This is a genomic window from Streptomyces sp. NPDC001406 (genome assembly GCF_042895285.1).
GTDB lineage: Bacteria > Actinomycetota > Actinomycetes > Streptomycetales > Streptomycetaceae > Streptomyces.
Genome location: NZ_JBIAWG010000015.1, coordinates 155,681 through 210,673, shown reverse-complemented (window position 1 = coordinate 210,673; position 54,993 = coordinate 155,681). Strand labels below are relative to the sequence as shown.

Below are 54,993 nucleotides of genomic sequence, written 5' to 3'. Positions count from 1 at the left end.
AGGTGCACCAGCAGGAAGTCAACGAGCCCTTCAAGGTGCTCGAGCTCGAGGGTCGTTACGACGTCATCGCCCGCATCGCGGGTGGCGGTGTCTCCGGCCAGGCCGGTGCGCTCCGTCTCGGTGTCGCCCGTGCGCTGAACGAGGCCGACGTCGACAACAACCGCGGCCCGCTCAAGAAGGCCGGCTTCCTCAAGCGCGACGACCGTGCGGTCGAGCGCAAGAAGGCCGGTCTGAAGAAGGCCCGCAAGGCCCCGCAGTACAGCAAGCGCTAATCTTCGCTGCCTGCTCGTACTCCGAACGCCCCGGCGGCACGCCACAGTGCCGCCGGGGCGTTCGTTTATCACACAAACTTGGGTCTAATGGCACAAGACGCTCAATGGATTGTGTGATCGGATGTTCAGGCATGGAATGCCTGGGATGCGGAGCCGCACCGACCCGGCATCGAACCATCGAATGCCTACGGCTTCGGAAACTGATGCTTCCTCAGGAGGACAAGTGGGACGACTCTTCGGCACGGACGGCGTGCGCGGCGTCGCCAACGCGGACCTGACGGCCGAGATGGCGCTCGGTCTGTCCGTCGCGGCGGCGCACGTGCTGGCCGAGGCGGGCACGTTCGAGGGCCACAGGCCGAAGGCGGTGGTCGGACGGGACCCGCGCGCGTCCGGGGAGTTCCTGGAAGCCGCCATGGTCGCGGGTCTGGCGAGCGCGGGCGTGGACGTGCTGCGCGTCGGCGTCCTCCCGACGCCCGCGGTGGCGTACCTCACGGGCGCGCTCGGCGCCGACCTCGGTGTCATGCTCTCCGCCAGCCACAACGCCATGCCCGACAACGGGATCAAGTTCTTCGCCCGCGGCGGCCACAAGCTCGCCGACGAGCTGGAGGACAAGATCGAGTCCGTCTACGAGTCCCACCGGCACGGTGAGCCCTGGGAGCGGCCGACCGGCGCGGGCGTCGGGCGGGTGCGCTCGTACGACGAGGGCTTCGAGCAGTACGTCGCCCACCTCCTCGGCGTACTCCCCAACCGTCTCGACGGGCTGAAGATCGTCCTCGACGAGGCGCACGGCGCGGCCTCCGGTGTCTCGCCCGAGGCCTTCGCGCGGGCCGGTGCCGAGGTCGTCACCATCGGTGCCGTGCCGGACGGCCTCAACATCAACGCCGGCTGCGGCTCCACCCACCTGGGCAAGCTCAAGGCCGCCGTCGTCGAGCACGGCGCCGACCTCGGCATCGCGCACGACGGCGACGCCGACCGGTGCCTCGCCGTGGACCACACCGGCGAAGAGGTGGACGGCGACCAGATCCTGGCCGTGCTCGCGCTGGCGATGCGGGAGCGTTCCGCACTGCGCTCCGACACCGTCGTCGCGACCGTGATGTCGAATCTGGGCTTCAAGCTGGCCATGGAGCGCGAGGGCATCCACCTCGTGCAGACCGCCGTCGGCGACCGCTACGTCCTGGAGGAGATGAAGGAGCACGACTTCGCCCTCGGCGGCGAGCAGTCGGGCCACGTCATCATCCTCGACCACGCCACCACCGGCGACGGCACGCTGACCGGCCTGCTGCTGGCGGCGCGGGTCGCGCAGACCGGTCGTACGCTGCGGGACCTCGCGTCGGTCATGCAACGGCTGCCGCAGGTGCTCATCAACGTCCCGGACGTCGACAGGGCGCGCGTCGGTACCTCCGCCGACCTGGCGGCGGCGATCGCCGAGGCCGAGCGCGAACTCGGCGCCACCGGGCGGGTGCTGCTGCGTCCGTCGGGCACGGAGCCGCTGGTACGCGTGATGGTGGAGGCCGCCGACATCGAACAGGCCCAGTCGGTCGCCGGGCGGCTGGCGGACGCGGTGAAGTCGGCGCTGGGATAGCAGTAGGCCGTCCATGGCCGGTCCGGGGGTGCGGGGGTTCCCCGCACCCCCGGACCGGCCAAACCTATGTCCTGTGTCGGCTACTCGCCTACAGCTTGCGCAGGCGCAGCCGCTGGACCTTGTGGTCCGGGCCCTTGCGTACGACGAGGGTGGCGCGGCCCCGGGTGGGGGCGATGTTCTCGACCAGGTTGGGCTTGTTGATCGTGCGCCACTGGGTGCGCGCGTAGTCGAGGGCCTCCTCCTCGGAGACCTGGGTCCACTTGCGGAAGTACGAGGACGGGTCCTGGAAGGCCGTCTGGCGCAGCTTCTTGAAGCGGTTGAGGTACCAGCTCTCGACGTCGTCGGCGTTCGCGTCGACGTACACGCTGAAGTCGAAGTAGTCGGCGAGGCCGACGCGGGTGCGGCCGTCCTTGCCGGGGAGGGCGGGCTGCAGGACGTTCAGGCCCTCGACGATCAGGATGTCGGGCCGGCGCACGACGAGCTTCTCGCCCGGGACGATGTCGTAGATGAGGTGGGAGTAGACGGGGGCGGTGACCTCGTCCTTGCCCGCCTTGATGTCGGCGACGAACCGGGTCAGCGCCCGGCGGTCGTAGGACTCGGGGAATCCCTTCCGCGACATCAGCCCGCGGGCCTTGAGCTCCTCGGTCGGCAGCAGGAAGCCGTCGGTCGTGACCCGCTCCACGTGCGGGTGCTCGGGCCAGCGGGACAGGAGGGCCTGGAGCAGACGGGCCACGGTCGACTTGCCGCACGCCACGGATCCGGCGATCCCTATCACGAAGGGCGTGCCGGACTGGGAGCCCTGCTCGCCCAGGAACGTGTTCAGGGCGCTTCTGAGCCCGTCCGTGGCGCCGACGTAGAGGTTGAGAAGGCGGGAGAGCGGGAGGTAGATGTCCCGCACCTCGTCGAGGTCGATGACGTCGCCGAGGCCGCGGACCTTCTCGACCTCTTCAGCGGTGAGCGGCAGCGGCGTCTTGTCGCGCAGCGCGCTCCACTCGGTACGGGTGAGGTCGACGTAGGGAGTCGCCTCCGGCTTGGACCGGTGGGCGCTCCGGGGCATCGAGGAGACCGGTGAGATCACAGTCCATTGTTAACGGAGTTTGAACGGGGGCGCGGGTGGGGTGCGTCACGTGGCGGGGTGGCTCACGTACGAAGAAACCCCGCCAGGGATTACCTGGCGGGGTTCGACCTCATCGATCTGCCGGGATCACTCTTCGTTCAAGGCAGCTCGCAGGTAGGCGATCAGATCACCGGTCGGCACCTCGACCCAGCCGGCCCCTGGCACCCCTACGCGCATGACCTCATAGAGTTCCCCGTTCACCTCGTCCACCAGAACCTGACGGCTCGTTCCGTCCATCGCATCCACACACAGGCGCACGGCACCGTGCGTGATGGTCGGGAACATGTCCCGCAGTACCTCATCCGCATGGAGGCGGCGCAGGAGGTTCCATTGGCGCCGGTTGAAGTCGGACGACAGGAGTTCAGCCCACTGCGAGGAGGTGGGCTCTCCACGTTCGAGCGCCCCGACGAATTCGGATCTCAGCGTCCGGGTGCGCGAGAAAATGGGCCTTCACCTGCCCTTCCAGCCCGGCTATCTGCTCGTTCAGGGCGATCAGAAGCCTCGCGTGTGCGGTGACGGTGGCTGCGTAGGCGGCGGTGACCGGTTCGGGCAGGGTGAGGTGCTGCTCACGCAGGGCGGCCTGGATCGTGGCCGCCTTCGCACTCCTGTTGCGGCGGCGATGCCGGGCCAGGACGGCGGTGATCTGTGTGCGGGTCAGCTTCGCCGCCGCCTGCGGTGTGGGTGCCTTGACCAGCAGCTCCATGGCGTCCGTGCTGGTGAGCGACAGATCGGCGTAGGCGTTCAGTGCGGCAGGGAAGTACTCGCGCAGCGCGGAACGCAGCCGCTGGAAGGCGCGGGTGCGTTCCCGGATGAGGGTCTGGTGGGCGCGGGCGACGACCTTGACCGCCTGGGCCTCTTCGGTGTCTCCGGCGATCGGCCGCAGCTGGTCGCGGTCGATGCGGACCATGTCGGCGAGCGCGTGCGCATCGCCCTTGTCGCTCTTGGCGCCTGAAGTACCGTACCGCTCCTTGAACCGGGCGGCCTCCTTCGGGTTGACCGCGTACACCTGGTAGCCGCAGGCAAGAAGGGCCTGCACCCACGAGCCGCGGTCGGTCTCGATGCTCACCACCACCTTGCTGGCATCGAGGTTGTCACTGCCGTGCTTCGCGAGAAGTTCGAGGAGTCTGGCGATGCCTTCCACACCCTCGGGCAGTCTGGCGGCGGCGAGCTTCCGGCCGGTCTCGTCCTGCACCTCGACATCGTGGTGGTCTTCGGCCCAGTCATCGCCGATGAACAGCAACTTGCTCTCCTGGTCGGATACTTTGCTTGCCGGTGCAGCCTGCGGAAGACTCGCGCGCTCCCTAATGGATCCAGTGCTCACGCCCTGCTCGGCGGGCACGCCACCCCATTAGCGGTCTGGCCTTCCGGCCGACCAGCAGGGGCACGGTCTGACCTTAGAAATCGAACGTTTCCGAGGCCGATAGTGCTCACCTGCTGGCGGCTACGGCACCGAGTCTCTCCGACTCGGCGGCCCCCATTAGAGGCCGTAGACCTCCGCACCCTTGTCGCCGAGTCCTGGTGGAACGCGAAGGACCGCCGCACCACGCGGGTGCAGCGGTCCCGTAACGCGCCCAGGTTCTAGCCGCCGGCTAGTCGTTTTCGACCAGGTACTTGACGGAGTCCACCACGAATTCGCCGTACTGGAGAGCCGATCCGATGGCCTCCAGCCTCGTGTACTGCTCGGAGGACAGCGAGACATCCGAGGCGCAGCTGATCGCTCTCAGCAGCACCCGGAAGGCCAGGTCCGGAGTGCACCGGCGCGCGCAGTCGACGAGCGCCGCCCGCACGTCAGGAGCCAGGAACCGGGTTGCCTCGATCTCGGCCACGACCGCTTCGAGGCAGGCCATGCCGTCCTCGGTGTCCGCGCCGGTGAGCGGGCATACGTCCGTCGCCGTGGACAGCCGGGCGTCGCACAGGTCGACGACGGCCCGGGTCCACTGCGCCCCACTCCCGAGCCGCTCCCAGTTCGCCATGTACTCCGTTCCGGCCTCCCACAGCACCTCGAGCGTCCCCGAGGGGAGGTTGTCGAGGAGCGTCTGGGCGTCACGGCGTACTGCCAGGGCCGCCTCGTCGCTCCACCCCACAAGGTGGTTCGCGACGATTTCAGCGGCTGTGTCCCCGTAGTGGGTCCCGTCCTGATGGAAGAAGTCCATAACCCAGGACACACCGAAGTCGAACTCCGTAAAACGTGGCACCGTGCCTCACCTCCCTTACTCCGGAAAACACGTCTGCACGTAGTAGCCCGACTTGTGCGCCTTGGCTCGGACAAGTTTGATGCGGTATGCGTTGCCCGCATCCTTCACCGTGCCGTCCGGATAGTAGGCCTTGCCGAGGGAGTTCCGCGCTCCGAAGGTGCCTCTCAATGGCAGTTCCGGGTCGGATCCCCGAAGCCACTTGCGAATCCTGTTCGCGTTGTTGGCCAGCGCGTAGTCCACGACCTGTTGGGCGGTCTGTTCGTCGATGAACAGGCTGTTCGGGACGACATACCCGAGCTTCTCCGTCTTCGCTTCGGCAAGTTCCTTCGCGCGCTGAGGAGTGACGTTGCCGGCTACGTGCTCGTCGAGCGTGTGAGCCTGCCCGGGGAACTTCTGCGCGTCGGCCGCGAGGTCGTTGCAGTTGTGGACCAGTACGGGGCTGTCACCCGCCACGGCGTAGAAGGTGTGCAGGCCGGAGACGGTCAGGTCGTACACCGTCCGGGGCTTCGCCTCGTGCCGGTCGGCCAGCGCGGCCACGGTTCGCACGCCGTCCGGGGTGCGCAGGGCGTTTCCGGGTCGAAGGTCGGACGCCAGGGTCCAGCCGCGGCCGGACACGAAGAACCGGTGTCCACGTGTGCTGGTGAGGCGTCCGCCGTCCGTGACAGTGACCTCGACCAGGTCGCCGGCGGTGTGGTGGAACGTGCGTGTGACCGGCTCACCCTGGCTGATTCCGGTCGCAGGGTCGGCGGCGAGCAGAATGTCCCCGGTCACCACGTCACGCAGCGCCTTGCGGCTGCCGTCGGCCATGACCACTTCCGTGGTCCCGGGGAAGCTGTTGATCCGGCATGCCGTCCGCGCCTCCTCGTAGATGCTCACGGAGCGCTCGATGTCCGCCAGCGCCCTCGCGTCGATGTCGAGAGCGCGCAGGGCCTTCATCGCGTCGGCGACGCTGATGCCGGTGCGCATGGCAGCGTCCACGGCACGGATGGCTTCGGCGACCTTGCCGATGGGCCCGCCGAGCGGGAGCCAGGTCGCGGCCCAGGCGCAGTCGCTCGCGCTGCCCTCGCCGCCGCCGAAGACCTTGTGGTAACAGCCGGTGAAATCACCCTTGATCGACTTGGCGATGCCCTTCCAGACGTCGACGGTCATGTCCCACGTGTAGATCTTGACCTTCTGGGTGATGTTGTAGTACGGGATCGTCTTCAGGTAGACCGTGTCCTCGGGCGGGCAGCCGGCCTGCGTGGCGGGCACGTCCGGGTTGAGGCACAGGTAGTAGCTGACCACCTCGTCGAAGTGGGCGATGAACACCAACTTGTCGCAGACGATCACGTCGTGGCACTCGTTGGGGAGCTGCTCGGGCTCGCCACGCGGCGTGATCTTGTCGATGACGGGGAAGACCCCGCCGATACCGCTCGCGCCCGTCTGGACGTTCTTGTTCGCCTCTGCCGTTTCCGCTTCCGTGGCCGCCTGTTGTGCCTCCTTTGAGTACTTGTCGGCGTCCTTGGCGGCCTGTTCGGCTTCGGTGGCGGCGGTGTCGGCGCGGTTGGCCGCTGCTCGGGCGTCCTTGGCGTCCTGTTCGGCCTGGGCGGCCGCGGCGTGGGCCGCGTCGGCGTCGAGTTCGGCCTGGTCGGCTGAGTCGCGGGCGTCCTTGGCGTAGCCTTCGGCGTTGCCGGCTGCCTTGTCGGCGGCCGCGGCGTCGTCGGCTGCCTGCTTGTCGTAGTCCATGGTGCGGGCCAGTGAGGCGGCCGCCTTGGAAGCGGCGGTGGCGGCGTCGGCCGCGTAACCGAGGGCTTCCTTGGAGTAGGTGCGGGCGTCGGACGCGTACTGGGCGGCGTTGGCCGCGTGCTAGGAAAGGGCGTCGACGGCGGTCTTGTTCGCGTCGAGGATCTGGTTGCGCTGGGTGGCCTGGGAGGCGATCTCCTGCTGCCACTCGCCGGCCGCGGTGGCGGTGATGTCGCCCAGCACGTTGTCCGGGTCGAGCGGGTCGCGCCAGCCGCACGCGGCGAACCGGGACTTCACATCCTCCACGGCGATGCGGTACTCCGGCGTGCCCGGCTGCGGTGCGGTGCGCGGGAAGCCGCCGGAGGAGAGGAAGATTCGGGCGTCGTCGGCTCCCGCGTCGGCGCCGGGACGGCCGTGCATCCATTCGAAGGCGTCGTGCTCGGTGAGCGCACGGTTCCACTCCGCCTGCGTCATGCCCGTCGGGTCGGGGTCCTTGCCGTAGAGGGGACCGCCCAGATCGTCGACGGCCTTGAGGGTCTTCGCGTCGGCCTTGGGGGTGGAGTCCTCGTAGAAGCCGTCGTCGGTCTTCCAGAACCGGTCGGCGACCCAGGCCGACAGACCGGTCGCGGTGTAGAAACTCTTCTCGCCGTCGGGCGGCCAGTGGAACCCGGTGACACTGAATCCGCCGGGAGTCTCCAGGCCGTCGAGGGGCTTCGCCCACCCCTGGCGGAGAGCGGCGAGATCGTCCAGCTCCTTGCCCGCCGCGTCCCGGTCCTTGTTGTACGCGACGGCGAGGGGCGTCTGCTCCCAGTGCTTCCGGTCGGCCAGGACGTGGAGCTTGTCGGCCGGCTGGTTGAGGCCGTCCTGGGCGGTCGTGGCCATCGACGGGCCGCCGAGCCGCAGCACGTCGGCCATCAGGCACTGGTCCTGCCGCAGTTGCTCGGCGGTCGTGTCCTCGTACCAGGGAGAGGAGTCGCCCACCGGTTCGGCGCCCAGGCTGGTCAGGCCGGGCTGAACCGCGAGACCGGCCAGGACGGCCAGGGCGGCGACGGAGGTGACAGCGGAAGTGAGTTTTTGTGATCTTCGTGTTCCGGGCAGCCGGAACCACGGTCTGGGGTGCAAGGAAGCATCCCTTTCTGCCTTCAGAGGGGGGTGGGCCGGAAGAGCGGCCGAAGGGTCAGGGCAGTGGCGTGGTCCTGATGAGAGATCAGAGACTCAGGCATCCGGATGACTTGACGCATGCGAATGGCCGGTACGACGGCATGGCGATGCAACCTCTCCCCGTGAGCGACGGCGTTCCCCCGGTCGCTGACTGATGTGCGCGCTTGCGGAATGGTCAGGTTCCGTCACGCACGGCGGCCACGTTACGTAGGTGCAACCCAGGGCGTACAGGTGTTCGCGTCGGGGGGAGGGGTGCTGGCGCAAATCCCCCTACTGCTCGGTAGCTTGCGGTTCAAGTCCCCGGGTTCCCCTCCTTTCAAGGGGATTCTGTGTGCTTCCTGTGCTTGCGGGAGGGTTGGTGGTGTGGATCCCGTGAACAAAGATGGCCGAATTTCGACCCCAGGTGAGCGGGTGCGCCCACTCGTCGGAAGCGGTCGTACGACAGTGGGAATTTCCGATTTCGGGCACGCGGCGCCTACTTTCATGCCGACGTCGGCCCATAGGCTGCGGCACATGTGCGGAATCGTGGGATACGTGGGGTCGCAATCGGCGCTCGATGTCGTGATGGCCGGGCTGAAACGGCTCGAATACCGGGGGTACGACTCGGGGGGCGTCGCCGTGCTGGCGGACGGCGGTCTTGCCACCGCGAAGAAGGCGGGGAAGCTGGTCAATCTGGAGAAGGAGCTGGTCGAGCGGCCGCTGCCGAGCGGTACGACCGGTATCGGGCACACCCGTTGGGCCACGCACGGCGGTCCGACCGACGCCAATGCCCACCCGCATCTCGACAACGCGGGCCGGGTCGCGGTCGTGCACAACGGGATCATCGAGAACTTCGCGCTGCTGCGGGCCGAGCTGGCGGAGCGCGGGCATGAACTGGCCTCCGAGACGGACACCGAGGTGGTCGCCCATCTGCTCGCCGAGGAGTTCTCCGTGACCTCCGACCTCGCGGAGGCGATGCGGCTGGTGTGCCGGCGGCTGGAGGGCGCGTTCACGCTGGTCGCGGCGCATGCCGACGCGCCGGACGTGGTCGTCGGCGCGCGGCGGAACTCCCCGCTCGTGGTGGGCGTTGGAGAGGGCGAGGCCTTTCTCGCCTCGGACGTCGCCGCGTTCATCGACCACACGCGGTCGGCGGTCGAGCTGGGCCAGGACCAAGTGGTGGAGCTGCGCCGGGACGGCGTGACGGTGACCGGCTTCGACGGCCGTCCGGCGGAGGTGCGCTCGTACCACATCGACTGGGACGCGTCGGCAGCGGAAAAGGGGGGTTATGACTACTTCATGCTCAAGGAGATCGCCGAGCAGCCCAAGGCGGTCGCCGATACGCTCCTGGGCCGCATCGACGCGGCCGGCTCGCTGACCCTGGACGAGGTCCGCATCAGCGCCGCCGAGCTGCGCGAGGTGGACAAGGTCGTCATCGTCGCGTGCGGTACGGCCTTCCACGCGGGGATGATCGCCAAATACGCCATCGAGCACTGGACGCGTATCCCGTGCGAGGTGGAATTGGCGAGTGAGTTCCGCTACCGGGACCCGATCCTCGACTCACGCAGCCTGGTCATCGCCATCTCGCAGTCCGGCGAGACCATGGACACCCTGATGGCCCTGAGACACGCCCGCGAACAGGGCTCCAAGGTGCTGGCGATCTGCAACACCAACGGCTCGACGATCCCGCGCGAGTCGGACGCGGTGCTGTACACGCACGCCGGGCCGGAGGTCGCGGTCGCCTCGACCAAGGCGTTCCTGACCCAGCTGGTGGCCTGCTACCTGGTCGCGCTGTACCTCGGCCAGGTGCGGGGCACCAAGTGGGGCGACGAGATCGGCGCCGTGATCCGGGACCTGTCGAAGATCTCGTGCGAGGTCGAGCGGGTCCTGGAGACCATGGAGCCGGTACGCGCGCTGGCCCGCACGCTCGCCACCAAGAACACGGTGCTGTTCCTGGGGCGGCACGTGGGCTACCCGGTGGCCCTGGAGGGTGCCCTCAAGCTCAAGGAACTCGCCTATATGCACGCCGAGGGCTTCGCGGCGGGCGAGCTGAAGCACGGGCCGATCGCGCTCATCGAGGAGGACCTCCCCGTGGTGGTCGTCGTCCCCTCACCGCGCGGCCGGTCAGTCCTCCACGACAAGATCGTCTCCAACATCCAGGAGATCCGCGCCCGGGGCGCGCGCACGATCGTGATCGCGGAGGAGGGGGACGAGGCGGTGGTCCCGTACGCGGATCACTTGATCCGGATCCCGGCCACGCCGACGTTGCTCCAACCGCTGGTGGCCACGGTCCCGTTGCAGGTCTTCGCGTGCGAGTTGGCCACCGCCCGGGGGAACGAGGTGGATCAGCCCCGGAACCTGGCGAAGTCGGTGACGGTGGAGTAACCGGGGTTCTTCAGGGCTTCCATGAAAGGGGTGCTTACACCAGGCCGATTTCGTCACCGGGGAGCCGGGCCCGCGGTCGCCGTACGGATCGTAGAGTGCCCGAATGAGCATCATCGGGGTTGGTATCGACGTGGCCGAGATCGACCGGTTCCGGGCGTCGCTGGACCGTACGCCCGGGCTGGCCGATCGGCTCTTCGTGGAGAGCGAGTTGTATCTGCCCAGTGGTGAGCGGCGTGGCATCGCCTCGCTCGCGGCGCGGTTCGCGGCGAAGGAGGCGCTTGCCAAGGCCCTCGGGGCCCCGCCGGGGCTGCACTGGACGGACGCCGAGGTGTATGTCGAGGACAGCGGGCGGCCGCGGCTGCGGGTGAGGGGGACCGTGGCGGCGCGCGCCGGCGAGCTGGGTGTGCAGTCGTGGCACGTGTCGCTGAGCCATGACGCCGGGGTGGCGTCGGCGGTGGTGGTCGCGGAGGGGTAGCCCTTGGGGTAGGGGTAGGGCCAGTACCGGTCCTGCCGCACAACCGAGGGAGACTCACGGCATGCGTACCGCTTACAGCGTCGAGACGGTCAGGGCTGCCGAGCGGGAGCTGATGGCCCGGCTCCCCGAGGGCGCCCTCATGCAACGCGCCGCCGCTGGACTGGCCGCCGCCTGCGCCGACTTGCTCGGGCGGGTGTACGGCAGCCGGGTCGTGCTGCTGGTGGGGAGCGGGGACAACGGGGGCGATGCCCTGTACGCCGGGGCCCGGCTCGCCCGCCGCGGGGCCGGGGTGACCGCCGTACTGCTCGCCCCCGACCGCACCCATCCCGGTGGGCTCGCGGCTCTCCGCAGAGCGGGTGGTACGGCCGTCCGGGCCGATGCCGGCGAGGGGCTCGTCGAGCGGGCCGATCTTGTCGTCGACGGGATCGTCGGGATCGGTGGCAAGGGCGGGTTGCGGCCGGACGCGGCCGCGCTGGCCGCCGCCGCCGAGCGGTCCCGGGCCGCCGTCGTCGCCGTCGATCTGCCCAGTGGCGTCGAGGCGGACACCGGGGAAGTGCGGGGTGCCGCCGTCCGGGCCGATCTGACGGTGACCTTCGGGACGCACAAGCCGGGGCTGCTCATCGATCCGGCGCGGGAGCACGCCGGGTCCGTACGGCTCGTCGACATCGGTCTCGAACTGCCCGCCGAGCCCGAGTTGGAGGCGTTGCAGCACGCGGACCTGGCCCGGCTGCTGCCGGTGCCCGCCGCGGAGAGCGACAAGTACCGGCGGGGTGTCGTCGGCGTCGCCGCGGGGTCCGCGCGGTATCCGGGGGCGGCCGTGCTCGCCGTCGCCGGGGCCCTGCGGGGCGGGGCAGGAGCCGTACGGTACGTCGGTCCGGCCGGGGACGCGGTGATCGCCCGCTTCCCCGAGACGCTGGTCTCCGACCGCGGACCCCACAAGGCGGGGCGGGTGCAGGCCTGGGTCGTGGGGCCGGGTGCCGGGGACGACGCGGCGACCGTGGCGGAGGTGCTGGGGGAGGACGTGCCCGTGCTGGTCGACGCGGACGGGCTGCGGCTGGCGGACCGGGGTGCGGTGCGTGGACGTACGGCGCCGACGCTGATGACACCGCACGCGGGGGAGGCCGCGGCGCTGCTCGGCGTCTCGCGGGAGAAGGTCGAGGCGGGGCGGCTGGCGGCGGTGCGGGAGCTGGCCTCGCGGTACGGCGCGACCGTGCTGCTGAAGGGGTCGACGACAATCGTGGCGGACGCGGGCGGCGGCGCCGTACGGGTGAACGCGACCGGGACGTCCTGGCTCGCCACGGCCGGGAGCGGGGACGTGCTGTCGGGGCTGGCGGGTTCGCTGCTCGCGGCCGGGCTCTCGGCCCTGGACGCGGGGAGCGCGGCGGCGTATCTGCACGGACTGGCCGGGCGGTACGCGGCGGACGGGGCGCCGGCGGGGGCGCATGACGTGGCGGAGGCGATTCCGGAGGCCTGGAGGGACGTTCGGGACTGAGAGGTCTGGCAGGGCGTCCAGGACCGAGAGGCCCGGAAGGTCGTCCGGGACTGACGTGGGTCCACCCGTCGGGTGACCTGACCGCGCGGCTCCCCGGATCGGAAGCGGGGACAGGTTTGTCTGATCGCATGATCTGCAGACGAACCGAGCTCGGCAGGCGAATCAGACACCGGGGCATCGCCGTGCTGCTCGCGGCGGCGGCCGCTCTCCCCGTCGCCGGCACCGCCGCGGCCGCCCCCTCCGGGGCCCCGGCGCCGGGCGGCCCGGAGACCGAGTTGGTGCCCGGTGTGGCGCCGGGGCCGTCGCAGCCCTGGCAGATCGACACGCCAGACCAGATGCTGCCGCCGAAGGTGTACCGGCCCACCAAGAGGGAGGACTCGGTCGAGCCGGGGGACGCGGCGAAGGGGACGTACGACCTCATCGAGTACGTCCCGCTGGGCGATGCCGTCGCCAGGGTGAGCTGCAGCAAGCAGGCCGGGCCCTACCAGCGCCAGGTCGAGCGGTGGCTGAAGCGCAAGGTGGACGGCAAGCAGTCCGCGGCGGACTGCAAGGCCATCCGGGCCTTTCAGAAGAAGTACAAGATCAAGCCCGCGATCGGCTTCGCGGGACCCGTCACCTGGTCCCGGATGATGCTCATTTCGGCACGGAAGAACCCAAATTCGGCCAAGAAATGCCCTGTACGGACGTACCGTGTCGCCTGCGTCGACCTCAGCCGGCAGCTGACCTGGGTGCAGAAGGGCAGCAAGGTCGTCTTCGGACCGGTGCCGATGCGCAGCGGGCGGGCCGGGGCCCGGACCAGGAGCGGCTGGCACACGGTCTACTGGAAGCACAAGAACCACTGGTCGACGCTCTACAACCAGCCCATGCCCTATGCCCAGTTCTTCGACGGCGGACAGGCCTTCCACGCCGTCTACGGCAGCATCTACACCACCGTCGGCTCCTGGGGCTGTGTCAATCTCACACTCCCCGACGCCCGCAAGCTGTGGGACGTGCTGAAGAAGGGCGACCGGGTGTACGTGTGGGGCCGTCGACCGGGCACATAGGGCCTGCGAGCCGGGGCCGTCACAGGCCTCTGAGACACTGGGGGCGCGATGAGTAAGACAGCACCTGCGCCGACCGCGCCCCTGCGCGCCCGCGCCGAGATCGACCTGGCCGCCCTGCGGGCCAACGTGCGGACCCTGCGCGCCCTCGCGCCGGGCGCGGCCCTGATGGCCGTCGTCAAGTCCGACGCGTACGGCCACGGGGCGGTGCGCTGTGCCCGCGCGGCCGTCGAGGCGGGCGCCACCTGGGTCGGCACGGCCACGCCCGAGGAGGCGCTCGCGCTGCGCGCCGAGGCCGGGCTGCCGCCGCACGTGCGCGTCATGTGCTGGCTGTGGACCCCGGGCGGGCCCTGGCGCGAGGCCATCGAGGCGGACGTGGACGTGTCCCTCAGCGGGATGTGGGCCCTGCGGGAGGTCACCGAGGCGGCCCGCGCCGCCGGTGCGCCCGCGCGCGTGCAGCTCAAGGCCGACACCGGCCTCGGGCGCAACGGCTGCCAACCCGGCGCGGACTGGACCGAACTGGTCGGCGCGGCCGTGCGCGCCGAGCGCGAGGGACTCGTCCGGATCACCGGGCTGTGGTCCCACTTCGCCTGCGCGGACGAGCCGGGCCATCCCTCCATCGACGCCCAGCTCACCCTGTTCCGGGAGATGGTGGCGTACGCCGAGAAGCAGGGCGTCCGCCCCGAGGTGCGGCACATCGCCAACTCCCCGGCCACGCTCACCCTTCCCGAGACCCACTTCGACCTCGTGCGCACCGGGATCGCCCTGTACGGCGTCTCGCCCAGCCCCGAGATCGGCACCCCTGCCGACTTCGGCCTGCGTCCGGTGATGACGCTGTCGGCGTCGCTGGCGCTGGTGAAGCACGTTCCGGCGGGTCACGGCGTCAGTTACGGGCATCACTACATCACCCCGGGCGAGACCACCCTCGGTCTGGTGCCCGTCGGTTACGCGGACGGCATCCCACGGCACGCCTCCGGGACCGGCCCGGTCCTGGTCGGCGGGAAGTGGCGCACGGTCGCGGGCCGGGTCGCGATGGACCAGTTCGTGGTCGATCTGGGCGGGGACGAGCCCGAGGTCGGCTCCGAGGCGGTCCTCTTCGGGCCCGGCGACCGCGGCGAACCCACCGCCGAGGACTGGGCACAGGCCTCGGGCACGATCGCGTACGAAATCGTCACGCGGATCGGAACGCGCGTTCCTCGCGTCTATGTGAACGAGGAACCAGGCGGGCAGGACGGGTAACCCGCACGGGGGGCCGGTACCGGTGCCGCACCGGATACAGCTGTAACAGCGGTGCGCACCCCCAGCACCCGCGCAGCACCTGCAACACCCGCAACATCTGTACGGCAACTGCTACACCCGCATCACCCACCCAGCGAACTGCAGTACGGCGAAGAGGAGCGGTACGTGAGCGAGAGCAGTGCGGAGGCCGTCGCGGAAGCCGCTGCGGCGGCCGTCGCCTCCGCCACGGGGGCGGCCGGGAGCTGGCGCAGGGCAACCGGCATCGCCGGTACCGCGATAGGTGTGCTCGCCGCGGGCGCGGCCGCCGGTGTCGCGATCGAGCGGATGACCGTGGGCCGCGGGATGCGCAGGAAGGCCCGGCTGGCACTGGACTCGACGGGGCCGTACGGCGCGCTGCGCGGCACCCCGGGCAAGGCGATCGCGGACGACGGCACCGAGCTGTACTACGAGGTCGACGACGTCGAGCCGGAGGGCGGACCGGCGCCCCGGCGCCGCCGGCTCTTCGGCCGCAAGGCGCCCGCCCCGGTCACCGTGGTCTTCAGCCACGGCTACTGCCTCAGCCAGGACTCCTGGCACTTCCAGCGGGCGGCGCTGCGCGGCGTCGTACGGACCGTGCACTGGGACCAGCGCAGCCACGGGCGGTCCGGGCGGGGCGTGGCCCAGAGCCGGGACGAGGCGCCCGTCACCATCGACCAGCTCGGCCGCGACCTCAGGGCCGTCATCGACGCCGCCGTGCCCGACGGGCCGATCGTGCTGGTCGGCCACTCCATGGGCGGCATGACGGTGATGGCGCTGGCCGCCCAGTACCCGGAGCTGATCCGCGACCGGGTCGTGGCCACCGCCCTGGTCGGCACGTCGTCCGGGCGGCTCGGCGAGGTCAACTTCGGGCTGCCGCTCGCCGGTGTGAACGCGGTGCGCCGGGTGCTGCCCGGAGTGCTGAAGGCGCTCGGCACGCAGGCCGCGCTGGTGGAGAAGGGGCGCCGGGCCACGGCCGATCTGTTCGCCGGGGTCATCAAGCGGTACTCGTTCGCGTCCCGGGACGTCGACCCGGCGATCGAGCGGTTCGCCGAGCGGATGATCGAGTCCACGCCGATCGACGTGGTCGCCGAGTTCTACCCGGCCTTCACCGACCACGACAAGACCGAGGCCCTGGCCCGGTTCGCGGACATGCCGGTCCTGGTGCTGGCCGGGGTCCAGGACCTCGTCACGCCCAGTGAGCACAGCGAGGTCATCGCCGATCTGCTGCCCGACGCCGAGCTGGTCCTCGTCCCGGACGCCGGGCATCTGGTCATGCTGGAGCACCCGGAAGTGGTCACCGACCGGCTCGCCGACCTGCTGACCCGCGCGGGTGCCGTGCCCGCAGGGGCTACCGTAAGTGGCTATGGAAGCAGCACCAGCAGCGCCGCACGACCCGGCTGAGACCGAGCTGATCATCAACGCTCCCGAGCAGATGCGGGAGTTGGGCCGTCGCCTGGCCAAGCTGCTGCGCTCGGGCGACCTCGTGATGCTCAGCGGTGAGCTCGGCGCGGGCAAGACGACGCTCACCCGCGGGCTCGGCGAGGGGCTCGGTGTGCGGGGCGCGGTCACCTCACCGACCTTCGTGATCGCCCGGGTGCACCCGTCCCTGGGTGACGGACCGCCGCTCGTCCACGTCGACGCGTACCGGCTGGCGGGCGGCCTGGACGAGATGGAGGACCTGGACCTCGATGTCTCGCTGCCCGAATCGGTGATCGTCGTGGAGTGGGGCGAGGGCAAGGTCGAGGAGCTGACCGACGACCGGCTGCAGGTGGTGATCCACCGGGCCGTCGGCGACACCACGGACGAGGTACGGCAGGTGACGCTCACCGGGCTCGGCGAGCGGTGGGCGGACGTGGACCTCTCGGTGCTGTCGGCCTGAGCGGCCCCGAGCGGCCTGAGCAGCCTGAGCGGCCCGATCCGAAGGACGCCCTGCCCGGAGATTCCGACAAGCCGTCGGCAAGATATTGCGTCGGACGTCCCGGGCGTGTTCACATGGTATCCAGTCCGTGGTTAGGCGTACCTAACTACGCCCGCCCCCGCTCGTCAGGAGGCGTCCATGTCCGCTGCTCAGCCCGGGGCGCAGCCCCCGCCTCATCCGGTCGCCGGGGTGTCCATGCGCGATCTGCTGGCCTCGTGCGTGGCTGCGGACGCGGTCTCCAAGCCGCCGCGCGAGCCCGAGCCGAGCGCGCCGAAGCCGGCGCGGGAAGGGCGGGCGGCCGCTTAGCGCCGTACGGCACCAGCAGGGCCTCGGCTAACGGATCACGACGACCCGTACGCCGATCGTCGCGAACTTCCACATCTCGTTCCCGTCCGCGCGCCGCTCCCGGATGCCGCCCGTCTTCACGGTCGTGTCGGGATCCGCGGCGGAGGGGTCCACGGCGGCGCTGAAGCCGATGACCACATCGTCCACGCTGGTGAAGCGCACGACGTGCTCGACGGGGATGCCGTCGGTGCCGGTGACCGCACGCGAGCGGGACATCACCGCGTACGAGCCCGGGAGCGGGTCGACGCTGCCCGGGGTCACCTTGAAGGTGCGGCGCACCTTGCCGTTCTCGCCGACCAGCCACACCCGGTCGTCGTCCACCGAGTACACGACACGTTCACCCGTGCCCGAGCCGCCGGGCAGGGCGGTGGGGTGCTTGGTGTCCCGGGGCGCCTTCGTGGCCGCCGGCGCGGGCGAGGCGCTCGACGAGGGCCTGTCGCCGAGATCGGCCGGGACGGTGGCCGATGCCTGGTAGGCGAGGAATCCGACCGTCCCGACGGCCGCCGCGGTGAGCCCGGCCACGATTCCCGCGCTGGTCCCTGCCACGTGCGCCCACCTCTGCCTCGCGTCATATGTCGTACTTCGTCCAGACGGTAGCAGTCGGTGACCGTGTCACCGGGGCGGCCGTGCGAGCGGCGCGGGAGCCGTAGGCTGTTCGCGTGCTCTTGCTCGCTCTGGATACCGCCACCCCCGCCGTCACCGTCGCCCTGCACGACGGTGAGGCCGTCATCGCCTCGTCCAGTCAGGTGGACGCGCGCCGGCACGGCGAGCTGCTCCTGCCGGCCGTCGACCGTGTGCTGACCGAGGCCGGGCTCAAGCTGGACGCCGTCACCGCGGTCGTCGTCGGCATCGGACCCGGCCCCTACACCGGACTGCGCGTCGGCCTGATGACCGCAGACACCTTCGGGCTCGCGCTCGGCGTCCCCGTGCACGGTGTGTGCACGCTCGACGGCCTCGCCTACGCCTCCGACATCGAGAAGGGCCCCTTCGTCGTGGCGACCGACGCCCGGCGCAAGGAGGTCTACTGGGCCGAGTACGCCGACTCGCGCACCCGGCTCACGAATCCGGCGGTCGACCGGCCCGCCGACATCGCCGACCGGGTGGCGGGGCTGCCCGCCGTCGGCGCGGGGGCGCTGCTCTACCCCGACACCTTCCCGAACGTCCACGAGCCCGAGCATGTCTCCGCCGCCGCCCTCGCCTCGCTGGCCGCCGAGAAGCTGGCCGCGGGCGAGGAGCTGCCGGAGCCCCGGCCGCTGTATCTGCGCCGCCCCGATGCCCAGGTCCCCAAGAACTACAAGGTGGTCACCCCCAAGTGACCGAGCCCGTACGCTCCCGACTGCGCGAGATGCGCTGGTGGGACATCGATTCCGTCCTCGAACTGGAGAAGGACCTCTTCCCCGAGGACGCGTGGTCGCGCGGCATGTTCTGGTCCGAGCTGGCGCACGCCCGGGGCCCGGAGGCCAGCCGGCGGTATGTCGTCGCCGTCGAGGGCGACCGGATCGTCGGCTACGCGGGCCTGGCCGCCCAGGGCGACCTCGGCGACATCCAGACCATCGCCGTGGCCCGTGACCACCAGGGCACCGGTCTCGGCGGACTGCTGCTGACCGAGCTGATGCGCGCGGCGACCGCCTTCGAGTGCGCCGAGGTGATGCTCGAGTGCCGCGTCGACAACGTCCGGGCGCAGAAGCTCTACGAGCGCCACGGCTTCGAGCCCATCGGCTTCAGGCGCGGCTACTACCAGCCGGGGAACGTCGACGCCCTGGTCATGCGACTGACCACCCGATCCGACAGCGGCTCCGCCGACGGGTCGACCTCCGTACAAGGAACCGAGATCAATGACTGACGAACCGCTGGTCCTGGGGATCGAGACCTCCTGCGACGAGACCGGCGTCGGCATCGTCCGTGGCACCACCCTGCTGGCGGACGCCGTCGCCTCCAGCGTCGACGAGCACGCCCGCTTCGGCGGGGTGGTGCCGGAGGTGGCGTCCAGAGCGCACCTGGAGGCGATGGTGCCGACCATCGACCGGGCGCTGAAGGACGCGGGGATCAGCGCGAGGGACCTGGACGGCATCGCGGTGACCGCCGGTCCGGGGCTCGCGGGCGCGCTGCTGGTCGGTGTGTCGGCGGCCAAGGCCTATGCCTACGCCCTCGGCAAGCCCCTCTACGGCGTGAATCACCTCGCCTCCCACATCTGCGTGGACCAGCTGGAGCACGGCGCGCTGCCGGAGCCGACGATGGCGCTGCTGGTGAGCGGCGGCCACTCCTCGCTGCTGCTGTCCACGGACATCACCTCCGACGTCCGCCCGATGGGCGCCACCATCGACGACGCGGCGGGCGAGGCCTTCGACAAGATCGCCCGCGTGCTGGACCTGGGCTTCCCGGGCGGCCCGGTCATCGACCGCTACGCACGCGAGGGCGACGCGGACGCGATCGCCTTCCCGCGCGGTCTGACGGGCCCGCGCGACCCGGCGTACGACTTCTCCTTCTCGGGCCTGAAGACGGCCGTGGCCCGCTGGATCGAGGCCAGGCGGGCGGCGGGCGAGGAGGTGCCGGTGCGCGATGTGGCGGCCTCCTTCCAGGAGGCGGTCGTCGACGTCCTGACCCGCAAGGCGGTGCGCGCCTGCAAGGACGAGGGCGTGGACCACCTGATGATCGGCGGCGGTGTGGCCGCCAACTCCCGGCTGCGGGTCCTGGCCCAGGAGCGCTGCGAGGCGGCGGGCATCCGGCTGCGCGTGCCGCGCCCCAAGCTGTGCACGGACAACGGCGCGATGGTGGCCGCGCTGGGCGCGGAGATGGTGGCGCGCGGGCGGGCGGCGTCCGGCTGGGACCTGTCCGCGGACTCCTCGCTGCCGGTGACGGACCCGCACGTGCCGGGCACCACCCACGACCACGCCCATGTGCACGAGGTCGGCGTCAGCAAGGAGAACCTCTACTCGTGAGCGTCGCACTGATGTGGGAGGCGAGGGCGACGGAGGGCCGCGGCGAGGACCTCGCGACCTGGGTCCGGTCCCAGGAGCTCCCGGCTTCCCCACTCCGCCGGGAAACCTTCCGCGCTCCCGAGGACCGGGTCCTGGTCATCACGTGGTGGGAGGCCCCACTCGACGCAGACCTCCCCGAACTCCCCGAGCCCCCGGCCGACTTGACCTCCCGGCCGGTGCACCGGTGGCGGTTCGAGTCGATGGGGGAGGACTAGCGTTCTTGAATGGATGAGGTCGGTCGCCTTCTGGAGGGCGCGGTCGTCGGGTCCGTCGGGCGGGCCGTGGATAGGGGGGTGGTCGAGTTCGCCGGGCCGGAGGGTCAGGTGCTCATGGTTCACCTCCAGTGCCCCTTCCGGATTCTGCAGGGCGGGAAGCTGATCCTGGGGTTGCAGGACATGACGTACCCGCAGAAGGGCGCCGGGCCGGACGCGTTCGACCGGTTCGCGACGGTCTACGACGCGCGTGCCGAGACCCTGAACCGGGGGCTCGCCGCGCTGCGGCCGCCGGTCACTGCCGTGACGGTCGGCCCGGCGGGTGCCCTCGCCGTGACCTGGGAGCCCGGGTTCCGTCTGGAGGCCTTCCCCGACTGCTCGGGCAGGGTCGAGGCCTGGCGGGCCTTCGCCCGGGGCGGGGAGCACTACGGCTTCCCTCCGGGACCGGTCTGAGGCGGCCGTCCGTCAGGCGTGTTCCCGGGTCTCGCAGCGCAGTCGGCGGTCGGGACCGAGTGGCCGTACCGGGCCGGTGAGGGTGAGGTGTGCCGTGTGCCGTACCTCCGCGCTGGACGACGCCAACCGCAGTTCCAGCGTGCCCGGTTCGACCACGCGGGTGCCTGAGCGGTCGGTGAAGGACGAGAGGTCCGCGTGGAAGTGGAAGGTCAGCCGGCGGGACTCGCCGGGCGGCAGGTTCAGGCGGTGGTAGCCGATCAGGCGTACGTCGGGGCGGGTCACCGAGGCCACCGGGTCGTGCAGGTACAGCTGGACGACCTCCGTGCCCTCGCGGTCGCCGGTGTTGCGGACCGTGAGTGAGAGGGCGTACGAGCCGTCCGTGCCGATCTCCGGGGTCGTGCCCTCGAAGTCCTCCCAGGCGAACGTCGTGTACGAGCGGCCGTGGCCGAAGGCGTACAGCGGGGTCGGGTCCAGGTTGCTGACCTCGCCCGCCAGGCCCAGTGGGGGCTGGAGGTACGTCCACGGCTGGCCTCCGGGGGCGCGCGGCACGCTCACCGGCAGCCTTCCCGAGGGGTTCACCCGGCCGGACAGGACGCCCGCCACCGCGGGGCCGCCCTCCTCGCCCGGGAAGAACGCCTGGACCACCGCTGCCAGCCGGCCGTCCCAGCGGCCCAGCGCGTACGGGCGGCCGGTCAGCAGGACCAGGACGACGGGGACGCCGGTGCCCAGCAGCACGTCGAGGAAATCGCCCTGTGCGCCAGGGAGTCGGAGGTCCGTCACGTCGCAGCCCTCGCCCGACGTGCCCCGGCCGAACAGGCCGGCCCGGTCGCCCAGTACCGCCACGCACACGTCCGCCTCCGAGGCCCGTGCCACCGCCTCCTCGAAGCCGGACCGGTCCGGGTCGGACACTCCGCAGCCCTCCGCGAACGTCACCTTGGCGTCCGGGAGTTCGGTGCGCAGGGAGTCGAGGAGCGTGGGGATGTCCACGCCCGTGGGGACGTCGGGGTGGTGGGTGAGGACATGGGAGGGGAAGGAGTAGCAGCCCAGCATGGCGAGGGCGTCCGCCGCCCGGGGGCCGACCACCGCGATCCGTGTGTCGGGGGCCAGCGGGAGCAGGCCGTCCGGGTTGTCCAGGAGGACCACGGACTCCTCCGCCAGGCGGCGGGCCAGGGTGCGGTTCGCCGTCGAGTCCAGGTCGATCGGGCCCGCCGGTTCCGGCTGCCAGTCCTCGTCCAGCAGGCCCAGCTCGCACTTCTGCAGCAGCACCCTGCGGGCCGCGCGGTCCACCAGCGACTCCGGGACCGTTCCGGCGCGTACGGCCGCCACCAGCGGCTTTCCATAGCACTTCAGTGTCGGCAGCTCGATGTCGATGCCCGCCTCCAGCGCCCGGTGCGCCGCCTCGGCCGGGCTGCCGGCCACCCTGTGCAGGGTCTCCAGGAAGCCGATGCCGAAGTAGTCGGCGACGACCGTGCCGGTGAATCCCCAGTCCTCCCGCAGGAGTTCGGTCAGCAGGCGCGGGTCCGCGGAGGCCGGGACGCCGTCCGTCTCGTTGTACGCCGCCATCACCGAGCGGGCGCCGCCCTCGCGCAGGGCCATCTCGAACGGGGGGAGCGTGACGTCCGCGAACTCCCGTACGCCCGCCCGGACGGGGGCCAGGTTGCGTGCGCCCGCCGAGGACGCGTACCCGGCGAAGTGCTTGAGCGTGGCGATGATCCCGACGGCCTCCAGGCCCCGGACGTAGGCCGTGCCGATCGTGCCGACCAGGTACGGGTCCTCGCCGATCGTCTCCTCCACCCGGCCCCAGCGGGGGTCGCGGACCACGTCCAGGACCGGGGCCAGGCCCTGGTGGACGCCGACCGAGCGCAGGTCGTGGCCGATCCGCCGGCCCAGCTCCTCGACCAGCGGCGGGTCGAAGGTGGCACCCCAGGCCAGCGGCACCGGGTAGGCCGTCGCGCCCCAGGCGGTGAAGCCCGCCAGGCACTCCTCGTGGGCGACCGCGGGGATGCCGAAGCGGCCCGCGGCGGCGATCCGCCGTTGTGCGCGGGCCAGGGCCTGGGCGCCGAGCGCCGGGTCCACGGGGGCCGTGCCGAAGGAGCGGGTCAGCTGGCCGAGGCCGAGGGTGATCAGCAAGTCCCAGTCGTCGGCGGAGCCCGCGGTCATCTCGCGCTGCAGCGGGGCGACTCCCTCACCGTCCGTGGCGGCGCCCACCCACACGCCGTACAGCTGGGCGGTCTTCTCCTCCAGGGTCATCCGGGAGAGCAGGTCGGCGACGCGGGTGGCGGCGGGCAGGGCGGGGTCGCGCCAAGGAGCGGTGGTCATGAAACTCCCGTCGGGATAGAGGTGATCACTTGCCGCCCACGCCCATCAGCCCGCCGACCAGCGCGCGGCGCGCGACCAGGTACACGGCGAAGATGGGGATACCGGAGAGGACGACCGAGGCGAGCAGGGCGGGGATGTTCACGCCGAACTGGCTCACGTAGTTGAACAGGCCGAGGGTCAGCACCCGCGGACCGTCGGACTGGGTGAAGATCAGGGGGAAGAGGAAGCCGTTCCAGGCCTGGAGGGCGGAGTAGATGACGACCGTGCTGATTCCGCCCTTGGCCAGTGGGACGACCAGCTGGAACAGCATGCGGGTGGGCGAGGCGCCGTCCAGGGCCATCGCCTCGTACAGCTCCTCCGAGATGTCGCGGAGGGTGCCGGTGAGGATCAGCACCGACACCGGCATGGCGAAGGCGGCCGTCGGCAGGACGACCGCGAGGAGGCTGTCGTAGAGGTCCAGTTTCGCGATCATCAGGTAGAGGGGGACCACCACGGCCTGCGCGGGGATCGCCACGCCCAGCAGGAACAGCCGGAAGGCGGAGCCGGACCAGGCATTTCGGGTGCGTACGGCGACGTGGGCGAGCGGGACGCACAGAACCAGGACGATCGCCACGACCGCCGCCGCCACGATCGCGGTGTTCGCCAGGAAGTGACCGAAGCCGTTGTGCAGGACGGTGTTGTAGTTGTCCAGGGTCGGGTCGGTCGGCGGCTTCAGGGCGTTGTTGCCGAGGGCCTGGTCCTGGCGGGTGAGCGAGGCCGAGATCATCGCGTAGATCGGGACGAGCACGACCGCCAGCCAGATGACCGCGCCCAGGCCGGCCAGGGGATTGGCACGCCTGCTCCAGTGCCCGCGGCGGCGCCGGGCGGCCGGCTTCGCGAGCGGCTCGCCGGTCTTCACGGGGCGGGGCAGCGTATCGTGTGACACTCCGTCACATTCCTTCCCGTGTGCTGCGCATGGCGCCGAAGCCGGTCAGCCGCACCATGACGAGGGAGAGCGCCGTGGCCGCCACCACCAGGAAGGACGCGACGGCGCTGGCGTAGCCGAAGTCGTAACTCTTGAAGCCCGCCTCGTACATCAGGTACGGCAGGATCGCCGTGTCGGTGCCGGGGCCGCCCTGGGTGAGGATCAGGACGGTCTCGAAGTAGGTCAGCGAGCCGACGATCATCAGCACGCTCGACGTCGTCGCCGTGTTGCGCAGCTGGGGGAGCGTGATCGAGAAGAACCGGCGGTAGCGGCCGGCGCCGTCGATCGCGGCCGCCTGGTAGAGGACGTCGGGGATCTGCCGTGCCCCGCCCTGGTAGATCAGGGTGTGGAAGGGGATGAACTGCCAGCCGCCGACGAAGACGATCGCGAGGAAGGCACCGCTGGTGGAGCCGAGTGTGTCCTGCTGGATGATGCCGAAGTTCGGGTCGAGCAGGGCGTAGAAGAGCAGTGAGATCGCCGTCGAGGACAGCAGGAACGGGACGAAGAAGACCGCGGAGAGGATCGCGCGGTTGCGCTGCCGGCCCGCCGCCCAGACGCCCAGCAGCAGGGAGACGACCGTCTGGAAGGCCCAGCTCGCCAGCGTCAGCAGGACGGTCACCGTCAGGGACTGGGTCAGGCGCGGGTCGTCGATCAGCTTCTGCCAGTTGGCGAGGCCCACCGGCTCAGGGTCGCCCAGGCCGTTCCACTTGGTGAAGGACAGATAGAAGGCCAGGGCCATGGGGGCGATGGCGAAGAAGGTGAAGAACAGGACGCCCGGGAGGGCCCACGCGGCATGCGGGCGTCCTGCCTTCGTGGCGGTACTGGCGCTCACTTCAGCCCCTGGAGCGCCGACACGAACTGGCTGGGCGAGGACTTCCCCACGAACAGCTTGTTGATCTCGGTGAGCATCGGCGTCGAGACGTCCGGGTCCACGGCCTGGTCCCAGCTCAGGGTGAAGGCCGGGGCCTGCTGCACCATCTGGTACTGGAACTTGGCGAACTCGGGGTTCGGCGAGGCGTCGAGCAGCTTCTCCGCGTTCGAGGTGGTCGGGATGTCGCCGTTGGCGACCAGGTCCTTGGCGTACGCCTCGGACGCGCAGTCGCGCAGGAAGGCGATCGCCGCGTCCTTGTTGGACGTACGGGCGTTCACGGACCAGTAGTTGGTGGGGTTGCCGACGACGTTGCGGATGTCGCCGGCGCCGCCCTCGACCTTCGGGAACGCGCACCAGCCCAGGTTCTGCCTGGCGAAGTCGGGGAACTTGCCGAGCTGCGTCGAGTACTCCCAGGAGCCCATCAGGTGCATGGCCGCCTTGCCCTTGGCGAAGACCGCGGGCGCGCCGCCGTTGACGTACGACACCGAGCTGAAGCCCTTCCCGAAGGCGCCGTCGTCGATGAGCTGTTTCACGGTCTGGGCGGCCTTCAGCACCGCCGGGTCGCCCCAGCCGGAGGAGTCGCCGTTCTTGATCTTGTCGAAGACCTCGGGCCCGCCGATGCGGTCGGTGAGGTACTCCAGCCACATCAGCTCGGGCCAGATGTCGGCGCCGCCGAGGGCGAAGGGGGTGATCCGGGCCTTCTTCAGCTTGCTGTTGATGTCCAGCAGCTGGTCGAACGTGGTGGGCGGCTGGAGCCTTTGCTCGGCGAAGACGGACTTGTTGTAGAAGAGGATCACGGGCTGCATGCCGCGCATGGGGATGCCGTAGTTGCGGCCGCCGAGGCCGCCCGCCGCGAGGACCGAGGGCAGGAAGCCGTCCTTGAGGACCGGGTCGGACCCGATGGTGTCGGTGAGGTCGACCAGCTGGTTCGCGTCCTTGTACGCCTTGATCGAGCCGCCGCCCCAGTTGAAGAACACGTCGGGCGCGTGGGGCGAGCCCATCGCCGTGCGCAGCTTGGCCGGGTAGTCGGAGCCGGGCACCTTCTCCAGCTTGATCCTGCCGTTCGCCTTCTTCGCGGCCGCCGAGGCATTGAACCGGCTGATCGCCTTGACCTGCACCTTCGCCGCGTCGTCGCCGTACACGAAGGCGGTGAGCGTGCCGCCGTCGCCGGATCCGCCGGAGGAGCCGCAGGCCGAGAGTCCGGCGGTGAGCAACGTGGTGGCGCCGGCGCCGAGCATCCAGCGCCTGCTGAAAGTACGCCCGCCGTTGGACGTCTGGGACTCCATGACAGCACCTCTCGTACGAATGTTTCGATCGGAAGAGCGAATGTTCCGGGAACGTATGGCCAGACAGAGGCTTCGTCAAGGGGTCGCGCAGGGATACGATCGCGGGCATGAAGCCACCGAAGCCCGCAGAAACGCAGACCGCGACACTCGCCGAAATCGCCCGTGAGGCCGGCGTGTCCGCTCCGACTGTTTCGAAGGTCCTCAACGGCCGCGCCGATGTCGCCCCCGCCACCCGCACCCGGGTCGAGGAACTGCTGCGCGCCTACGGCTACCGGCGCCGCCGGGCCGAGGCTTCCCGCTCGCCCCTGATCGACCTGGTCTTCCACGAGCTGGAGAGCGCCTGGGCGATGGAGGTCATCCGGGGTGTGGAGAACGTGGCCCGGGACGCCGGCCTGAGCGTCGTGCTGTCGGAGTCCGCCGGGCGGCTCACTCCCGGCCGGACCTGGGCCGACCAGGTCGCCGCCCGCCGCCCGCACGGGGTGATCCTGGTCCTGTCCGGGCTCGACGAGTCCCAGCGCGCCCTGCTGACCAGCAGATCGATCCCGTTCGTGGTGATGGACCCGGCCGGCGACCCGGGCGCCGACGTGCCGTCCATCGGCGCCACCAACTGGCAGGGCGGCCTCGCCGCCACCCGGCACCTCGTCGACCTCGGCCACACCCGCATCGGCGCCATCAGCGGACCGTCACGGATGATGTGCAGCCGCGCCCGGGTCGACGGCTACCGGGCGGCGCTGGAGACGGCCGGCCTTCCGGTCGACCAGGGCCTGATCAGGACGGGCGACTTCCACCACGAGGCGGGCTACCGGCTCGGCCTCGAACTGCTGCGCCGCCCGGACCGGCCCACCGCCGTCTTCGCGGGCAACGATTTGCAGGCGCTCGGGCTGTACGAGGCCGCACGCGAGCTGGGGCTGCGCATCCCGGAGGACCTGAGCGTGGTCGGCTTCGACGATCTGCCGGTGGCCCGCTGGGTGGGGCCGCCGCTGACGACCGTACGGCAGCCGCTCATGGAGATGGCCGAGGCGGCGGCGAAGCTGGTGCTCGACCTGGGGCGCGAGGCGGAGTCCTCGACGGCGACCCGGGTCGAGCTGGCGACGAGCCTGGTGGTCCGCAGCAGCACGGCGGCGCCCGCGGAGTGAAGCGCAGTGAAGTGGGTGGCCGGAAGTTGACATATTGACGAGTGGTGCGCGTGCCCCGACACTCCTCGGCAGTCAATCGGTTGCACGGCCGAAACTTTCGGAGGCGCCCGCAATGAGAAGAACGCTCGCAATCGGAAGAAATCTGCGGACCGGCTTATCCCTGGCGTCGCTCGTGGCCGGGCTCGCACTGCTGCTCACCGCACCCGCGGCGCACGCAGCCGACACCCCGCTGCGCGATCTCGCCGCCGCCAAGGGCAAGGTCATCGGCACGGCGGTCACCGGCTCCAAGCTCACCGGGACCTATGGCGACCTCGCCGGGGCGCAGTTCGGCTCGCTCACCCCCGGCAACGCCATGAAATGGGGCACGGTCGAGCCGACCCAGGGCTCCTTCAACTGGACCGAGGCCGACCAGATCGTCGCCTTCGCGCAGGCGCACAACCAGCAGGTGCGCGGCCACACCCTGGTCTGGCACAGCCAGAACCCGAGCTGGCTGACCAACGGCAGCTGGACGTCCGCCCAGCTGAACGGCCTGCTGCAGAACCACATCAGCACGGAGGTGACCCGCTACAAGGGCAAGATCGCCGCCTGGGACGTGGTCAACGAGCCCTTCAACGAGGACGGCACCTACCGCTCGACGCTCTGGTACAACGGCCTCGGCTCCGGCTATATAGCCAGCGCCCTGAACTGGGCGCACACCGCCGATCCGAACGCCAAGCTGTACATCAACGACTACAACGTCGAGGGCGTCAACGCGAAGAGCACCGCCCTGTACAACCTGGTCAAGTCCCTGAAGGAACAAGGGGTTCCGATCGACGGCGTGGGCCTGCAGGCGCACCTGATCCTCGGCCAGGTCCCGGCCACGCTCCAGCAGAACATCCAGCGCTTCGCCGACCTGGGCGTGGACGTGGCGATCACCGAGCTGGACGTCCGCATGGCGCTGCCCTCGGACGCCACCAAGCTGGCCCAGCAGGCCGCCGACTACAAGTCGGTCGTCGCCGCCTGCGTGGCCGTGACCCGCTGCGTCAATGTCACCGTGTGGGGCTTCACCGACTCCGACTCCTGGGTGCCGAGCACCTTCCCGGGGTACGGGGCGGCGACGCCGTACGACGAGAACTACGCGCCGAAACCGGCGTACAACGGGATCGCGGAGGCTTTCGGCGGCGGCACGACCACACCGCCTCCGACCGGCGCCTGCACGGCGACGTACAGCGTGACCAGCCAGTGGAACACCGGGTTCACCGGGCAGGTGCGGATCTCCTGCTCCGGTGCCTCGCTGGCGTCCTGGAAGGCGAGCTGGACGTACGGCGCGGGCCAGCGGATCACCCAGGCCTGGAACGCCACCTGCACCCAGTCCGGCGCGGCGGTCTCGTGCGTGAACGCCTCGTACAACGGGTCGGTCCCGGACGGTGGTTCGGTGACGTTCGGGTTCAACGCGTCGTGGAGCGGCAGCAATCCGGTGCCCACGGTGACGCTGGGCTGAGCCTCGGCCGAGCCCGGGCTGAGGGGGCGCTGAGAAGCGTGAGATTTTCCGAAGAAAACGGCTTCTCGCCCCGGAACCTAACAGTCCCCTAATAATTCGGACTTACGTTCTTGCCGTGACCGTACACGACGAGAACGGCGACGAGCGCAGACGGTTGGGCCGGCGGTCGAGGGTACTGAAGGCCGCCGGTCTCACCCTGGCGGGTGTGCTGGTGCTCGGCATCGCCGCCGGGGGCTGGGCCTACTGGCACCTCAACAACAACATCAAGAGCGTCGACATCAACAGCGCCCTCGGTGACGACCGTCCGGCGCGAGCGGTCGTCACCCCGTCCGCCTCCGCCTCGGCCTCCCCTCTGCCCACCGGGGCCGTGAACATCCTGGTCCTGGGCTCCGACTCACGCAGCGGCAAGGCGAACAAGGAGCTCGGCGGCGGCAGCAGTTCGGGCGCCCGCTCCGACACGGCGATGGTCGTGCACATCGACGCGGGCCGCACCGAGGCCACCGTCGTCAGCATCCCGCGCGACACGCTGGTCACGCGCCCGTCCTGCCCCCTGTCCTCCGGAGGCTCCACGGCGCAGGCCTACAACGCCATGTTCAACAGCGCCTATTCGGTGGGCGGCCCGGTGTGCGCGGTCAAGACGGTCGAGTCGATCACGGACGTCCGCATGGACCACTACATCGAGATCGACTTCTCGGGCTTCGCGAAGCTGGTGAACGCCCTGGGCGGAGTCACGGTCACCACCGACGAGGACATCGACGACGACAAGAGCCATCTGCACCTCGCGGCGGGCACCCACCATCTGAACGGCAAGCAGGCACTGGCGCTCGCCCGCACCCGGCACGGCATAGGCGACGGCAGTGACCTCGGCCGGATAGGCCTCCAGCAGAAGCTGGTGAAGGCCCTGCTGGAGCAGATGGCGGCCACCGACCTGCTCACCGACCCGGCCAAGCTGTACCGGGTCGCCGACGCGGTGACCTCCAGCCTGACCATGGACACCGGCCTCGACTCCCTGAAGGAACTGACGCGCCTCGGCCAGAGCCTGAAGGGGCTGTCCTCCGACCACGTGAGAACGCTGACGATGCCGGTGGTCACGGCCCCGTCCGACCCCAACCGCGTGGTGGCGAAGGAACCGGCGGCGAGTGAACTGTGGGACTCCTTGCGGGCGGACTGAATCGCCCTACGACCTGCGGAAACTCCCGAGGAAGCCGGGACGTGGAAAAAATCTTCGGAGAATTTCGGGGTGCGTGTCGATTCGGGTGTCTCCCGTTCGACGCATGGGTGAGAGGCGGGGAGAGGCCCCGCCGATCGGACTTGAGGAGCCACCATGCCCCGCTATCTGTCGCTCGTGCGGATCGACGAGTCCACCGCCCCCGCTGACGGCCCCAGCCCCGAGCTGATGCAGCGGATGGGCGAGCTGATCGAGGAGATCACCAAGGCCGGCGTCATGCTCGACACCGCCGGGCTGACCCCCTCCGCCCAGGGCACCCGCGTGCGCTGGGAGGGCGGCGAGCTCTCCGTCACCGACGGGCCGTTCACCGAGTCCAAGGAAGTCATCGGCGGCTACGCGCTCATGCAGTGCAAGGACAAGGCCGAGGCCCTGGAGTGGGCCAAGCGGTTCCTGAAGGTGCACGAGGCGCACTGGACGGTGACCTGCGAGGTCCGCGAGATCGCCGAGGGCTGACATTTCTTGGCGTACGGCCGCCGACGGTGTTGCATGGTGGGCTGTGGAACAGCAGCCCACCGAGCAGCCTCCCGAGCAGCCCCCCGCCTCCCGGGCGATCGAGACCGTCTTCCGGCTGGAGTACCCGCGCGTCATCGCCGGCGTGACCCGTATCGTCCGCGATGTCGGTATCGCGGAGGAGCTCGCGCAGGATGCCCTGGTCGCTGCCCTGGAGCAGTGGCCCGGGGACGGTGTGCCCGACAACCCCGGTGCCTGGCTCATGGCCACCGCACGGCACCGTGCCGTGGACCTGGTGCGGCGCCGCGAGCGCTATGCCCGCAAGCTGGCCGAGATCGGCCGGGACCTGGAGACCACCGCCCCGCCGCACGAACCCGCCGACCCGGCGGACATCGACGACGACCTGCTCCGTCTGGTCTTCACCACCTGCCACCCGGTGCTGTCCGCCGAGGCCCGGATCGCCCTCACCCTGCGTCTGCTGGGCGGCCTGACGACGCCCGAGATCGCCCGCGCCTTCCTCGTGCCCGAGCCGACCGTCGCGCAGCGGATCGTGCGCGCGAAGCGCACGCTGGCCACGAAGAACGTCGCTTTCGAGGTTCCGTACGGGCCCGACCGCGAGGCCCGTCTCGGCTCCGTGCTCGACGTCATCTATCTGATTTTCAACGAGGGGTACGCGGCCACGGCCGGGGACGACTGGCTGCGCCCCGCCCTGTGCGAGGACGCCCTGCGCCTGGCCCGTGTCCTGTCCTCCCTCATGCCGAAGGAACCGGAGGTCCACGCCCTGACCTCGCTGCTGGAGTTCCAGGCGTCCCGCGCCGCCGCCCGCACCGGCCCCGACGGCGCACCGGTCCTCCTCAGGGACCAGAACCGCCGCCGCTGGAACCGCATGCTCATCGCCCGCGGCATCAAGGCCCTCGCCCGCGCGGACGCCACGTCCCCCAAGCTCTCGGCTTCGCTCGAGCAGGGGGGACTTCCATCCGGCGCACCCGGCCCGTACGCCCTCCAGGCCGCGATCGCCGCCTGCCACGCGCACGCGTACTCCTACGAGGAGACCGACTGGACGACCATCGCGACCCTCTACGGCCTGCTCGCCGCCCGCGCCCCGTCCCCGGTCGTCGAACTCAACCGCGCGGTCGCCGTGTCCATGGCCGAGGGCCCGGGCCCGGCCCTGGTGATCATCGACGCCCTCGCCGCCGAACCCGCGCTGCGCGACTACCACCTGCTGCCCAGCGTCCGCGGCGACCTGCTGGCCCGCCTCGGGCGTACGGCGGAGGCGCGCGCCGAGCTCGCGCGGGCCGCCGAGCTCACCCGCAACGCGCGGGAGCGGGAGCTGCTGGCCGCGCGGGTGAGGGAGCTCGACCGGCAGCCATGACCGACACGGTGCTCAGCCGTTCGCGGGCGCCCCGAGCAGCATCGTCGGGGCGCCCGCGACGCGTGTGAGGAACACCGTCGCCGAGTTGGGCCCCCGGGGCTTCACCTTCCGCCGCAACTCCTCGGGTTCCACGGCCGACCCGCGCTTCTTCACGGTCAGCGTGCCGACCTCGCGCTCCCGCAGCAGCGCCTTCAACTTCTTCACGTTGAAGTGGAGTTGATCGGTGATCTCGTAGGCGGACGCGAACGGCGTCGGCCGCAGCTCGTCCGCCGTGACGTACGCGATGGTCTCGTCGACGAGCCCGCCGCCGACCGACTCGGCCACCTCGGCGACCAGATGTGCTCGGATGACGGCCCCGTCCGGCTCGTACAGGTACCGCCCCACGGGCCGCACTCGGGGATCCGGCAGCCCCCGCCCGAGCAGCGAGCGCGGCCCCGGCAGCAGCGTGGCCCGCACGGCGCCCGGCCGGATCCCGGCCCCGAACCACAGCACCGCCTCCTTCACGTCCCCGCCGTCGGAGATCCACTCGGCCTCGGCGCCGGCCGGGACCGTCTCGTGGGGGATGCCGGGGGCGATCTTCAGCGCGGCGACCCGGGCCGCCGAGGCCGCGCCCACCGCCCACGAGAGCGGCGGGGAGTACGCCTCGGGATCGAAGATCCGGCCCCGTCCGCCCCGCCGTGCCGGGTCGACGAAGACGGCGTCGTAGGAGGACGTGTCCACCTTTGTCACGTCCGCCTCGCGCACCTCGATCAGCTCGCCCAGCCCCAGCGCCTCGGCGTTCGCCCGCGCGACCTCCGCCGTCAGCGGATCCCGGTCCACCGCGAGCACCCGGATCCCGGCGCGCGCGAGGGCGAGCGCGTCGCCGCCGATGCCGCAGCACAGGTCGGCGACGGAGGTCACCCCCAGTTCGCGGAGGCGTCCCGCCCGGTACGCCGCCACGCTCGTCCGCGTGGACTGCTCGACCCCGTTGGGCGTGAAGAACATCCGCTCGGCGTCCTCGGCCCCGAACTTCGCCGCCGCCCGCTGCCGCAGCCGGGCCTGGCCGAGGGCCGCCGACACCAGGTCCGCCGGGTGCTCGCGGCGCAGCCGGGTGGCGACGGCGAGTTCGTCGGCGGGGGCCGTGCCGCGGACCTCGTCGAGGAGGGCACGGCCCTCGGGGGTGAGCAGGGAGCGGAAGGGGAGGAGGTCGTTCACCGGGTCATTGTGGGCCAGTCGGTGGATGGTGCGCCTCCGGCGGCGGTGCCTGCCCCGGTTCGGGGCCGGGGCCTGCGAGGATCCGGCACCATGCGAGCAGTCGTACAAAATGACAAAAATAGGGCCCTGAAGAGGGCTGGTCTCCGTGCGGGCGTCGCCGCGCTCGCCGTCGCCGCCGGCGTCTCCGGCTGTTCGGGGTCGGGCCCGGACGCCGGTGTACGTCCCGCCCCGGGCCAGCAGAGGCTTCAGGCACCCCCCGCACGCGCCCTGGACTCCTACGCCACCCGGCTGAAGGCCGACCGCGCCGCCCTCGCGGCCGCCGCGCGGCACTGGGACCTGGACCAGGTCCCCCTGATGCCTCCGCCGCCCCCGGCCCACAAACCGCGGATCACCGCTCGCGCGGGCTTCGAGGTCGACGGCCAGGAGGAGGAGAAGCTGCCGCCGGTCTTCACCACGATCCCCACCAAGCAGAAGGTCGTCTTCCTCACCATCGACGACGGCGCCGAGAAGGACCCGGCGTTCCTGCGCATGATGAGCGACCTGAAGGTCCCGTACACCGCCTTCCTCAGCAACTACCTGATCAAGGACGACTACGCGTACTTCCGGCAGATGCAGGCCGAGGGCGTCACCCTCAACAACCACACCCTCCACCACCCCTATCTGCCGGGTCTGTCCTACGAGGAGCAGAAGAACGAGATCTGCGGCATGCAGGGCGTGATGGAGAAGTGGTTCGGCAAGACCCCCACCGTCTTCCGCCCGCCCTACGGCAACTACAACGGCGACACCCTGCGCGCCGCCAAGTCCTGCGGCATCAAGTACGCGCCGATCTGGGACGAGGAGGTCTTCGTCGACCACTGGGAGTACCGCGAGGACGACAAGAGCCTGCACCCCGGTGACATCGTGCTCACCCACTTCCGGGGCCGTGACGACTGGGACGGCACGATGGTCGACGACATGCGCCGGTTCCTGAACAAGGTCACCCGTGAGGGGTACGCGGTGGCACGCCTGGAGGACTACCTGTGAAGCGGCCGAGGGGGCGGCGGCGGTGCCGGGCACTGACGGCGGCCGTGCTCGCCTCGGCCGTCCTGCTTCCCGCGAGCGGCTGCGCCCAGTCGGTCGACCCCATCGAACGGCTGGGCAAGAAGGCGGCCGCGCGGGTACGGCCGCACGGCCCGGACGGGGAGCAGGCGTACCGTCGCTGGGGCCTGGGATCGCCGCTCTCCCCGGCCCCGCCGCCCACGGTGCGTCCCGTGGGGCGGCACACGACGGGCCGGTCCCTGCCCCCGGTGGTGGACCGCGTCCGCACCCGCGACCGGGTCGTCTTCCTCACCTACGGCGACGGTGCCGAGAAGGACTCCCGGTTCGCCGACATGGTCCGTGAACTGCGGCTCCCGGTCAATGTGTTCCTCACCGACCGCGCCGCCGGACCGGGGTACGCCCGGCTCGCCCGGCTCCAGTCGGCGGGCGCCGGCGTCCAGAACCACACCCTCGGCCGCACCTCGCTGCGCGGGCTGTCGTACGCCGGCCAGCGCGCCGAGATCTGCGGCCAGCAGGACAAGCTCAAGTCCCGCTTCGGCCACCGCCCCCGCCTCTTCCGCCCACCCCACGGCGCCTACGACAGGACGACCCTGCGCGCGGCCGAGGACTGCGGTGTCTCGGCGGTGGTCCTCTGGCGTGCCGAGACGACCGCCGACGGCATCACGTACACCCACGGCCCCGAACACCTCCGCCCGGGCGACATCGTCAACGTGGCCCCGGACGACACCACGCCCCCCACCCTCTGCGACCGCACGGCCCGCCTACTGCGCCGCGCCCAGTCCCGCGGCCTGACGGTGGGCCGCCTGGAGGACTACCTGTGAGGCGCCGCTGGCGCCTCGTCGGCAGACGCCGAGCCCGCGGCGGAGTTGCGTGCCTCGGTGCTGCGCGCCGATCTCGAACGGCTGGGCCGGTACGACGAGCACCGGGTACGGCAGCGACTGCGCGACGGTCTCGCGCCGCAGCTGCACGCCGGCTGTACGAGTGCCACGGTTCCGTCCTGGACACAGAGGACGAGGGCCGCCATCCGCAGGCGACGGTGTTGCTCAGCCACAACCAGCCCGTCCGGCGTTTGAGGACGAGGCCGTTCAGGCCGATGCGGGGGGCTGGGGGCGGCAGCCCCCAGGGGCGGTCGCAGCGTCACCGGGCAGGCCGGCAGGCGTACGCCGAGAGCGGAACCACGGCCGACGCGCCGCAGGCATTGGCACTCCGCTTGACCGAGTGCTAATCGCGGTCATAGTCTCGGCCCTGGCACTCCCCCCTGGAGAGTGCCAACAACGCGACGGGCAGGTCCGGCACCCGCGACGACGGATCCACCTGGTCGCCACCTCAGACAGTTAACCCCGTGAGATCTCCGAAGGGGGAGGTCGGATCGTGACGACCGCCAGCTCCAAGGTTGCCATCAAGCCGCTTGAGGACCGCATCGTGGTCCAGCCGCTCGACGCCGAGCAGACCACGGCTTCGGGCCTGGTCATTCCGGACACCGCCAAGGAGAAGCCCCAGGAGGGCGTCGTCCTGGCCGTGGGCCCGGGCCGCTTCGAGGACGGCAAGCGCGTCGAGCTCGACGTCAAGGTCGGCGACGTCGTGCTCTACAGCAAGTACGGCGGCACCGAGGTGAAGTACAACGGCGAGGAGTACCTCGTCCTCTCGGCTCGCGACGTGCTCGCGATCGTCGAGAAGTAATTCACCCGAAGCACATTTCGTTGCTTTGAGCTGCGCCCTTGGCCCCCGCGACCCATAGGAAGCCGGGCGCCGGGGGCGCAGTTTTCGTTCACCCAAGATTTCCGAGAGGGCTCACGCTGTCATGGCGAAGATCCTGAAGTTCGACGAGGACGCCCGTCGCGCCCTTGAGCGCGGCGTCAACAAGCTTGCCGACACGGTCAAGGTGACGATCGGCCCCAAGGGCCGCAACGTCGTCATCGACAAGAAGTTCGGCGCCCCCACCATCACCAACGACGGCGTCACCATCGCCCGCGAGGTCGAGGTCGAGGACCCGTTCGAGAACCTCGGCGCCCAGCTGGTGAAGGAGGTGGCCACCAAGACCAACGACATCGCTGGTGACGGCACCACCACCGCCACCGTGCTGGCCCAGGCGCTCGTCCGCGAGGGCCTGAAGAACGTCGCCGCGGGCGCCTCCCCGGCCGCCCTGAAGAAGGGCATCGACGCCGCCGTCGCCGCCGTCTCCGAGGAACTCCTCGCTTCGGCCCGCCCGATCGACGAGAAGTCCGACATCGCCGCCGTCGCCGCGCTGTCCGCCCAGGACCAGCAGGTCGGCGAGCTCATCGCCGAGGCGATGGACAAGGTCGGCAAGGACGGTGTCATCACCGTCGAGGAGTCCAACACCTTCGGTCTGGAGCTGGACTTCACCGAGGGCATGGCCTTCGACAAGGGCTACCTGTCGCCGTACTTCGTGACGGACCAGGAGCGTATGGAGGCCGTCCTCGAGGACCCGTACATCCTGATCACCCAGGGCAAGATCGGCGCCATCGCCGACCTGCTGCCGCTGCTGGAGAAGGTCATCCAGGCCGGTGCCTCCAGGCCGCTGCTGATCATCGCCGAGGACGTCGAGGGCGAGGCCCTGTCGACCCTGGTCGTCAACAAGATCCGCGGCACCTTCAACGCCACCGCCGTGAAGGCCCCCGGCTTCGGCGACCGCCGCAAGGCGATGCTGCAGGACATGGCGATCCTCACCGGTGCCACGGTCATCTCCGAGGAGGTCGGCCTCAAGCTCGACCAGGTCGGTCTGGACGTGCTCGGCTCCGCCCGCCGTGTCACCGTCACCAAGGACGACACCACGATCGTCGACGGCGCCGGCAAGACCGAGGACGTGCACGGCCGCGTCGCGCAGATCAAGGCCGAGATCGAGAACACCGACTCCGACTGGGACCGCGAGAAGCTCCAGGAGCGCCTCGCGAAGCTGGCCGGCGGCGTGTGCGTGATCAAGGTCGGCGCCGCCACCGAGGTGGAGCTGAAGGAGAAGAAGCACCGTCTGGAGGACGCCATCTCCGCGACCCGCGCCGCGGTCGAGGAGGGCATCGTCTCCGGTGGTGGCTCCGCGCTGGTCCACGCCGTCAAGGTCCTGGACGACAACCTCGGCAAGACGGGCGACGAGGCCACCGGTGTTGCCGTGGTCCGCAAGGCCGCCGTCGAGCCGCTGCGCTGGATCGCGGAGAACGCGGGCCTCGAGGGCTACGTCATCGTCTCCAAGGTCGCCGAGCTGGAGAAGGGCAACGGCTACAACGCCGCCACCGGCGAGTACGGCGACCTGGTCAAGGCCGGCGTCATCGACCCGGTGAAGGTCACCCGCTCCGCCCTGGAGAACGCCGCCTCCATCGCCTCCCTCCTGCTCACGACCGAGACCCTGGTCGTCGAGAAGAAGGAAGAGGAGCCGGCCGAGGCGGGCCACGGCCACGGTCACGGCCACGCCCACTGAGCGACACGCTCCTGAGCCAAGGCCCGGCACTCCCCGCGGAGTGCCGGGCCTTGCGCCGTCTACTGCTCCAACTGGTCGAGGGCGCCCAGCTGTTGCATCAGCCCCAGCTGGTCGTGCTGCCACCAGGTCTCGGCGATCTTGCCGTTGTCGCCGAACCGGAACAGCGTCATCCCGGTCATGGCGACCTGCCTGCCGGTGGGGGCGATCCCCAGGAAGTCGCCCTTGTGCGTGGCGTTCCAGGTCCACCGCGCACAGGCCCGGTCGCCCTGGGCGAGCACGTCCTCGACCGTGAAGGTGAAGTCGAAGGCGCTCCGCCACATCCGGTACTCGCCGAGGGCGTTGTCCAGCCCGATCGTGTTCTGCGGATTGATCGGATCGTGGCTGTGGATGTCCTCGTCGAGCAGGTCGTTGAGCGGCGGCAGCTCGCCCGCGGTGGCGAGGGTGTCGAGGAACCGCCGCACGGTGCCCTCGTACAACTGCTCGTCGCGTACGACGTCCAGATCCGTGAACGTAGGGGTCTCGTCGCACAACGCGACCAACTCTTGGAAGATCCGGCCGGTCTCCGGGAGGTTCGAGTTCCGCATCGCGTCCTCGTACGTCGGGAACTCCACCACCTCGACGACGTGCGACGCGTCCGAACGGTCCTTGCCGACCACCGCGTGCGTCGCCGTCCGCTTGCCCCTGGTCTGCTCGACCCAGTCGTCCATCAGCCGGTTCATCTCGTCCAGCCGGCTGGTCCTGCATTCGATGAGCTGTACGAACGTCATGGCGCTGCCTCCGGCCCCCCTGGTCCGGTTCCGTCACGCCCCATTTTCCCACCGGAGCGGCGAGATGCCCTGCGTGCGGCCCGCGCGGGCCCAGGCGGCGGGGCGGATGACGTCGGCGGGCAGGTCCCCCACGCGCTGGTTGACCAGGCTGTGCAGGACGACCAGGACGGCGGCGATCTCCTCGGGCGTCGGCTCGCCGGACAGGACCCGGATGCCATCGATGCCGTCGACGGCGCTCATGCCGGCTGGTTCCCGTGCTTGCGGTGCGGCAGCGGCGCGCTCTTCGTGCGCAGCATCCGCAGCCCCGAGGCGAGGACGGCCCGGGTGGACTGCGGGGCGATGACGTCGTCGACGAGCCCGCGCTCGGCGGCGTAGTACGGATGCATCAGTGCCTCGCGGTACTCGGCCACGCGCCGGGCCCGGGTCGCCTCCGGATCGTCGGCCGCGGCGATCTCACGGCGGAAGATGACGTTCGCGGCGCCCTCCGCGCCCATCACGGCGATCTCGTTGGCGGGCCACGCGTACGACAGGTCCGCGCCGATGGAGCGCGAGTCCATGACGATGTAGGCCCCGCCGTACGCCTTGCGCACGATCACCTGGATCCGGGGGACGGTCGCGTTGCAGTACGCGTAAAGGAGCTTGGCGCCGTGCCGGATGATGCCACCGTGCTCCTGGTCCACGCCGGGCAGGAAACCGGGCACGTCGACCAGTGACACCACCGGGATGTTGAAAGCGTCGCACAACTGTACGAACCGGGCGGCCTTTTCGCTGGCATGGATGTCGAGCACCCCGGCCAGCACCAGCGGCTGGTTGGCCACGATGCCGACCGGGCGGCCCTCGATGCGGCCGAGCGCGCAGATGACGTTGCCCGCCCAGCGCTCCTGGACCTCGAGGAACTCGCCCTCGTCCATCACCTCCTCGACCACCCGGTGCATGTCGTACGGCTGGGCCGGGTCCGCGGGCACGATGTCCAGGAGCTCGGCGCAGGGCCGGTCGGCCGGGTCGTCGCAGGGCACCTCGGGTGGTGTCTCGGTGCTGTTCTGGGGGAGCAGACAGAGCAGATAGCGGACCTCTTCGAGGCAGGTCCGCTCGTCGTCGTACGCGAAGTGCGCGACACCCGACGTCTCGGCGTGCACGTCCGCGCCGCCGAGCCCGTTCTGGGTGACCTGCTCGCCGGTGACGGCCTGGATGACGTCGGGGCCGGTGATGAACATCTGGGACGTCTCGCGGACCATGAAGACGAAGTCGGTCAGGGCGGGCGAGTAGGCGGCGCCCCCCGCGCACGGGCCGAGCATCACACTGATCTGCGGGATGACACCCGACGCCTTCGTGTTGCGCTGGAAGATGCCGCCGTAGCCCGCGAGCGCGGTGACGCCCTCCTGGATACGGGCGCCCGCGCCGTCGTTGAGCGACACCAGGGGAGCGCCCGCCGCGATGGCCATGTCCATGATCTTGTGGATCTTCTGCGCGTGCGCCTCGCCCAGCGCGCCGCCGAATATCCGGAAGTCGTGCGCGTACACGAAGACCGTACGGCCGTGGACCGTGCCCCAGCCGCCGATCACGCCGTCCGTGTGCGGACGCTTCTCCTCCATGCCGAAGCCGGTCGCCCGATGCCGGCGCAGCGGCTCCAGTTCGCTGAACGTGCCCGGATCCAGCAGGAGTTCGATGCGTTCCCGGGCCGTCAGCTTGCCCTTGGCGTGCTGCCGCTCGGTGGCGGCGGCGTCGCCCGCGACCACGCCCGCGCGCAGTCCGTCCAGTTCGGCGGTACGGGCCCGCAGCGACGGCGGGGCGGACGGGGCCGCGAACTCCTCCTCGAGCTCGGCCAGTTGGCTGTTGCTCAGGGTCTGTATGGACATGGTCGGTCTCCTTTCGGTACGGGTCTCGGGTGCTACCGGGTCACAGGCGCAGGCCGCGGTAGCGGCGGGGCCAGATGCCATGGGCGCCGGGGGCCAGCACGCCTGCCGGGTCGAGCGCGTCCTTGACCCGCTCGCCGAGCCGCCGCAGCGCGTGCCCGTGGAAGGCGTAGGTCTCCGCGACCTTGTCCATCAGGGCCGGGTGCGCGTGCCGTACGCCGAGCCCGGCCGCCGCCGCGTCCGCCACCAGGCGTTCGCACAAGGTCAGGGTGCGGGCCCGGTCGTCCGGGTCGCGGATGTCGAACACGACGGGCACATGGTGGTGCAGCACCCGTCGGCCCACCACGAACGAGCCCAGGTAGTCCTTTCCGGCCGTCCGGACGAGCCCGCGCACCCGCGCGTACTGTGCCAGGGCGTCCGCGCCGGTACCCGGCAGCACGGGCGTGACGGGAAGATGCCCGCCGTGCTTCAGCCAGCCGTCGGCCGCGTCGCCCCACAGGCCGGGCGTGTCACGCCCGTCGTCCGGCTCGCCGAGCCTTAAGCGCACCCCGGGGATCGGCGCCAGCGCCGTGCGCACGGCGGCCCATTGGGCGTGCACGACGGAACGGCTGCCGGCCACGGCGCCGTACGCGTTCCAGTGGCCGAGCCGCAGATCGGCCATGACGGAGGCGAGGGCGCTGTCGGGCACAGGGCCCGGAGCGCCGGGGAGGGTGTCGCGGCACCGGCCCGCGGCGGCCGCGTCCAGCAGCAGGCCGTGCACGGTGGGCGACTCGGGGAGCGTGCCGTCGGCGCGCAGCGTCCGCAGGGCGTCGACCAGCGGGCCGAGGTCCTCCGCCCGCGGCACGGAGACGGTGAAGGTACGGCGGTACGGCGGCGCGATGCGGAGCCGGATGCCGAGTTTGGTGACGATCCCCAGGTTCGGCGGCGCGAACATCATGTCGAAGGAGGGGCCGAAACCGTAGGGCCACAGATGGGCGCAGCGCGAGGCGCGCAGGCCGCCCATCCCGGTGCGCACCAGGTCGCCGTCCGGCAGCACCACCTCCATCCCGCACCACAGCGCGGGCTCGTCCTCGTACGGTGTGAGGCCGCCGGTGGCCAGGGCGTGACCGACGACGCTGTCCCAGCCCAGGCCCACCGGGTCGACCCGGTACGGCAGCCCGCGTGCGGCGAGATGGGCGGCGAGGTCGACGAAGGTGACGCCCGGCTCGACGACGGCGTACCCGAAGGTCTCGTCGACCTCCAGCACCCGGTTCATCCGGCTGAGGTCGAGGACGACGGCGCCGGGCAGCCGGGGGGCCGCGCCGCCGAGCCCGGTGTTGCGGCCGGGCAGGGCGGGCGCGAGCGGCACCCCGAAGGTCCTGGCGACGTCCAGCACGCGCCGTACGTCGTCGACCGAGGCGGCCAGCAGCGCCGCGCTGGGGACGAAGTGCCCGGGGCCGAGGACCGGCTGCGGGTCGTCGTAGCCCACGAGGGCAATGTCCTCGTGGGTCAGTACCCGGGAGTCGCCGAGCACCGCGCGGAACGCGGTGAGTGCCTCGGCGAACTCCCGGGGCCCGACGCCATGCGGGAGCCGGGGACGGCCGCTCACGGATGTCACGGCTGTCCTTCCGTGGCCCGGGCGGCCTCCTCCGTGAGCCGCACGGGGGAGCGCTGCGAGGGAGTGAACGCCTGGATGTCGATGCGTTCCCAGACGCCCGAGACGGCGAACGGGTCGGCGAGGGCGTACTCCTCCACCTGCTCCCGGTTCGCGGCCTCGACCACGATCAGGCTGCCGACCGCGGTGGTGCCGTCGGCGTCGACCAGGGGCCCGTAGAGCACCGGCCGCACCGGCGTGGCCCGCAGCCGGGCCGAGTGCGCGGGCCGCTGGGCCGCCCGCAGTTCGGCGGTGCCCGGTGCGTCGAGGCAGTGGATCGCCCACAGCATCTGTCTCTCCTCGGGTCGTGGGGGGAAGGGGTCGTAGGGACAGGGACAGGGGCGGTGTCAGGCAGCCTGGCCGCCGCTCATCGCCGGTGCGGCCTGGTCGCGCAGCCGGGTCAGCTCCGCGACCACGGCCTGACGGGCCGCGATCTTCTCCTGCTTGACGCTGAAGGGCTCGGGGATCACCCGGTATTCGGCGTCGATCACGCTGGCGAGGGTGTCGCCGTGGTGGATCGAGATCCGGCACTTGAAGACGGGCCCCACCGGGGTGCGGGTCAGCTCCAGCAGCTCGTACTGCAGCGTCGCGGCGAGCGGGAAGACGAAGCTGTGGAACGTGGAGCCGACCGAGCCGATGACGAACCGGGTGCGGTCGGGGCCGGTGACGTAGAACTGCTCGGTGACCACGGTCCAGAACTGCCGGGCGGCCTCCAGGAGCGTGATGGCCGGTATGTGCTGGCCGGTGAGGTGGTCCTCCAGGACCTCGACGCGCTGGTCGAGCACGAGGTCGGCGGCGAAGCGGTTCTCGCCGATCTGGCCGACCGGCCCGATCAGTACGTTCTTGGCGTCGTGCTTGTGGGTGAGCTGCTGCCGGGCCCGCTCGGGCACCCCGGACTTGGCCACCGTGACCGCCGGCGCGTGCCGGTCGGCCAGGGTGCGTATCTCCGCCAACTGCTCGTCGCTCAGGCCCTGTCCGATGGCGACCGCCAGGCTTTCCGGCACGTCGCCGGAGCGCAGCCGGGCCAGCAGGTCGGAGACGGGGACGGTGCCGCGGTTGACGAGGAAGTCCTCGAAGCGGTCGCCGACGGCGATGACGGCATCGGGCGACATGGACTGTGCCGTGGAGCGTGACATGGGTCGGTCCCTCCGGTCGTGGTGGTGGGCGGTCCGGGCTCAGGCGGTGGCCGCGGCCAGGTTCGCCAGCGTCTCGATGTAGGCGTCGGCCAGCGCGCCCACCGTCCGCACGTCGGAGATCACGTAGTCCTCCTCGAACGGGTCGGCGCCGAACTCCATCTCCAGCTGGATGATCAGCCGGGCCAGCAGCAGCGAGTTGAGCCCGATCCGGGCCAGCGGCTCGTCCCCGGTGAGCAGGAGCACGGGCTTGCCGGCCTCCTTCAGCAGGGCGTTGATCTGCTCGTGGACGGTCGCGGTGATGTCGGTCGTGGTCAGCATGTGATTCCTCCGTCGACGACGATGGTCTGCCCCGTGATGAACGAGGCGTCGGGTGAGATGAGGTAGAGGACGGCGTCGGCGATCTCATGGATGTCGCCGAGTCGGCCGAGCGGCGTGCGCCGCTGGATGCGTTCCCGGTTCCGCTCCGTGACGTCGGACGTCATGTCGCTGTCGAAGAAGCCGGGGACGATCGAGTTGACCCGGATGTCGAAGGCGCCGAGCTCCCGGGCGAGGCTCCGGCTGAATCCGTCGAGTCCCGCCTTGGTGGCGGAGTAGACGGCGACACCGCGATAGCCGCGGATGGCGTTGATGGACGAGACGTTGAGGATCTGGCCGCCGCCCTGCTTCGTCATCGAGCGGGCGCAGGCGTGCGCGAGCGTGATCGGGGCGAGAAGGTTGGCGGCGATCAGCGTCGAGGTCTGTTTCGCGGACGTGGTCAGGAACAGCTCCTGGTGCAGCACCGCCGCGTTGTTGATCAGCAGGTCCACACGGCCGAAGCGGCGCCGCACCGTCCGTACGAACTCCCGCAGTGAGTCGGGCTCGGTGAGGTCGGCGGCCTCCCACAGGAAGCGGTCCTCCGCGGTGACCTGAAGGTCCTTGACGAACTCGTTGGCCGACCTGCTGAACGTCGCCACCCGCCAGCCGTCCATGAGCAGCCGCTCGACCAGGAGCCGGCCGAGTCCCTTGCTGCCGCCGCTGATCACGGCGACGCGGTCGTCGTTCCCGGTGGCGGTCACGGCTCCGGTCCCGGTCGCCGGCTCGTGGGCGCTCATGCCGCGCTCCGGATCTTCTTGTACCGGTCGGAGTGCATGGGCGCGGCGGCGATCTCGACCAGGGCCGGCACCTTGTACGCCTCCAGGCGCTGCGCGCAGAACTCGCGCACCCGGCGCATGACGTCACGCCGGTCCTCCGCCTCGACCAGCTGCACGGTGGCCTTCACCACCATGCCGGTCACCGGGCTGGGCCGGCCGCTGACCGTGGCCTCGGCGATGTTGTCCAGCTGGAGCAGGACGCTCTCGACCTCGCTCGGGTAGACCTTCTCGCCGCCCACGTTGATGATCTCGGAGTTGCGGCCCAGGATCCGCACCCATTCGCCGTCGACCTCGACGACGTCCTGCGTGTTGAAGTAGCCCTCGTCGTCGAAGGGGGCCGGGGCGTTGAGGTAGCCCAGCATCGCCATCTCCGAGCGGATCCACAGGACGTTGTCGATGATCTTGTGGTCGAACCCGGAGTTGCCGAGCTTCACCCACAGCGTGTCGTCACCCCGGGAGCGGGTGGGCAGGATGCCCAGCTCCGACAGGCCGTACGTCTGCTTCAGCCGGACTCCCGGCAGCGCCTGGGCCAGACGGCGCAGGGTCTGCAGGGGCATCGGCTCGGTGCCGTAGGTGACGAGTCCGAGGGAGTCGGTGGCGTGCCGCTCGTGGGCGCCGGAGATCAGCACCATGTTCAGGAAGGTCGGCGTGGTGGGCAGGATCTCCACCCGGTGCTCGGCGACCGCCCCGAAAACGGAGTCCGGCGTGCGCTCCGCCACCGTGATCACGGTGCCGCCCTGGCTCAGCGTGTGCAGCAGGGTGTTGACGCCGCCGATGTGGTCCAGGCTGAGGAAGGACAGGATGCGGCCGGGCCGGGTCGGCTCGCCGTAGCGGCCGAGTACCTTCTCGAAGTCCAGCACCGAGGCCTTGCTGCGGCCTGTCGTACCGGAGCTGAACAGGACCAGGCCCGGATGCCCGGTGGCGCGCAGTTCCTCGTACAACTCGTGCGCCGCGCTGCGCCCGGTGCGTTCGGCCCGGTGCTCGCCGCCGTTCGCGTCGACCTCGATCACCACCTCCACCTGTGCGACGTCCAGGAACTCCGCGCGCTTGGCGGCCGGGATCGCACTGAGCGGTACGACGACCGCACCGCGCTCGATCAGCGCGAGCAGGCCGGCGCAGGCCTGCGGGGAGTAGGCGCCCTCCAGCGTGACGACCTCGCCCGCGGCCACCTGGTGGCGGTCGAGGAAGCCGCGCCAGTCGTCGACGAGGCGCAGCAGCTCGTCGTAGCCGTGGGAGCGGCCCTCGAAGACGACGGCCTCGGCATCACCGAACGTTTTCAGCCGGTCCAGGAAAGAATGGGGCATCGGGATCTCCCGTTATTCGGTCGCATTGTTCTACGGCGTTTTTGGGTCGCACTGTTCTGGTTGCGCTGTTCTGGTCGCGTTGTTCTGGTCGCGAATTTCCTTGGTCTATTTCGATGGGAAAACTCTAGGGAGGTGTCGTTCCGGGTTTCAATCTGCCTTTTCCGGGACCTCGTTCGGAGTGGCCGACCCGGCGTAGCCGTTCGGGCAGCGCTCCCGGGTATGCCCGGACGGCCATGTAGCGGAAGAGGCATCGCGCACGGCATCATCGGGGAAGCGATTTGCTGTCATGACCTTGTCCTGGGATGGCAGTGGCCCGCCGCATCCGGCGGGCCCTGGTGCGCCTTTTCGCGGCGCCTTCCGCCCAGGAGAAGAAATGATTCAGCAGATACTTCCGCCTGCCGTCGCCGGTGCCGACACCACGGTCGACCTGCTCGACTCCCCGGTGTTCCCGGAGGAGGAGCCGTATCTGACGGACTCGGTGGAGCACCGCCGGCGCGAATTCGTCACCACCAGGCGCTGCGCCCGTACGGCGATGACCGTGCTCGGGGTGCCGCCGGCCCCGGTCGGTTCGGGTCCCAAGGGGGAGCCGGAGTGGCCGGCCGGGGTGACGGGCAGCATGACGCACTGCGACGGCTACCGGGCCGCCGCCCTCTCGCACAGCCGCGAGTACCACTCCATCGGGATCGACGCCGAGCCCCACGAGCCGCTCGCCGAGGAGCTCGTCGCGTACATCACCGGCCCGGACGAACGAGCCCACCTGCGCGAACTGGAGCGCAGCCACCCCGCGGTGCACTGGGCGACCGTGCTGTTCAGCGCCAAGGAGACGGTCTACAAGGCCTGGTACCCGCTGGCCCGGCGCTGGCTCGGCTTCCGCGACGCCCGGCTCACCTTCGACCCGGACGCCGGAACGTACACGGCATGCCTGCTGGTGCCGGGGCCGGTGGTGGACGGGGACCGCATCGCCTGGTTCACCGGCCACTGGGCGGTACGGGACGGGCTCGTCCTCACCGCGATAGCGATGAGGCGCGGCCGGTGAGGGACGGGTGACCCGGGACGGTCGTCAGGCAGGGCCGGGCGAAGCCGGCAGCGGTTCGGCGGTGCGCTGCAGGGGGCGCGGCGAGGCCGTATCGGGATGGTTCGGTGGTGCCCTGAAGGGGCTCCGCGAGGCCGTGTCGGGACACGGGTCCGCCGCGCGCGGGTGCGACCGGCCACGACGGCGCCGCAAAGGACCGGACGCGCATCGCGGCCCTTCCGGCGGAGCGCTCAGCGCCGCTCGGCCGCGGTCAGCAGCCGCGTGGGCGAGGCGTCCGGAGACGGCAGGTGTCCGGGGGTGGCGGACAGGACGGGCCAGTCGAGCTGCTGGGCGTGCTCGAGCAGCACCCGGTCGCCGCCGACCACCACCGGGTTGCCCACCGCGCCGAGCATGTCCAGGTCGCTGGAGTGATCGCCGTAGCAGCTGCAGTCCGCGGCGACCAGGCCGAGCTCGACGACGGTCTCGCGCACGGCGTCCGCCTTGACCGAGCCGATCATCGGCCGTGCGACCTCGCCGGTCAGCCGGCCGTCGGCGTCCAGCAGGGGTTCCGAGCACAGGATGCGGTGCGCACCGAGATCCTCGGCGAGCGGCTCCAGACAGCCCCGGAACGACCCCGAGACCAGGACCAGCAGATGGCCCGCCTTGCGGTGCCGGGTGGCCGCGGCCCAGGCCGGGACGACGACGGCGGCGGATCCTCGGCGGTACTGCTGCCACCAGTCCCGCCCGGCCTCCAGCAGGGCCTCGTACGGTACGCCGGCGAAGCGCCGGTAGTAGGCCCGGTTGATCTCCGAGCGGTGCACGCCGGAGGCTGCTGCCCGGTGTACGCCGGCCATGACGGCTTCGTAGCCGCTGCCGTCGTCGCCGTGCCGGGCCATCCAGAAGCGCAGGAAGTGGAACATGCTCTTCGTGTTGACCAGGGTCTCGTCGACGTCGAAGAAGGCCGCGGGAGCGCTGTGGGGAGTGCTGTCGGGATACATGGAGAGGCTTACCTGCCGTTCGTGAGGGAGGAGGCAACCACCTGGCCGGTGGCCGACGGGACGGGGCGGACATCGCCGTCCTGGGAGGAGCGGTGGGCGGGGCGGCCCGTGGGGTGCTGCGCCGCCGGGGCGCACAGGCCCTCGCGCAGGGCGCGGACCGTTGCCAGCGTGCGGTTGGGGCAGTTCAGCTTGGCGAGGATGCTGGCGACGAGACGCTTCACCCCGTGCTCCGAGATGTGCAGCCGGCGGGCGATCTGCTTGTTGCTGAGGCCCTCGACGAGATGCCCGAGCGCCTCACGCTCCCGCGGTGTCAGCCGGGGCGGCGCCGGGACGGCCTGCGGCGCGCCGCGGCCGCGCCCCGCGAGCTGGAGCAGAAGGCGGGTGAGCGCGGCCGGTATGTGGACCTCGTCCTCCCCCATCGCGGTGAGCACCTTGTGCAGGTCCTCGATCTGAAGGCCGTCCGAGCAGAGCAGCGACGCGCCGGACAGGGACGCCACCCGGTCCAGGTCCACGGAGTCCAGGTCGGGCAGGAGCAGCAGCACGCGCACTCTGTAGGCGGCCACGCGGTGCAGTACGGAGTCGGGGTCCAGGTCCGTTGCCTCGGGGGCCACGATCAGCAGGTCGGTCGCCGGGTCACGCACGGCGTCCACGGCGGACGTGAGGTCGGCGAAGGGATGGCAGGCGGCGACCTCGCGGAGGGACCTCAGCATGCCTTCGAGTCCGTAGCGCTGCAGATCGTCGCGGATGGAGAGAACGATGTTCAAGGGCTGGGTGGCGACTGCCTCGAGAGCAGCGCGGTGCGGTGACATGGTGGCCTTACCTCCATGGGTCCTCTGGGTCCTCGGCGGTGCCCCCCGTGGGCCTTCCATGCCGCAGACGCTAGAGCCGCCGGGGCCCGCGCAGGGGGCCAGTGCCTCCAAGACGGGGGGCGGACGGACCGAAAGTGGTAGGGGGATGCCTCGCTCGCCTGATGTCCTGGAAGGAGAAGGACGCGGCCCGAGCCGAGCGGTGCCGTCGCGGGGGCGGCAAGGCCGGTGCCGGTCCGGACTCCCGTGCCCCGAACGCAGAGGGGCCCGCCCGTGAGCAGTGCAACGGCAGCTCGGGCGCGGGGGCGTGGCGTGGCCGCCGGACGAAATCCAGCACGTGAAGCGCCGGACCGGTGCCCCAGCCTGGATGTGCGGGGAGGGGGAGGGGCCTGGAGCTGTGCAGGGCGGTGGCCCGGTGCCCGGCCACGGATCCCGGCCCGCGGCAGCCATCCGGTCGCGATGGCACGGTACGGCTTCCACCGCCATCCCGGCGTGCTACGGCAGGGTGATGGTCCGGTGCCGGGAGTTGTGGCCCTGCAGCGGATTCCGGCGTGCTATGGCAGGGCGATGGTCTCGTCCCGGGATCGGGTCCGCCCCGGATCTCGGTCCGCTGCGGCAGGGTGATGGTCCGGTGCCGGGAGTTGTGGCCCTGCAGCGGATTCCGGCGTGCTATGGCAGGGCGATGGTCTCGTCCCGGGATGGGGTCCGCCTCGGATCTCGGTCCGCTGCGGCAGGGTGATGGTCCGGTGCCGGGAGTTGTGGCCCTGCACCGGATTCCGGCGTGCTACGGCAGGGCGACGGCCGCGCCCCGGGCACGGGCCCCGCCCCGGATCCCCCCGGCGTCAGACCCCGGCGCGCGCCCCCGCGACGGCCCGTCTCGCGAACTCCACCACGTGCTCGCGCAGATCCACCTCGGGCGCGGCCGTGCCCAGGATCAGCCGGGCCATCTGCGGCACCGCGTGAGGCCATACGGCCAGGCCGATCAGGGTCAGCAGCACGGGAGCGACCTCGGCGGACGCCTCCTCGCCCAGGGCCCGGGGGAGCCCAAGGCTCTGCGCGAGCGCAGCGATCTTGTCCTCGTAATGACCGCGCCGGCTGTCCTCCCCCGGCAGCACGTCGTTGCGGTAGTGCAGGCCCTCCCACAGCAGAAGCCGCACGAGCACGGGGTTGTCGCGGTGGAAGTCGTAGACCCGCCCCACGTACTCGGCCGGATCGTCCCCGCCCTGGAGCGGCACGGCCTCGGCGACCTCGTCGAGGGCGCGCGCCACGACCACGTCGAAGAGCTTCTGCTTGTTGCCGAAGTAGCCGTAGATGCGCTCCTTGTTGACCCCCGCGTTCGCGGCGATGCGGTCGACGCGCGCGCCGGCAATCCCGTGAGCTGCGAATTCTTCGGTGGCGGCGGCGAGCAGCCGCTCCTTGGTGTGGCCAGTGTCCCGTGTCATGGCTCCAGGCTAGGACGCCCCACCCCCAATCGCCAACCAACTAGCTGGTTGACATCCAACTAGTTGGTTGCTTTAGTTGTGGTGTCGCCGCGGGCAAGGCACCACAGCCCCGGCCCCAGGACTCAGCAACACCCCGCGCCACCCGGCTCCAGAGCCGGCAGAGCAATCCAGCGATCCAGAAGTTCAGCCGCGCAGACGCCGACCGGATTGGAATCCGTCATGACCACCGTCGCTTCCCGCCCCGCCGTCACCGCCGAGACCGCCACCGCCGCGACGGCCGCCGCTCCCCGGACTCCGGCGCGGGCCCAGGCCGCGTCCCCGGCGGCGCTGCCCTCCATCCACACCCGGTTCCTGTTCACCTGGCTGTCGGTCTTCGCGGCCCTCACCGTCGCGCAGCTTCTGATCGGCCCCTATGTCATGGGCCTCCCGGTGCTGCTGCGCAACCTGATCGTCACCGGTGTGGTCGTCCCGGCCGTGGTCTACGCCCTGCTTCCCACGCTCCTGAAGGTGCGCGCCGCGGTGCTCCGCCGCCGCTCGTAGCGTCCGCGCGGGCCAGAGCATTCGCGCCAGACCCGGCAAGCAGCCATTCCCCCCGACAGGCCCGGCAGTCCCCCGCTGCCGGGCCTGTTTTTGTCGGCCATCCAGTTGTTTTTTCAAGTGAATTCCGGAGGGGCTCTTTTGCGCCACCTTCTGTGAAATCACTGCCGATTGGGCTTACTCTGCACCCGGATCGGACGCCGCGGGGGTGGCTCTGGGCCACGGGGGAGGAGAACGTCTTGGGCGAATTCATGGGCAGCCGTACCGACCGTCTCAGCGCCATTTCCGCACGCCGCTTCAGGTCGTACGAGGACGCGGCCGTCGCCGCTTACGCGGCACGCCTGCGCGCCATCAGCAGCCCGCTCGTCGGCACCACCCAGGTGTGGCAACAGTGCGAGCTTCAGGCCCGTCGAATTTTCGCCGATTGCGCCGAGAGCCTCGCGCTCGGACGGACCACGGTCACCGACAGCCAAATCGCCGAAGTGGTCGACCTGGGCGGGATTCGCGTCCAGCAGAGCATCCACCTCACCCACTCGGTGCGTGCCGGTGTCATCCTCTTCGACACGGTGCTCGAATACCTGCTCAGAAGCATCGAGGACGTCGGCGAGAACGACTCCGAGCGGGTCAACGGGTACACCGCCGCCGTCCGCGCCCTGCAGCAGGGCATCGGCCGCCGCCTCGAGGTCGGCTCGATCGCGTACGACTCCTTCATGCTCGGCCGGGTCCGTGAGGTGCACGAACAGGGCCACCGCAAACTGGCCCGCGAGATCCATGACCAGGTCGGCAACTCGCTGAGCCTGGCCATGCGCCAACTGGAGCTCTACGAGGTCGAGCTGAGCCGGCGGGGCGGCGACGTGCCCCCGACCGTACGGTCCGCCCAGGCGGCCATTCTGGAAACGCTGGCGCGGACCAGGGAACTCGTCACCGAACTGCGCCGTCCGTCCGTCTCCGGCTGCCTGGAGGAGGCGATCAGCCAGTTCGTTGCCTCGATGGGCGACTCCGTCACCCCGGTCCGGGTGTGGGTGCGCGGCCTTGACGAATGGATTCCGCAGCCGGTGTCCGAGGAGCTGTTCATCATGGTCCGCGAATGCCTGCGCAATGCCTTCCGGCATGCGGAGGCGGGCAACATCGTGGTCCACATCGACATCGCACCGCACGAGATCCAGACCGAGATCATCGACGACGGCCTCGGCTTCGACGTCGCGAAGACCCGCGCGGGCCGCCGCGCCAACGGGCTGACCGGACTGCAGGAGCGGGCCGACCTGGTGGACGGCACCCTGCACATCGACTCGGCGCGCGGTCGCGGGACCCACGTCACCATCTGGATACCCATCAAGGAAGGCCACAGCGTCCGGTGAGCGACCACCACAAGCCCATGGCGGGCGGCGAACTCGGCGACACCGTCCGCATCCTCGTCGCGGACGACCACACCTTGCTGCGTGAAGCCCTGTGCGACCTGCTGCGCACCGAGCCCGGATTCCAGGTGGTGGCCCAGGCGGGCAACGGCGAGGACGCCGTCCGGCTCGCCGCCGAACACCGCCCCGACGTCGTCCTGCTCGACATCGAGATGCCCCGCAACGACCCGCCCGTGACCGTCCGCAGACTCCTGGAGCGAGACCCCGGCCTGCGCATCATCGTGCTCAGCATGTACGACGGCCAGCAACTGGTGCAGGAGCTGCTGCGGCTGGGGGTCAGCGGCTATCTGCACAAGAGCGCCGGCCGCGAGACGCTGGTCTCCGCCGTACGCGACGGCGAAGGCGGCAGCGGACGCACGGTCACGGTGTCCGTCTCACCGGCGAGCCTGCGCCCCGAACCGGCCACGCCCGAGGGGACTCTCTCCGATCGCGAGGCCGAAGTCCTGGGCCTGGTCGCACAGGCCATGAGCAACCGTCAGATCGCCGTGCGGCTCGGGATCGCCGAGGGCACCATCAAGCGCCACATGCGCAACATCTTCGCCAAGCTCGACGCCGTCTCCCGTATCGACGCCGTCAACAAGGCGGTCGAAGGCCGGCTGATCCCCGCACCGGGCCGCCTCCCCGCCGAACCCCGCTTCGGAGCGGGCCTGCGCCGCGGGTCCTGAGCGCGACGCGACGGCCCGGTGTGTCCGCGTCCCACGGGGATTCCGGGGAGACACGTGCACACCAGGCCGGAAGGCGGGCGAACCCGGGTCGAGCGGCACGGGCTTACGCCGCCGCCCAGCCGAGCGTCGCGAAGAGCGTCAGATGTGTCAGGTACTGCGTCACCATGAAGGCGCGGTACGGAGTACGCCCCCTGGCCTCGTTCCCCCGGGTCGTACGGCACAGGACCGCGACCGCGACCGCGCCGCAGAGCAGCACGCCGGCCGCCGGTCCCAGCAGCGCGGGACGGTGCGCGGCCACGGCCGCGAAGATCCCGGCCACCGCCAGCGCCCCGACGGCTCCGGTGAGCCGCGCCGTCCCGTCGCCCCAGGCGGTGACCGAGCTGCGCCGCCCGGCCGCCGCGTCGCCGGCGACGTGCGAGAAGTCCTTGGTGACCGCGCCCACCGCCGCCATCCAGAGCGACATCGCTGCCGCGACGGCGAGATCCGGTCCCGTGGGCAGCGTCCGCCCGGCGGCCGTCCACCCCGTGGCATAGGTCAGCAACCCCATCAGGAGCACCGAGCCGGAGGCTCCGGCAGCGGTCCGCTTCAGCTGGAACGGGGCCGCGGAGTAGGCGTATCCGAGCAGCAGGAACAGCAGGTCGTACGCGGTGAGCAGGGTGCTGCCGGTGGACAGCATCGCGATCACGGAACCGGCCGCGCACAGCCAGGTCCACACCGCCGCGATCCCGGGCGGCAGCTCTCCCCGGGCGATGGGCCGGCCCGTCTTGTTGACCAGGTCCTCGTGTACGTCACACACCCCGTTGATGCCGTACGTGAACAACGTCGCGAGCACCCAGCCGATCCCCGCCACGACCACGGGCGCCCCGAGACCGGAGAACCGACCGTCGACCGCCAGGACCGCCCCGGCCAGAAACCGCATCAGAAAGATGAACTGGACGCTGGGGCGTGCTTCTTGGACGAAGAGCCGGAAGCAGAGACCCTTCCGGTGCCGGGTGATGCCGTGGGCGCCGGAAAGAGGAACGATCTCCGTGCCGTCATGTATGAGCTGAGCGCTGAGTCGTGCGGTGTATACCCCCATGGCCAAGGACGGTAATGAACGCCGGACCGGGCACACATGCCCCATCGGCGGTCCTTCCGGTACTCCTTTTGGGGAAGAAGGAGTACCGGACGGACCGCCGACGGGGCGCCGGTCACCGGCTGGTTCACTGCTCCTGCTGCGCCCCGGTCACCGAGGGGAGATTGACCAGGAGCGCGGCCAGCAGACCGATGATCAGGCCGGTGAAGTGGACCTGCTGCGCGGCGCCGATGTAGATCCAGTAACCGAACCACATGCCGCCCGACAGGAAGAGCAGGAACAGGCCGATGAACGCGCCCAGCGCGAGGTTCGTGTGCCGTGTGGTGACGATGCCGGCGTGCAGGCCGCGGGCCCTGCGCACCTGCAGCACGGCGGCCCGGGCGAGCAGGGCGACCGTGAGGATCTCGTAGACGATGACGCCGATCAGGGTCGGTGTCGCCATCGAGTCCGGCAGCGCCCGCCACTGCAGGCCGTTGCCGCGCACCGGGTCGTGGAGCAGGTCGGTCATGGTCAGCATGCGGCTGATCAGTGCCCGGTTGGTGCCGAAGTCGTTCAGGTTGTTCAGCGTCACCAGCCCGAGCCACAGGGTGAGACCGCTGAGAAGGAAGGCGTTGAACGCGGCGAGGCGCGAGCGCACCGCGAGGTCGGAACGGCCCGCGGGCATGGTGGACGCGCCGCTGTGGGCCGTCCGGGCGGCAGTGAGCGCCATGGGAGTCTCCTCGAAGGTAGGGCGGAGCGGAGCACCCGGGCGTCTCACCAGTGGGCCGCCCGGTACGTCTGACGTTCAGCCTGCCGCCGCCTGCCCGGCCCCGACAGCTCCCTCTTCGACCTGCCCGTCCGGCCTCGCCGTCCGGCCTCGCATACGGCGGAGCCTGCTGTCGACGGCCTCCCGATCGGCCTACTGGGGCCCGTACTTGCGTCCCGTCTTCGAGGTGATCCCGCCGAGCAGCGCCCGCGGTGTCACCTTCACCAGACCCATCAGCGTCTTGTAGCGCGGGTCCGGGATGGACAGCGACTTCCCGCGCGCCAGATCGGCCAGCGCCGCCGCTACCAGCTTGTCCGCGTCCAGCCACATCCAGCCCGGGATGTTGTCCGTGCCCATGCCGGCCCGCTCGTGGAACTCCGTGCGCACAAAGCCGGGGCACAGCGCCATCAGCCGTACGCCGCTGCCCGCCAGGTCCTTCGCCGCGCCCTGCGTGAACTGCACGACCCACGCCTTGGACGCCCCGTACGTGCCCCGCGGGACGAACGCGGCCACCGACGCGACGTTCACCACCCCGCCGCGCTCGCGCTCGCGCATCGCCTCCGCCGCCGCCGAGGTCAGCCGCAGCACCGCCTCGCAGTGCACCTTGAGCATCCGCAGCTCGTCGGCCATCGGCACATCGAGATAGCGGCCCTTGTTGCCGAAGCCCGCGTTGTTGACCAGCAGGTCGACCGGGTTCCTGCGGTCGGCAAGCCGCGCGGCGACCGTTTCGATGCCGGCGTCCTCGGCCAGGTCGGCCGTCAGCACCTCGGCCTCGATGCCGTGCCGGTCATGCAGCTCGGTCGCCTGTTCGTGCAGCCGCTTGGTGTCCCGTGCCACCAGGACGAGGTTGTGCCCGTCGGCCGCCAGCCGCCGCGCGAACGCGGCACCGATCCCCGCGGTCGATCCCGTAATCAGAGCCGTTGTCATGGCCCAAGAGTAGTTACCCGGACTGGCGGAGTCCGTGTCGTGACGGCGGCTCAGGGCTCATGCCGCGGCCCCTGCTTGCCGGGGTACTTCGCCACGTACCTCCGCGCTTCCTCAAGTGCCTCCGGATGCAGGGCCGTACCCGCGGCGAGCACGCGCGGCAGCAGCTCCCGCCGGGTGGTCTCCGCACGGAACTGCAGCGC

General features: G+C 70.8%; 56 protein-coding genes and 2 pseudogenes (2 of these 58 only partly in view). 30 read left to right on the top strand and 28 right to left on the bottom strand.

The genetic code is table 11. The features are described from left to right. Together rpsI and glmM are read left to right on the top strand one after the other, a co-directional pair. Window positions 1-272 carry the 3' portion of a 30S ribosomal protein S9 gene (rpsI, locus tag ACFY1J_RS33410; RefSeq protein WP_103812805.1) on the top strand. 241 nt of this gene lie to the left of the window's left edge, so 272 of the gene's 513 nt are visible here — the last part of the coding sequence; its start codon lies off the left edge, out of view; its stop codon occupies window positions 270-272. A gap of 223 nt (window positions 273-495) precedes the next feature. Continuing rightward, window positions 496-1,854, top strand: a complete 1,359-nt coding sequence (gene glmM / locus ACFY1J_RS33405; RefSeq protein ID WP_390732507.1) for a phosphoglucosamine mutase — start codon at window positions 496-498, stop codon at window positions 1,852-1,854. Between the two features lie 88 nt (window positions 1,855-1,942). Here the strand turns inward: glmM and coaA are convergent, their stop codons facing one another. The 3 genes from coaA to ACFY1J_RS33390 all read right to left on the bottom strand — a co-directional run bounded on the left by coaA (window position 1,943) and on the right by ACFY1J_RS33390 (window position 4,310). Beyond that, window positions 1,943-2,911 (bottom strand): type I pantothenate kinase, encoded by a 969-nt coding sequence (gene coaA, locus ACFY1J_RS33400; RefSeq protein WP_390710290.1) that lies wholly within the window; start codon window positions 2,909-2,911, stop codon window positions 1,943-1,945. 147 nt (window positions 2,912-3,058) lie between these two features. Beyond that, window positions 3,059-3,256, bottom strand: a complete 198-nt coding sequence (locus tag ACFY1J_RS33395) for a hypothetical protein (protein WP_390710214.1) — start codon at window positions 3,254-3,256, stop codon at window positions 3,059-3,061. 76 nt (window positions 3,257-3,332) lie between these two features. Beyond that, the gene (locus ACFY1J_RS33390; protein WP_390710213.1) at window positions 3,333-4,310 is read right to left on the bottom strand and encodes an IS110 family transposase; all 978 of its coding nucleotides are present in this window, start codon (window positions 4,308-4,310) and stop codon (window positions 3,333-3,335) included. Between the two features lie 174 nt (window positions 4,311-4,484). On the opposite strand from ACFY1J_RS33390, the pseudogene ACFY1J_RS33385 reads away from it, so the two are divergent. After that, window positions 4,485-4,553, top strand: a pseudogene (locus ACFY1J_RS33385) (ATP/GTP-binding protein); the annotation flags it as partial. Between the two features lie 7 nt (window positions 4,554-4,560). Here the strand turns inward: ACFY1J_RS33385 and ACFY1J_RS33380 are convergent. The 3 genes from ACFY1J_RS33380 to ACFY1J_RS33370 form a co-directional block, all read right to left on the bottom strand. Further along, on the bottom strand, window positions 4,561-5,166 hold the full coding sequence (locus ACFY1J_RS33380) for a hypothetical protein (protein WP_390710212.1): 606 nt from the start codon (window positions 5,164-5,166) through the stop codon (window positions 4,561-4,563). Between the two features lie 15 nt (window positions 5,167-5,181). Beyond that, window positions 5,182-6,891: a polymorphic toxin-type HINT domain-containing protein gene (locus ACFY1J_RS33375; protein ID WP_390732506.1), complete on the bottom strand. Its 1,710-nt coding sequence runs from the start codon at window positions 6,889-6,891 to the stop codon at window positions 5,182-5,184. A gap of 120 nt (window positions 6,892-7,011) precedes the next feature. Beyond that, a complete protein-coding gene (locus tag ACFY1J_RS33370; RefSeq protein ID WP_390732505.1) occupies window positions 7,012-8,010 on the bottom strand; it encodes a hypothetical protein in 999 nt (332 codons plus the stop codon). A gap of 552 nt (window positions 8,011-8,562) precedes the next feature. Here ACFY1J_RS33370 and glmS point away from each other — a divergent pair. From glmS to ACFY1J_RS33330, 8 genes are all read left to right on the top strand, one after another. Beyond that, window positions 8,563-10,410 carry a glutamine--fructose-6-phosphate transaminase (isomerizing) gene (gene glmS, locus ACFY1J_RS33365; RefSeq protein ID WP_390710209.1) on the top strand — a complete coding sequence of 616 codons (1,848 nt, stop codon included), beginning with the start codon at window positions 8,563-8,565 and terminating at the stop codon, window positions 10,408-10,410. A gap of 103 nt (window positions 10,411-10,513) precedes the next feature. Further along, the gene (locus tag ACFY1J_RS33360) at window positions 10,514-10,885 is read left to right on the top strand and encodes a holo-ACP synthase (protein ID WP_263211656.1); all 372 of its coding nucleotides are present in this window, start codon (window positions 10,514-10,516) and stop codon (window positions 10,883-10,885) included. Window positions 10,886-10,946: 61 nt separating this feature from the next. After that, a complete protein-coding gene (locus ACFY1J_RS33355; protein ID WP_390732504.1) occupies window positions 10,947-12,377 on the top strand; it encodes an NAD(P)H-hydrate dehydratase in 1,431 nt (476 codons plus the stop codon). A 128-nt stretch (window positions 12,378-12,505) separates the two neighbouring features. Further along, window positions 12,506-13,420, top strand: a complete 915-nt coding sequence (locus tag ACFY1J_RS33350) for a L,D-transpeptidase family protein (RefSeq protein ID WP_390732503.1) — start codon at window positions 12,506-12,508, stop codon at window positions 13,418-13,420. 48 nt (window positions 13,421-13,468) lie between these two features. Beyond that, window positions 13,469-14,656, top strand: a complete 1,188-nt coding sequence (gene alr, locus ACFY1J_RS33345) for an alanine racemase (RefSeq protein WP_390710206.1) — start codon at window positions 13,469-13,471, stop codon at window positions 14,654-14,656. A 165-nt stretch (window positions 14,657-14,821) separates the two neighbouring features. Beyond that, window positions 14,822-16,075, top strand: a complete 1,254-nt coding sequence (locus tag ACFY1J_RS33340; RefSeq protein WP_390732502.1) for an alpha/beta fold hydrolase — start codon at window positions 14,822-14,824, stop codon at window positions 16,073-16,075. Next, on the top strand, window positions 16,038-16,553 hold the full coding sequence (gene tsaE, locus ACFY1J_RS33335; RefSeq protein WP_363293675.1) for a tRNA (adenosine(37)-N6)-threonylcarbamoyltransferase complex ATPase subunit type 1 TsaE: 516 nt from the start codon (window positions 16,038-16,040) through the stop codon (window positions 16,551-16,553). The genes ACFY1J_RS33340 and tsaE overlap by 38 nt, the downstream gene beginning before the upstream one ends. Before the next feature lie 177 nt (window positions 16,554-16,730). Further along, a complete protein-coding gene (locus tag ACFY1J_RS33330; RefSeq protein ID WP_390710204.1) occupies window positions 16,731-16,898 on the top strand; it encodes a hypothetical protein in 168 nt (55 codons plus the stop codon). A gap of 27 nt (window positions 16,899-16,925) precedes the next feature. Here the strand turns inward: ACFY1J_RS33330 and ACFY1J_RS33325 are convergent, their stop codons facing one another. Further along, the gene (locus tag ACFY1J_RS33325; protein ID WP_390710203.1) at window positions 16,926-17,483 is read right to left on the bottom strand and encodes a hypothetical protein; all 558 of its coding nucleotides are present in this window, start codon (window positions 17,481-17,483) and stop codon (window positions 16,926-16,928) included. A gap of 113 nt (window positions 17,484-17,596) precedes the next feature. On the opposite strand from ACFY1J_RS33325, the gene tsaB reads away from it, so the two are divergent. From tsaB to ACFY1J_RS33300, 5 genes are read left to right on the top strand one after another with little or no spacing between them, the layout of a single operon-like run. Then, window positions 17,597-18,253 carry a tRNA (adenosine(37)-N6)-threonylcarbamoyltransferase complex dimerization subunit type 1 TsaB gene (tsaB, locus tag ACFY1J_RS33320; protein WP_390710202.1) on the top strand — a complete coding sequence of 219 codons (657 nt, stop codon included), beginning with the start codon at window positions 17,597-17,599 and terminating at the stop codon, window positions 18,251-18,253. Continuing rightward, entirely contained in the window at window positions 18,250-18,780 is a 531-nt protein-coding gene (gene rimI, locus ACFY1J_RS33315) for a ribosomal protein S18-alanine N-acetyltransferase (RefSeq protein ID WP_390710201.1), read from the top strand. Before tsaB ends, rimI begins: the two co-directional genes overlap by 4 nt. Then, complete coding sequence (gene tsaD, locus ACFY1J_RS33310; RefSeq protein ID WP_390710200.1) at window positions 18,773-19,876, top strand: tRNA (adenosine(37)-N6)-threonylcarbamoyltransferase complex transferase subunit TsaD; 1,104 nt, start codon at window positions 18,773-18,775, stop codon at window positions 19,874-19,876. Before rimI ends, tsaD begins: the two co-directional genes overlap by 8 nt. Beyond that, window positions 19,873-20,130, top strand: a complete 258-nt coding sequence (locus ACFY1J_RS33305; RefSeq protein ID WP_390732501.1) for a hypothetical protein — start codon at window positions 19,873-19,875, stop codon at window positions 20,128-20,130. Before tsaD ends, ACFY1J_RS33305 begins: the two co-directional genes overlap by 4 nt. A gap of 9 nt (window positions 20,131-20,139) precedes the next feature. Beyond that, on the top strand, window positions 20,140-20,580 hold the full coding sequence (locus ACFY1J_RS33300) for a hypothetical protein (RefSeq protein WP_390732500.1): 441 nt from the start codon (window positions 20,140-20,142) through the stop codon (window positions 20,578-20,580). A gap of 12 nt (window positions 20,581-20,592) precedes the next feature. Here the strand turns inward: ACFY1J_RS33300 and ACFY1J_RS33295 are convergent, their stop codons facing one another. Genes ACFY1J_RS33295 through ACFY1J_RS33280 form a run of 4 tightly spaced genes read right to left on the bottom strand, consistent with a single transcriptional unit; the run spans window position 20,593 to window position 26,020 of the window. Next, window positions 20,593-22,899 (bottom strand): glycoside hydrolase family 3 N-terminal domain-containing protein, encoded by a 2,307-nt coding sequence (locus tag ACFY1J_RS33295; RefSeq protein ID WP_390732499.1) that lies wholly within the window; start codon window positions 22,897-22,899, stop codon window positions 20,593-20,595. A 25-nt stretch (window positions 22,900-22,924) separates the two neighbouring features. Then, a complete protein-coding gene (locus tag ACFY1J_RS33290) occupies window positions 22,925-23,824 on the bottom strand; it encodes a carbohydrate ABC transporter permease (protein ID WP_390732498.1) in 900 nt (299 codons plus the stop codon). Between the two features lie 4 nt (window positions 23,825-23,828). Next, window positions 23,829-24,695 (bottom strand): carbohydrate ABC transporter permease, encoded by an 867-nt coding sequence (locus tag ACFY1J_RS33285; RefSeq protein WP_390710195.1) that lies wholly within the window; start codon window positions 24,693-24,695, stop codon window positions 23,829-23,831. Beyond that, window positions 24,692-26,020, bottom strand: a complete 1,329-nt coding sequence (locus tag ACFY1J_RS33280) for an ABC transporter substrate-binding protein (RefSeq protein ID WP_390710194.1) — start codon at window positions 26,018-26,020, stop codon at window positions 24,692-24,694. The genes ACFY1J_RS33285 and ACFY1J_RS33280 overlap by 4 nt, the downstream gene beginning before the upstream one ends. A gap of 107 nt (window positions 26,021-26,127) precedes the next feature. Here ACFY1J_RS33280 and ACFY1J_RS33275 point away from each other — a divergent pair, with 107 nt between their 5' ends. The 5 genes from ACFY1J_RS33275 to ACFY1J_RS33255 all read left to right on the top strand — a co-directional run bounded on the left by ACFY1J_RS33275 (window position 26,128) and on the right by ACFY1J_RS33255 (window position 31,686). After that, window positions 26,128-27,156 carry a LacI family DNA-binding transcriptional regulator gene (locus ACFY1J_RS33275; protein ID WP_390710193.1) on the top strand — a complete coding sequence of 343 codons (1,029 nt, stop codon included), beginning with the start codon at window positions 26,128-26,130 and terminating at the stop codon, window positions 27,154-27,156. A gap of 112 nt (window positions 27,157-27,268) precedes the next feature. Then, the gene (locus ACFY1J_RS33270; protein WP_390732497.1) at window positions 27,269-28,636 is read left to right on the top strand and encodes an endo-1,4-beta-xylanase; all 1,368 of its coding nucleotides are present in this window, start codon (window positions 27,269-27,271) and stop codon (window positions 28,634-28,636) included. A gap of 115 nt (window positions 28,637-28,751) precedes the next feature. Beyond that, complete coding sequence (locus ACFY1J_RS33265; RefSeq protein WP_390732496.1) at window positions 28,752-29,807, top strand: LCP family protein; 1,056 nt, start codon at window positions 28,752-28,754, stop codon at window positions 29,805-29,807. Window positions 29,808-29,960: 153 nt separating this feature from the next. After that, on the top strand, window positions 29,961-30,317 hold the full coding sequence (locus ACFY1J_RS33260) for a YciI family protein (RefSeq protein ID WP_263211691.1): 357 nt from the start codon (window positions 29,961-29,963) through the stop codon (window positions 30,315-30,317). Window positions 30,318-30,360: 43 nt separating this feature from the next. Continuing rightward, window positions 30,361-31,686, top strand: coding sequence for an RNA polymerase sigma factor (locus tag ACFY1J_RS33255; RefSeq protein WP_390710190.1), 1,326 nt, complete (start codon window positions 30,361-30,363; stop codon window positions 31,684-31,686). A 12-nt stretch (window positions 31,687-31,698) separates the two neighbouring features. On the opposite strand, the gene ACFY1J_RS33250 is transcribed toward ACFY1J_RS33255, so the two are convergent. Beyond that, on the bottom strand, window positions 31,699-32,988 hold the full coding sequence (locus ACFY1J_RS33250; protein WP_390710189.1) for a methyltransferase domain-containing protein: 1,290 nt from the start codon (window positions 32,986-32,988) through the stop codon (window positions 31,699-31,701). Between ACFY1J_RS33250 and ACFY1J_RS33245 the strand changes: the two genes are divergently transcribed. From ACFY1J_RS33245 to groL, 5 genes and pseudogenes are all read left to right on the top strand, one after another. Further along, on the top strand, window positions 32,971-33,903 hold the full coding sequence (locus ACFY1J_RS33245) for a polysaccharide deacetylase family protein (RefSeq protein WP_390710188.1): 933 nt from the start codon (window positions 32,971-32,973) through the stop codon (window positions 33,901-33,903). The genes ACFY1J_RS33250 and ACFY1J_RS33245 overlap by 18 nt on opposite strands. Further along, a complete protein-coding gene (locus ACFY1J_RS33240; RefSeq protein ID WP_390732495.1) occupies window positions 33,900-34,739 on the top strand; it encodes a polysaccharide deacetylase family protein in 840 nt (279 codons plus the stop codon). The genes ACFY1J_RS33245 and ACFY1J_RS33240 overlap by 4 nt, the downstream gene beginning before the upstream one ends. Window positions 34,740-34,784: 45 nt before the next feature. Next, a pseudogene (locus tag ACFY1J_RS33235) lies at window positions 34,785-34,880 on the top strand (GNAT family N-acetyltransferase); the annotation flags it as partial. 409 nt (window positions 34,881-35,289) lie between these two features. Then, window positions 35,290-35,598 (top strand): co-chaperone GroES, encoded by a 309-nt coding sequence (gene groES, locus ACFY1J_RS33230; protein WP_316747423.1) that lies wholly within the window; start codon window positions 35,290-35,292, stop codon window positions 35,596-35,598. A 121-nt stretch (window positions 35,599-35,719) separates the two neighbouring features. Further along, window positions 35,720-37,348 carry a chaperonin GroEL gene (gene groL, locus ACFY1J_RS33225; RefSeq protein ID WP_390710186.1) on the top strand — a complete coding sequence of 543 codons (1,629 nt, stop codon included), beginning with the start codon at window positions 35,720-35,722 and terminating at the stop codon, window positions 37,346-37,348. A 59-nt stretch (window positions 37,349-37,407) separates the two neighbouring features. Here groL and ACFY1J_RS33220 read toward each other — a convergent pair whose 3' ends face one another. From ACFY1J_RS33220 to ACFY1J_RS33180, 9 genes are read right to left on the bottom strand one after another with little or no spacing between them, the layout of a single operon-like run. Further along, complete coding sequence (locus ACFY1J_RS33220) at window positions 37,408-38,115, bottom strand: ester cyclase (RefSeq protein ID WP_390710185.1); 708 nt, start codon at window positions 38,113-38,115, stop codon at window positions 37,408-37,410. 33 nt (window positions 38,116-38,148) lie between these two features. After that, window positions 38,149-38,355, bottom strand: a complete 207-nt coding sequence (locus ACFY1J_RS33215; RefSeq protein WP_390710184.1) for an acyl-CoA carboxylase subunit epsilon — start codon at window positions 38,353-38,355, stop codon at window positions 38,149-38,151. Beyond that, window positions 38,352-39,971, bottom strand: coding sequence for an acyl-CoA carboxylase subunit beta (locus ACFY1J_RS33210; protein ID WP_390732494.1), 1,620 nt, complete (start codon window positions 39,969-39,971; stop codon window positions 38,352-38,354). Before ACFY1J_RS33210 ends, ACFY1J_RS33215 begins: the two co-directional genes overlap by 4 nt. Window positions 39,972-40,011: 40 nt before the next feature. After that, window positions 40,012-41,556 carry an FAD-binding oxidoreductase gene (locus tag ACFY1J_RS33205; RefSeq protein WP_390710182.1) on the bottom strand — a complete coding sequence of 515 codons (1,545 nt, stop codon included), beginning with the start codon at window positions 41,554-41,556 and terminating at the stop codon, window positions 40,012-40,014. Between the two features lie 5 nt (window positions 41,557-41,561). Next, on the bottom strand, window positions 41,562-41,891 hold the full coding sequence (locus ACFY1J_RS33200; RefSeq protein ID WP_390710181.1) for a YciI family protein: 330 nt from the start codon (window positions 41,889-41,891) through the stop codon (window positions 41,562-41,564). 57 nt (window positions 41,892-41,948) lie between these two features. Further along, window positions 41,949-42,737, bottom strand: coding sequence for an AfsA-related hotdog domain-containing protein (locus tag ACFY1J_RS33195; RefSeq protein ID WP_390710180.1), 789 nt, complete (start codon window positions 42,735-42,737; stop codon window positions 41,949-41,951). Window positions 42,738-42,776: 39 nt separating this feature from the next. Beyond that, window positions 42,777-43,055: an acyl carrier protein gene (locus ACFY1J_RS33190; protein ID WP_390710179.1), complete on the bottom strand. Its 279-nt coding sequence runs from the start codon at window positions 43,053-43,055 to the stop codon at window positions 42,777-42,779. Then, the gene (locus ACFY1J_RS33185; protein ID WP_390710178.1) at window positions 43,049-43,828 is read right to left on the bottom strand and encodes an SDR family NAD(P)-dependent oxidoreductase; all 780 of its coding nucleotides are present in this window, start codon (window positions 43,826-43,828) and stop codon (window positions 43,049-43,051) included. The genes ACFY1J_RS33190 and ACFY1J_RS33185 overlap by 7 nt, the downstream gene beginning before the upstream one ends. Next, entirely contained in the window at window positions 43,825-45,171 is a 1,347-nt protein-coding gene (locus tag ACFY1J_RS33180; protein WP_390710177.1) for a class I adenylate-forming enzyme family protein, read from the bottom strand. Before ACFY1J_RS33180 ends, ACFY1J_RS33185 begins: the two co-directional genes overlap by 4 nt. 373 nt (window positions 45,172-45,544) lie before the next feature. Here ACFY1J_RS33180 and ACFY1J_RS33175 point away from each other — a divergent pair, with 373 nt between their 5' ends. Further along, window positions 45,545-46,207 (top strand): 4'-phosphopantetheinyl transferase, encoded by a 663-nt coding sequence (locus tag ACFY1J_RS33175; RefSeq protein ID WP_390710176.1) that lies wholly within the window; start codon window positions 45,545-45,547, stop codon window positions 46,205-46,207. A gap of 227 nt (window positions 46,208-46,434) precedes the next feature. On the opposite strand, the gene ACFY1J_RS33170 is transcribed toward ACFY1J_RS33175, so the two are convergent. The 3 genes from ACFY1J_RS33170 to ACFY1J_RS33160 all read right to left on the bottom strand — a co-directional run bounded on the left by ACFY1J_RS33170 (window position 46,435) and on the right by ACFY1J_RS33160 (window position 49,429). Then, window positions 46,435-47,181, bottom strand: a complete 747-nt coding sequence (locus ACFY1J_RS33170; protein WP_390710175.1) for an HAD family hydrolase — start codon at window positions 47,179-47,181, stop codon at window positions 46,435-46,437. 8 nt (window positions 47,182-47,189) lie between these two features. Continuing rightward, the gene (locus ACFY1J_RS33165; protein ID WP_390710174.1) at window positions 47,190-47,990 is read right to left on the bottom strand and encodes a response regulator transcription factor; all 801 of its coding nucleotides are present in this window, start codon (window positions 47,988-47,990) and stop codon (window positions 47,190-47,192) included. Between the two features lie 839 nt (window positions 47,991-48,829). Next, the gene (locus tag ACFY1J_RS33160) at window positions 48,830-49,429 is read right to left on the bottom strand and encodes a TetR family transcriptional regulator (RefSeq protein WP_390710173.1); all 600 of its coding nucleotides are present in this window, start codon (window positions 49,427-49,429) and stop codon (window positions 48,830-48,832) included. Window positions 49,430-49,648: 219 nt separating this feature from the next. On the opposite strand from ACFY1J_RS33160, the gene ACFY1J_RS33155 reads away from it, so the two are divergent. The 3 genes from ACFY1J_RS33155 to ACFY1J_RS33145 all read left to right on the top strand — a co-directional run bounded on the left by ACFY1J_RS33155 (window position 49,649) and on the right by ACFY1J_RS33145 (window position 52,046). Then, window positions 49,649-49,969, top strand: a complete 321-nt coding sequence (locus ACFY1J_RS33155; RefSeq protein WP_390732493.1) for a hypothetical protein — start codon at window positions 49,649-49,651, stop codon at window positions 49,967-49,969. 236 nt (window positions 49,970-50,205) lie between these two features. Next, window positions 50,206-51,324 carry a sensor histidine kinase gene (locus ACFY1J_RS33150; RefSeq protein WP_390710171.1) on the top strand — a complete coding sequence of 373 codons (1,119 nt, stop codon included), beginning with the start codon at window positions 50,206-50,208 and terminating at the stop codon, window positions 51,322-51,324. A gap of 17 nt (window positions 51,325-51,341) precedes the next feature. Continuing rightward, a complete protein-coding gene (locus tag ACFY1J_RS33145) occupies window positions 51,342-52,046 on the top strand; it encodes a response regulator (protein WP_390710289.1) in 705 nt (234 codons plus the stop codon). Between the two features lie 103 nt (window positions 52,047-52,149). Here ACFY1J_RS33145 and ACFY1J_RS33140 read toward each other — a convergent pair whose 3' ends face one another. The 4 genes from ACFY1J_RS33140 to ACFY1J_RS33125 all read right to left on the bottom strand — a co-directional run. Next, window positions 52,150-53,124 (bottom strand): UbiA family prenyltransferase, encoded by a 975-nt coding sequence (locus tag ACFY1J_RS33140; protein WP_390710170.1) that lies wholly within the window; start codon window positions 53,122-53,124, stop codon window positions 52,150-52,152. A gap of 124 nt (window positions 53,125-53,248) precedes the next feature. Next, entirely contained in the window at window positions 53,249-53,830 is a 582-nt protein-coding gene (locus ACFY1J_RS33135; RefSeq protein ID WP_390710169.1) for a DUF2165 family protein, read from the bottom strand. 189 nt (window positions 53,831-54,019) lie between these two features. Then, complete coding sequence (locus ACFY1J_RS33130; protein WP_390732492.1) at window positions 54,020-54,793, bottom strand: SDR family NAD(P)-dependent oxidoreductase; 774 nt, start codon at window positions 54,791-54,793, stop codon at window positions 54,020-54,022. A 50-nt stretch (window positions 54,794-54,843) separates the two neighbouring features. Next, a protein-coding gene (locus tag ACFY1J_RS33125) for an MOSC domain-containing protein (protein WP_390710167.1) crosses the window boundary here: on the bottom strand, window positions 54,844-54,993 show its final stretch. It continues 543 nt past the right edge of the window; only the last 150 of its 693 coding nucleotides appear in the window; the start codon falls outside the window, past its right edge — the gene reads right to left on this strand; the stop codon is at window positions 54,844-54,846.

What these genes read in the sequence shown, in the direction of transcription:
- ACFY1J_RS33130 (WP_390732492.1), bottom strand. Translation starts at nt 54,793, where the DNA reads ATGACAACGGCTCTGATTACGGGATCGACCGCGGGGATCGGTGCCGCG.
- alr (WP_390710206.1), top strand. Translation starts at nt 13,469, where the DNA reads ATGAGTAAGACAGCACCTGCGCCGACCGCGCCCCTGCGCGCCCGCGCC.
- ACFY1J_RS33190 (WP_390710179.1), bottom strand. Translation starts at nt 43,055, where the DNA reads ATGCTGACCACGACCGACATCACCGCGACCGTCCACGAGCAGATCAAC.
- ACFY1J_RS33140 (WP_390710170.1), bottom strand. Translation starts at nt 53,124, where the DNA reads ATGGGGGTATACACCGCACGACTCAGCGCTCAGCTCATACATGACGGC.
- ACFY1J_RS33295 (WP_390732499.1), bottom strand. Translation starts at nt 22,899, where the DNA reads ATGACCACCGCTCCTTGGCGCGACCCCGCCCTGCCCGCCGCCACCCGC.
- ACFY1J_RS33215 (WP_390710184.1), bottom strand. Translation starts at nt 38,355, where the DNA reads ATGAGCGCCGTCGACGGCATCGATGGCATCCGGGTCCTGTCCGGCGAG.
- groL (WP_390710186.1), top strand. Translation starts at nt 35,720, where the DNA reads ATGGCGAAGATCCTGAAGTTCGACGAGGACGCCCGTCGCGCCCTTGAG.
- ACFY1J_RS33210 (WP_390732494.1), bottom strand. Translation starts at nt 39,971, where the DNA reads ATGTCCATACAGACCCTGAGCAACAGCCAACTGGCCGAGCTCGAGGAG.
- ACFY1J_RS33300 (WP_390732500.1), top strand. Translation starts at nt 20,140, where the DNA reads ATGGATGAGGTCGGTCGCCTTCTGGAGGGCGCGGTCGTCGGGTCCGTC.
- ACFY1J_RS33395 (WP_390710214.1), bottom strand. Translation starts at nt 3,256, where the DNA reads ATGTTCCCGACCATCACGCACGGTGCCGTGCGCCTGTGTGTGGATGCG.
- ACFY1J_RS33280 (WP_390710194.1), bottom strand. Translation starts at nt 26,020, where the DNA reads ATGGAGTCCCAGACGTCCAACGGCGGGCGTACTTTCAGCAGGCGCTGG.
- ACFY1J_RS33160 (WP_390710173.1), bottom strand. Translation starts at nt 49,429, where the DNA reads ATGACACGGGACACTGGCCACACCAAGGAGCGGCTGCTCGCCGCCGCC.
- ACFY1J_RS33220 (WP_390710185.1), bottom strand. Translation starts at nt 38,115, where the DNA reads ATGACGTTCGTACAGCTCATCGAATGCAGGACCAGCCGGCTGGACGAG.
- tsaE (WP_363293675.1), top strand. Translation starts at nt 16,038, where the DNA reads ATGGAAGCAGCACCAGCAGCGCCGCACGACCCGGCTGAGACCGAGCTG.
- ACFY1J_RS33180 (WP_390710177.1), bottom strand. Translation starts at nt 45,171, where the DNA reads ATGCCCCATTCTTTCCTGGACCGGCTGAAAACGTTCGGTGATGCCGAG.
- ACFY1J_RS33260 (WP_263211691.1), top strand. Translation starts at nt 29,961, where the DNA reads ATGCCCCGCTATCTGTCGCTCGTGCGGATCGACGAGTCCACCGCCCCC.
- ACFY1J_RS33145 (WP_390710289.1), top strand. Translation starts at nt 51,342, where the DNA reads ATGGCGGGCGGCGAACTCGGCGACACCGTCCGCATCCTCGTCGCGGAC.
- ACFY1J_RS33170 (WP_390710175.1), bottom strand. Translation starts at nt 47,181, where the DNA reads ATGTATCCCGACAGCACTCCCCACAGCGCTCCCGCGGCCTTCTTCGAC.
- ACFY1J_RS33355 (WP_390732504.1), top strand. Translation starts at nt 10,947, where the DNA reads ATGCGTACCGCTTACAGCGTCGAGACGGTCAGGGCTGCCGAGCGGGAG.
- ACFY1J_RS33360 (WP_263211656.1), top strand. Translation starts at nt 10,514, where the DNA reads ATGAGCATCATCGGGGTTGGTATCGACGTGGCCGAGATCGACCGGTTC.
- ACFY1J_RS33375 (WP_390732506.1), bottom strand. Translation starts at nt 6,891, where the DNA reads ATGGACTACGACAAGCAGGCAGCCGACGACGCCGCGGCCGCCGACAAG.
- ACFY1J_RS33155 (WP_390732493.1), top strand. Translation starts at nt 49,649, where the DNA reads ATGACCACCGTCGCTTCCCGCCCCGCCGTCACCGCCGAGACCGCCACC.
- ACFY1J_RS33200 (WP_390710181.1), bottom strand. Translation starts at nt 41,891, where the DNA reads ATGCTGTGGGCGATCCACTGCCTCGACGCACCGGGCACCGCCGAACTG.
- glmS (WP_390710209.1), top strand. Translation starts at nt 8,563, where the DNA reads ATGTGCGGAATCGTGGGATACGTGGGGTCGCAATCGGCGCTCGATGTC.
- tsaD (WP_390710200.1), top strand. Translation starts at nt 18,773, where the DNA reads ATGACTGACGAACCGCTGGTCCTGGGGATCGAGACCTCCTGCGACGAG.
- ACFY1J_RS33330 (WP_390710204.1), top strand. Translation starts at nt 16,731, where the DNA reads ATGTCCGCTGCTCAGCCCGGGGCGCAGCCCCCGCCTCATCCGGTCGCC.
- ACFY1J_RS33350 (WP_390732503.1), top strand. Translation starts at nt 12,506, where the DNA reads ATGATCTGCAGACGAACCGAGCTCGGCAGGCGAATCAGACACCGGGGC.
- ACFY1J_RS33195 (WP_390710180.1), bottom strand. Translation starts at nt 42,737, where the DNA reads ATGTCACGCTCCACGGCACAGTCCATGTCGCCCGATGCCGTCATCGCC.
- ACFY1J_RS33270 (WP_390732497.1), top strand. Translation starts at nt 27,269, where the DNA reads ATGAGAAGAACGCTCGCAATCGGAAGAAATCTGCGGACCGGCTTATCC.
- ACFY1J_RS33245 (WP_390710188.1), top strand. Translation starts at nt 32,971, where the DNA reads ATGCGAGCAGTCGTACAAAATGACAAAAATAGGGCCCTGAAGAGGGCT.
- ACFY1J_RS33135 (WP_390710169.1), bottom strand. Translation starts at nt 53,830, where the DNA reads ATGGCGCTCACTGCCGCCCGGACGGCCCACAGCGGCGCGTCCACCATG.
- ACFY1J_RS33165 (WP_390710174.1), bottom strand. Translation starts at nt 47,990, where the DNA reads ATGTCACCGCACCGCGCTGCTCTCGAGGCAGTCGCCACCCAGCCCTTG.
- ACFY1J_RS33185 (WP_390710178.1), bottom strand. Translation starts at nt 43,828, where the DNA reads ATGAGCGCCCACGAGCCGGCGACCGGGACCGGAGCCGTGACCGCCACC.
- ACFY1J_RS33275 (WP_390710193.1), top strand. Translation starts at nt 26,128, where the DNA reads ATGAAGCCACCGAAGCCCGCAGAAACGCAGACCGCGACACTCGCCGAA.
- ACFY1J_RS33175 (WP_390710176.1), top strand. Translation starts at nt 45,545, where the DNA reads ATGATTCAGCAGATACTTCCGCCTGCCGTCGCCGGTGCCGACACCACG.
- coaA (WP_390710290.1), bottom strand. Translation starts at nt 2,911, where the DNA reads ATGCCCCGGAGCGCCCACCGGTCCAAGCCGGAGGCGACTCCCTACGTC.